49 protein-coding genes (1 of these 49 cut by a window edge) are annotated in these 57,671 nt (G+C 64.2%); 12 read left to right on the top strand and 37 right to left on the bottom strand.

Annotated features, from left to right (window positions below; genetic code table 11):
• The 17 genes from HMPREF3166_RS09350 to HMPREF3166_RS09270 form a co-directional block, all read right to left on the bottom strand.
• Window positions 1-335 carry the 5' portion of a YggS family pyridoxal phosphate-dependent enzyme gene (locus tag HMPREF3166_RS09350; RefSeq protein ID WP_070489183.1) on the bottom strand. It extends 421 nt beyond the left edge of the window, so only the first 335 of its 756 coding nucleotides appear in the window; the start codon lies at window positions 333-335; its stop codon lies off the left edge, out of view.
• Complete coding sequence (gene pgeF, locus HMPREF3166_RS09345; protein WP_035005454.1) at window positions 332-1,093, bottom strand: peptidoglycan editing factor PgeF; 762 nt, start codon at window positions 1,091-1,093, stop codon at window positions 332-334. Before pgeF ends, HMPREF3166_RS09350 begins: the two co-directional genes overlap by 4 nt.
• Window positions 1,094-1,158: 65 nt before the next feature.
• Complete coding sequence (gene ftsZ, locus HMPREF3166_RS09340; RefSeq protein WP_035005455.1) at window positions 1,159-2,496, bottom strand: cell division protein FtsZ; 1,338 nt, start codon at window positions 2,494-2,496, stop codon at window positions 1,159-1,161.
• A 165-nt stretch (window positions 2,497-2,661) separates the two neighbouring features.
• Window positions 2,662-3,381 (bottom strand): cell division protein FtsQ/DivIB, encoded by a 720-nt coding sequence (locus HMPREF3166_RS09335; RefSeq protein WP_070488999.1) that lies wholly within the window; start codon window positions 3,379-3,381, stop codon window positions 2,662-2,664.
• On the bottom strand, window positions 3,378-4,886 hold the full coding sequence (murC, locus tag HMPREF3166_RS09330) for a UDP-N-acetylmuramate--L-alanine ligase (protein WP_070488996.1): 1,509 nt from the start codon (window positions 4,884-4,886) through the stop codon (window positions 3,378-3,380). Before murC ends, HMPREF3166_RS09335 begins: the two co-directional genes overlap by 4 nt.
• A 59-nt stretch (window positions 4,887-4,945) precedes the next feature.
• Window positions 4,946-6,058 carry an undecaprenyldiphospho-muramoylpentapeptide beta-N-acetylglucosaminyltransferase gene (gene murG, locus HMPREF3166_RS09325; protein ID WP_049049518.1) on the bottom strand — a complete coding sequence of 371 codons (1,113 nt, stop codon included), beginning with the start codon at window positions 6,056-6,058 and terminating at the stop codon, window positions 4,946-4,948.
• A gap of 5 nt (window positions 6,059-6,063) precedes the next feature.
• The gene (gene ftsW, locus HMPREF3166_RS09320) at window positions 6,064-7,731 is read right to left on the bottom strand and encodes a putative lipid II flippase FtsW (protein WP_070488992.1); all 1,668 of its coding nucleotides are present in this window, start codon (window positions 7,729-7,731) and stop codon (window positions 6,064-6,066) included.
• 7 nt (window positions 7,732-7,738) lie between these two features.
• Entirely contained in the window at window positions 7,739-9,292 is a 1,554-nt protein-coding gene (murD, locus tag HMPREF3166_RS09315; protein ID WP_070488989.1) for a UDP-N-acetylmuramoyl-L-alanine--D-glutamate ligase, read from the bottom strand.
• Window positions 9,293-9,352: 60 nt separating this feature from the next.
• Window positions 9,353-10,453, bottom strand: coding sequence for a phospho-N-acetylmuramoyl-pentapeptide-transferase (gene mraY / locus HMPREF3166_RS09310; protein ID WP_035005461.1), 1,101 nt, complete (start codon window positions 10,451-10,453; stop codon window positions 9,353-9,355).
• 7 nt (window positions 10,454-10,460) lie between these two features.
• Window positions 10,461-11,975, bottom strand: coding sequence for a UDP-N-acetylmuramoyl-tripeptide--D-alanyl-D-alanine ligase (gene murF, locus HMPREF3166_RS09305; protein ID WP_070488985.1), 1,515 nt, complete (start codon window positions 11,973-11,975; stop codon window positions 10,461-10,463).
• Window positions 11,972-13,591 carry a UDP-N-acetylmuramoyl-L-alanyl-D-glutamate--2,6-diaminopimelate ligase gene (locus HMPREF3166_RS09300; protein ID WP_070488982.1) on the bottom strand — a complete coding sequence of 540 codons (1,620 nt, stop codon included), beginning with the start codon at window positions 13,589-13,591 and terminating at the stop codon, window positions 11,972-11,974. Before HMPREF3166_RS09300 ends, murF begins: the two co-directional genes overlap by 4 nt.
• Window positions 13,588-15,480 (bottom strand): peptidoglycan D,D-transpeptidase FtsI family protein, encoded by a 1,893-nt coding sequence (locus HMPREF3166_RS09295; protein WP_070488980.1) that lies wholly within the window; start codon window positions 15,478-15,480, stop codon window positions 13,588-13,590. The genes HMPREF3166_RS09300 and HMPREF3166_RS09295 overlap by 4 nt, the downstream gene beginning before the upstream one ends.
• 110 nt (window positions 15,481-15,590) lie before the next feature.
• Window positions 15,591-16,475: a cell division protein FtsL gene (locus HMPREF3166_RS09290; RefSeq protein WP_070488977.1), complete on the bottom strand. Its 885-nt coding sequence runs from the start codon at window positions 16,473-16,475 to the stop codon at window positions 15,591-15,593.
• 68 nt (window positions 16,476-16,543) lie between these two features.
• The gene (gene rsmH / locus HMPREF3166_RS09285; protein ID WP_034986510.1) at window positions 16,544-17,596 is read right to left on the bottom strand and encodes a 16S rRNA (cytosine(1402)-N(4))-methyltransferase RsmH; all 1,053 of its coding nucleotides are present in this window, start codon (window positions 17,594-17,596) and stop codon (window positions 16,544-16,546) included.
• Between the two features lie 239 nt (window positions 17,597-17,835).
• Window positions 17,836-18,267: a division/cell wall cluster transcriptional repressor MraZ gene (gene mraZ, locus HMPREF3166_RS09280; protein ID WP_034986508.1), complete on the bottom strand. Its 432-nt coding sequence runs from the start codon at window positions 18,265-18,267 to the stop codon at window positions 17,836-17,838.
• Between the two features lie 534 nt (window positions 18,268-18,801).
• The gene (locus HMPREF3166_RS09275; protein WP_034986506.1) at window positions 18,802-19,212 is read right to left on the bottom strand and encodes a DUF3040 domain-containing protein; all 411 of its coding nucleotides are present in this window, start codon (window positions 19,210-19,212) and stop codon (window positions 18,802-18,804) included.
• Window positions 19,213-19,353: 141 nt separating this feature from the next.
• The gene (locus HMPREF3166_RS09270) at window positions 19,354-19,788 is read right to left on the bottom strand and encodes an SAV_6107 family HEPN domain-containing protein (RefSeq protein WP_239316599.1); all 435 of its coding nucleotides are present in this window, start codon (window positions 19,786-19,788) and stop codon (window positions 19,354-19,356) included.
• Between the two features lie 189 nt (window positions 19,789-19,977).
• Between HMPREF3166_RS09270 and HMPREF3166_RS09265 the strand changes: the two genes are divergently transcribed.
• Window positions 19,978-20,610, top strand: coding sequence for a GNAT family N-acetyltransferase (locus HMPREF3166_RS09265; RefSeq protein WP_051876276.1), 633 nt, complete (start codon window positions 19,978-19,980; stop codon window positions 20,608-20,610).
• Here the strand turns inward: HMPREF3166_RS09265 and metF are convergent.
• Window positions 20,607-21,575 (bottom strand): methylenetetrahydrofolate reductase [NAD(P)H], encoded by a 969-nt coding sequence (gene metF, locus HMPREF3166_RS09260; RefSeq protein WP_034986504.1) that lies wholly within the window; start codon window positions 21,573-21,575, stop codon window positions 20,607-20,609. The genes HMPREF3166_RS09265 and metF overlap by 4 nt on opposite strands.
• Window positions 21,576-21,761: 186 nt before the next feature.
• Between metF and HMPREF3166_RS09255 the strand changes: the two genes are divergently transcribed.
• The 3 genes from HMPREF3166_RS09255 to HMPREF3166_RS09245 are packed head-to-tail and all read left to right on the top strand — an operon-like array spanning window position 21,762 to window position 26,365.
• A complete protein-coding gene (locus HMPREF3166_RS09255; RefSeq protein ID WP_070488974.1) occupies window positions 21,762-22,892 on the top strand; it encodes a polyprenyl synthetase family protein in 1,131 nt (376 codons plus the stop codon).
• On the top strand, window positions 22,893-24,683 hold the full coding sequence (gene crtI, locus HMPREF3166_RS09250; RefSeq protein WP_070488971.1) for a phytoene desaturase family protein: 1,791 nt from the start codon (window positions 22,893-22,895) through the stop codon (window positions 24,681-24,683). It begins immediately after the preceding gene.
• The gene (locus tag HMPREF3166_RS09245; RefSeq protein WP_070488969.1) at window positions 24,680-26,365 is read left to right on the top strand and encodes an alpha-(1->6)-mannopyranosyltransferase A; all 1,686 of its coding nucleotides are present in this window, start codon (window positions 24,680-24,682) and stop codon (window positions 26,363-26,365) included. The genes crtI and HMPREF3166_RS09245 overlap by 4 nt, the downstream gene beginning before the upstream one ends.
• Here HMPREF3166_RS09245 and HMPREF3166_RS09240 read toward each other — a convergent pair.
• Window positions 26,265-26,630, bottom strand: a complete 366-nt coding sequence (locus HMPREF3166_RS09240; protein ID WP_049049577.1) for an Rv2175c family DNA-binding protein — start codon at window positions 26,628-26,630, stop codon at window positions 26,265-26,267. The two genes, HMPREF3166_RS09245 and HMPREF3166_RS09240, sit on opposite strands and share 101 nt — an antisense overlap.
• Window positions 26,631-26,919: 289 nt before the next feature.
• Here HMPREF3166_RS09240 and HMPREF3166_RS09235 point away from each other — a divergent pair, with 289 nt between their 5' ends.
• On the top strand, window positions 26,920-29,262 hold the full coding sequence (locus tag HMPREF3166_RS09235) for a PASTA domain-containing protein (protein WP_070488963.1): 2,343 nt from the start codon (window positions 26,920-26,922) through the stop codon (window positions 29,260-29,262).
• 89 nt (window positions 29,263-29,351) lie between these two features.
• On the opposite strand, the gene HMPREF3166_RS09230 is transcribed toward HMPREF3166_RS09235, so the two are convergent.
• The 8 genes from HMPREF3166_RS09230 to HMPREF3166_RS09195 form a co-directional block, all read right to left on the bottom strand.
• Window positions 29,352-30,740 carry a class II 3-deoxy-7-phosphoheptulonate synthase gene (locus HMPREF3166_RS09230; protein WP_035005483.1) on the bottom strand — a complete coding sequence of 463 codons (1,389 nt, stop codon included), beginning with the start codon at window positions 30,738-30,740 and terminating at the stop codon, window positions 29,352-29,354.
• A gap of 105 nt (window positions 30,741-30,845) precedes the next feature.
• Complete coding sequence (locus HMPREF3166_RS09225) at window positions 30,846-31,358, bottom strand: polyadenylate-specific 3'-exoribonuclease AS (RefSeq protein ID WP_034986490.1); 513 nt, start codon at window positions 31,356-31,358, stop codon at window positions 30,846-30,848.
• A 31-nt stretch (window positions 31,359-31,389) separates the two neighbouring features.
• Window positions 31,390-32,484, bottom strand: a complete 1,095-nt coding sequence (locus tag HMPREF3166_RS09220; RefSeq protein ID WP_070488960.1) for an acyltransferase family protein — start codon at window positions 32,482-32,484, stop codon at window positions 31,390-31,392.
• Window positions 32,485-32,602: 118 nt separating this feature from the next.
• Window positions 32,603-33,331 (bottom strand): lysophospholipid acyltransferase family protein, encoded by a 729-nt coding sequence (locus HMPREF3166_RS09215; RefSeq protein WP_034986486.1) that lies wholly within the window; start codon window positions 33,329-33,331, stop codon window positions 32,603-32,605.
• A 32-nt stretch (window positions 33,332-33,363) separates the two neighbouring features.
• Window positions 33,364-34,332 carry an ROK family protein gene (locus HMPREF3166_RS09210; protein WP_070489181.1) on the bottom strand — a complete coding sequence of 323 codons (969 nt, stop codon included), beginning with the start codon at window positions 34,330-34,332 and terminating at the stop codon, window positions 33,364-33,366.
• A 109-nt stretch (window positions 34,333-34,441) separates the two neighbouring features.
• Complete coding sequence (locus HMPREF3166_RS09205; protein WP_070488957.1) at window positions 34,442-35,644, bottom strand: glycosyltransferase family 4 protein; 1,203 nt, start codon at window positions 35,642-35,644, stop codon at window positions 34,442-34,444.
• A gap of 41 nt (window positions 35,645-35,685) precedes the next feature.
• Window positions 35,686-36,888 (bottom strand): NlpC/P60 family protein, encoded by a 1,203-nt coding sequence (locus tag HMPREF3166_RS09200; RefSeq protein WP_070488954.1) that lies wholly within the window; start codon window positions 36,886-36,888, stop codon window positions 35,686-35,688.
• Between the two features lie 223 nt (window positions 36,889-37,111).
• Window positions 37,112-37,723, bottom strand: coding sequence for a C40 family peptidase (locus tag HMPREF3166_RS09195; protein ID WP_034986477.1), 612 nt, complete (start codon window positions 37,721-37,723; stop codon window positions 37,112-37,114).
• A 468-nt stretch (window positions 37,724-38,191) separates the two neighbouring features.
• On the opposite strand from HMPREF3166_RS09195, the gene HMPREF3166_RS09190 reads away from it, so the two are divergent.
• Window positions 38,192-38,830 (top strand): 3'-5' exonuclease, encoded by a 639-nt coding sequence (locus HMPREF3166_RS09190; RefSeq protein ID WP_237744758.1) that lies wholly within the window; start codon window positions 38,192-38,194, stop codon window positions 38,828-38,830.
• Window positions 38,831-38,950: 120 nt separating this feature from the next.
• Here the strand turns inward: HMPREF3166_RS09190 and HMPREF3166_RS09185 are convergent, their stop codons facing one another.
• From HMPREF3166_RS09185 to HMPREF3166_RS09170, 4 genes are all read right to left on the bottom strand, one after another.
• Complete coding sequence (locus HMPREF3166_RS09185) at window positions 38,951-40,585, bottom strand: cytochrome bc1 complex cytochrome b subunit (protein WP_049049543.1); 1,635 nt, start codon at window positions 40,583-40,585, stop codon at window positions 38,951-38,953.
• On the bottom strand, window positions 40,582-41,787 hold the full coding sequence (locus HMPREF3166_RS09180) for a cytochrome bc1 complex Rieske iron-sulfur subunit (protein ID WP_034986473.1): 1,206 nt from the start codon (window positions 41,785-41,787) through the stop codon (window positions 40,582-40,584). Before HMPREF3166_RS09180 ends, HMPREF3166_RS09185 begins: the two co-directional genes overlap by 4 nt.
• The gene (locus HMPREF3166_RS09175) at window positions 41,784-42,683 is read right to left on the bottom strand and encodes a cytochrome bc1 complex diheme cytochrome c subunit (protein ID WP_070488952.1); all 900 of its coding nucleotides are present in this window, start codon (window positions 42,681-42,683) and stop codon (window positions 41,784-41,786) included. The genes HMPREF3166_RS09180 and HMPREF3166_RS09175 overlap by 4 nt, the downstream gene beginning before the upstream one ends.
• Window positions 42,684-42,769: 86 nt before the next feature.
• Entirely contained in the window at window positions 42,770-43,381 is a 612-nt protein-coding gene (locus HMPREF3166_RS09170) for an aa3-type cytochrome oxidase subunit III (RefSeq protein ID WP_034965190.1), read from the bottom strand.
• A 417-nt stretch (window positions 43,382-43,798) separates the two neighbouring features.
• Between HMPREF3166_RS09170 and trpD the strand changes: the two genes are divergently transcribed.
• Window positions 43,799-44,902, top strand: a complete 1,104-nt coding sequence (gene trpD, locus HMPREF3166_RS09165; RefSeq protein WP_070488949.1) for an anthranilate phosphoribosyltransferase — start codon at window positions 43,799-43,801, stop codon at window positions 44,900-44,902.
• A 102-nt stretch (window positions 44,903-45,004) separates the two neighbouring features.
• Here the strand turns inward: trpD and HMPREF3166_RS09160 are convergent, their stop codons facing one another.
• The 3 genes from HMPREF3166_RS09160 to HMPREF3166_RS09150 form a co-directional block, all read right to left on the bottom strand.
• Window positions 45,005-45,436 (bottom strand): aa3-type cytochrome oxidase subunit IV, encoded by a 432-nt coding sequence (locus HMPREF3166_RS09160; protein WP_034986467.1) that lies wholly within the window; start codon window positions 45,434-45,436, stop codon window positions 45,005-45,007.
• Between the two features lie 41 nt (window positions 45,437-45,477).
• Window positions 45,478-46,587, bottom strand: a complete 1,110-nt coding sequence (locus HMPREF3166_RS09155) for an aa3-type cytochrome oxidase subunit II (RefSeq protein WP_070488946.1) — start codon at window positions 46,585-46,587, stop codon at window positions 45,478-45,480.
• Between the two features lie 259 nt (window positions 46,588-46,846).
• Window positions 46,847-48,607 (bottom strand): pyruvate dehydrogenase, encoded by a 1,761-nt coding sequence (locus HMPREF3166_RS09150; RefSeq protein ID WP_070488944.1) that lies wholly within the window; start codon window positions 48,605-48,607, stop codon window positions 46,847-46,849.
• Between the two features lie 190 nt (window positions 48,608-48,797).
• Here HMPREF3166_RS09150 and asnB point away from each other — a divergent pair, with 190 nt between their 5' ends.
• Complete coding sequence (gene asnB, locus HMPREF3166_RS09145) at window positions 48,798-50,735, top strand: asparagine synthase (glutamine-hydrolyzing) (RefSeq protein ID WP_070488941.1); 1,938 nt, start codon at window positions 48,798-48,800, stop codon at window positions 50,733-50,735.
• Between the two features lie 149 nt (window positions 50,736-50,884).
• Here the strand turns inward: asnB and HMPREF3166_RS09140 are convergent, their stop codons facing one another.
• A complete protein-coding gene (locus HMPREF3166_RS09140) occupies window positions 50,885-51,229 on the bottom strand; it encodes a HesB/IscA family protein (protein ID WP_034972061.1) in 345 nt (114 codons plus the stop codon).
• Window positions 51,230-51,414: 185 nt separating this feature from the next.
• Here HMPREF3166_RS09140 and HMPREF3166_RS09135 point away from each other — a divergent pair, with 185 nt between their 5' ends.
• Window positions 51,415-52,143 carry a DUF3043 domain-containing protein gene (locus HMPREF3166_RS09135; RefSeq protein WP_049049551.1) on the top strand — a complete coding sequence of 243 codons (729 nt, stop codon included), beginning with the start codon at window positions 51,415-51,417 and terminating at the stop codon, window positions 52,141-52,143.
• Between the two features lie 10 nt (window positions 52,144-52,153).
• Window positions 52,154-53,158: a nicotinate-nucleotide--dimethylbenzimidazole phosphoribosyltransferase gene (locus HMPREF3166_RS09130; protein WP_070488938.1), complete on the top strand. Its 1,005-nt coding sequence runs from the start codon at window positions 52,154-52,156 to the stop codon at window positions 53,156-53,158.
• Here HMPREF3166_RS09130 and HMPREF3166_RS09125 read toward each other — a convergent pair.
• Window positions 53,125-54,324, bottom strand: a complete 1,200-nt coding sequence (locus HMPREF3166_RS09125; RefSeq protein ID WP_070488935.1) for a branched-chain amino acid aminotransferase — start codon at window positions 54,322-54,324, stop codon at window positions 53,125-53,127. The two genes, HMPREF3166_RS09130 and HMPREF3166_RS09125, sit on opposite strands and share 34 nt — an antisense overlap.
• A gap of 147 nt (window positions 54,325-54,471) precedes the next feature.
• Between HMPREF3166_RS09125 and HMPREF3166_RS09120 the strand changes: the two genes are divergently transcribed.
• The gene (locus tag HMPREF3166_RS09120) at window positions 54,472-56,175 is read left to right on the top strand and encodes a leucyl aminopeptidase (protein WP_070488932.1); all 1,704 of its coding nucleotides are present in this window, start codon (window positions 54,472-54,474) and stop codon (window positions 56,173-56,175) included.
• 64 nt (window positions 56,176-56,239) lie between these two features.
• Here HMPREF3166_RS09120 and HMPREF3166_RS09115 read toward each other — a convergent pair whose 3' ends face one another.
• Window positions 56,240-56,635 carry an oxidoreductase gene (locus HMPREF3166_RS09115; RefSeq protein ID WP_070488929.1) on the bottom strand — a complete coding sequence of 132 codons (396 nt, stop codon included), beginning with the start codon at window positions 56,633-56,635 and terminating at the stop codon, window positions 56,240-56,242.
• Between the two features lie 198 nt (window positions 56,636-56,833).
• Between HMPREF3166_RS09115 and HMPREF3166_RS10370 the strand changes: the two genes are divergently transcribed.
• Window positions 56,834-57,671 (top strand): biotin/lipoyl-containing protein (locus HMPREF3166_RS10370; protein ID WP_305763952.1); only part of this gene is annotated, 838 nt, incomplete at its 3' end.

The raw sequence follows: 57,671 nt of genomic DNA, 5'->3' as shown, positions 1-57,671 counted from the left end.
CACCGCGCAACGGAGTTCGCCTTCTTCGTCTGCACCTGCCCCACCATGTGGAACTGCAGACCTGTATCTGCCAACTGTGCGTGCTTATCGCGCGCTTCCTGTTCGCGGTTCTCGCCGACGGCGGTGACGCCCAGCTGTGTCAGCAGCTTCACGTCCTCAGCAGGGTGGAACTTGGTGATGGGCAGCAAATCCGCTCCCCCGGCCACCGCAATGCGGCGCCTGACGCGCGCCAGGTTCTCGGCGATCTCCTGCGCCCGGGGGCTCAGGTTCGCCGAGCCACCGGGAAGGTCATCGGCCACCTGGTTTTCGCTGTTCACGCTCTTCTGCTCCGTCATGGCATCCACACTACGCCCGCCTGACGGCCAGTCGTCCCCTCCCGGCGGTAGGAGAAGAAGCGATCGGCGTGCTCCGGGTCGATTGTGCAGCGCGGGTCCGCATCAATGCTGCGCACTCCGAGCGAAAGCAGTTGGCGGGTCAGACCAGCACGAATGTCCAACCCATGGGTGCCCTGGGCGGTGGTGGTTGCCGAGCCGGGAAGCTTGGACTCCACATCCGCGGCCATAGCCTGTGGCACTTCGTAATTCTCCCCGCTGGCAGCGGCGCCGAGCAGCGCGTGAATGTTGCTGGGCACAGCTCCCAGGTCTTCCATGCGGGCAATGGTGCGGCGCAGGATTCCGTTGCGGGCTCCCATTCGCCCAGCGTGAACCGCAGCGATCACGCCCGCGTCCTCATCGGACAGCAAAACCGGAACGCAGTCAGCGGTGAGGACGATCAGCGCAGTTCCGCGCAGGGTGGTAATGAGGGCGTCAGTAGCCTCGATGACGGGCGACGCAGGAGCCTCAGCGGGCGCAGAAGCGACAAGGTGGTCGGCGGTGACCTCCGTGACGTTCGGCGAGTGGATCTGCTCCATAAACACCAGGCGCCCCACGTCCAGGCCCAGCACATCCGCCAGACGCTGGCGGTTGTGAGCCACAGCCGCCGGGTCATCGCCCACGTGATCGCCCAGGTTGAACGAGGCGTAGGCGCCCGTAGAGATCCCACCGTTGCGGTCGGTGAAGACCTTCCGCACCTTCGGGCTCTGGTTGTGGCTCAAAGCAAGCTCCTTAGTTTGGCATCTGGCTGCATCTGGCTGCATCTGGCGAGGTGGTATCCGGCGGACTAGTTGAAGTCCGGCAGATCCAGGTCGTCCTCTTCCTCAGTCAGATCCACGCCAGAGTTGGTGGAGTTCTGCGGCTGTTGCGGAGCGGAAGTGAACAGGCCACCGCCCTGGTTGGACTGCGGCTCCGGCTGCGCGTGCTGCGGCACGGTGCCACGGCGCTGCGCGAAGCTGGACTGGGTGCCAGCCTGCGGTGTGGCCGGATCGGCCTGCGCGGAGCCCGCCTGCGGGGCTTCCTGCCCCTGCACTGCGTACTGGGAGTTCTGGCCAGCCTGCGGGGCCTCCTGGCCGCCGAACAGGTTGGTCGACTGTGCAGCGCCGGCGCCTGCAGCCGCGCCCGCGCTCTCCTGCGCGTGGTGCGCACCGGAGCGCTGGTTGTTGGACGTCGCGGACGGGGAATCGTCGAAGCCGGTGGCGATGACCGTCACGCGGACCTCGTCGCCCAGCTGGTCGTCGATGATGGTGCCGAAGATCAGGTTGACGTCCTCGTCGGCCTTCTCCTCCACCAGGTCCGCGGCCTGGGAAACCTCCAGCAGGCCCAGGTCGGAGCCACCAGCGAAGGAAAGCAGCACACCCTTCGCACCCTCCATGGTGCTCTCCAGCAGCGGGGAGTTAATAGCCGCCTGGGTGGCCTTTACCGCACGCTGGTCGCCGCGGGCGGTGCCGATGCCCATGAGGGCGGAGCCCGCGTCGGTCATGACGGAGCGCACGTCGGCGAAGTCCACGTTGATCACACCCGGGGTGGTGATCAGCTTGGTGATGCCCTCAACACCGCTGAGCAGCACCTCATCGGCCTTGCGGAAGGCCTCCATCATGGACAGCTGTTCCTCGGACATCTTCAGCAGCGAGTCGTTGGGGATAACGATCAGCGTGTCGCAGACCTCGCGCAGGGCCTCGATGCCCTCCATGGCCTGCTTGCTGCGGCGACGACCCTCGAAGCCGAAGGGGCGGGTAACCACGCCGACGGTCAGGGCGTTCTGCTTCTTCGCGATGTTCGCCACGACCGGGGCTGCACCCGTGCCGGTGCCGCCACCCTCACCTGCGGTAACGAACACCATGTCGGCACCGGCCAGGATCTCTTCGATCTGGTCCTTGTGGTCCTCGGCGGACTTACGGCCAACGTCCGGGTTAGCGCCAGCGCCCAGGCCGCGGGTCTCCTCGCGGCCGATGTCCAGCTTGATGTCCGCATCGGTCAGCATCAGAGCCTGTGCATCGGTGTTGATGGCGATGAACTCCACGCCCTGCAGCTGCTCGTCGATCATGCGGTTGACGGCGTTTACTCCGCCGCCGCCGACACCGACCACCTTGATCTCAGCGAGGTGGTTTCCAGGATTCGTCATGTGCGTTTGTCCGCCTTCCTAAAGAATTTTTCGTGCTTTGCGGTTTACCGGTTTGCTGTTGCGTCCATCTTCCTAGCCGTCAAGCATTTAGCGGTGCACATTTTTGGTGGCGTGTCGTATCCTTAAAGTTCAACTTAAAGCTTAAACTGGGGTTTCATCCCCACTTCAGCCCTGCCTGACGGTGGGCATGGCGGGGTTCGAAACGTTCCAATTTCCCTCGCGTCCCAACACAATTCGGGTCGCCTCGGCCTTCTCATCCGCCCTATCTGCCGAGCCCCAATACACAGCCTGATTAGGGAAGAAGAGGCGAATGCTGTCCGCCGACTCAGCCTCGATCCCCTCCAGCTTCCCGCGCAGATCATCCGAAAGCGCAGTCAACGCCTTCGTCGCCGCGTCGATAGCCCGGGCATCATCGGCCTTGGTCTTCTTAAACTCGAAAGCCCCTTCAGGCTTCACACCCGTCAAGAACACCTGCCCATTCTCGTCCACTACGTGTGGCGTGTCGCCATCCATGACGTAGCCGATGGCCTGGTGCTCGGTCACATCGACCGTCACCGTGGTGGGCCAGGAGCGCTTAACGGTCACCTTCTCCACCCACGGCACGGCAGATACGCCCTTGGCGGCTTCTGCCATGTCCAGGCGCAGCATGTTGTCGCCCGCATTAATGGCGCTGGCCTCCCGGATCGCCTGTGGATCAGCGTTCGTCGTGCCCTGCACATCGATCTGCGACACCTTCACGATGGGCGCCGCATACGCAACCACGCCCAGCAGCACAACCAACGCGATGATCCCCGCGACGAGCCACTGCAGGCGCTTACGCGGCGTGTTGCGGCCCTTCTGGCTCTGCTGGTTCCTCTTGTTCTTTGTTCTTGACGCCCTACTCACCCGCGATCACCACGGTCCAGCTCCAGCAGAATCTCGTCCGCCAACATCGTCACGGTGCCCGCGCCAATCGTCAGCACCATGTCGCCACGCTGCACCAACCCGGTGACTACGCCGGCCACGCGCGAGAAGTCGGGCTCAAATACGCACTCGGTGGAGGCATCGATCTTGTCCCCAATGATGCGCGAATCCACGCCTTCCACCGGCTCCTCGCGGGCGCCGAAGATGTCCAGCAGCACCACCTGGTCGGCCAGAGACAGGGCATCGGCGAACTCGTCGGCGAAGTTGATCGTGCGGGAGTACAGGTGCGGCTGGAAGACGGCCACGATGCGCCCACCTCGGGCTTCCACCCGCTGACGTGCGGCCGACAGGACGGCCGCGACTTCGGTCGGGTGGTGTGCGTAGTCGTCGTAGACCTCCACGTCCTGGCGAGTGCCGTGGTATTCGAAGCGGCGGCGCACGCCGTCGAAACCACCGATGCCCGCGATGACCTTCTCCACGTCCGCGCCCAGCAGCGCGCTGCCCAGCACGGCCGCGGTGGCATTCAGCACCATGTGGATGCCCGGAATGGCCACGCGCAGCGAATAGGTGCCAGCGCCCTTGCCAGCACCCTGCTGCGCGGCTCCGTTCACGGCCTCAGTCAGCCGCAAGGCAGAAACGGTTCCCTCGGCAGTCACCTCCGTGCTTTCGATGATCGCTGCTGGGGGCACGGAAGAGTGGGCGTCACAAGCTTCGGCAGTGCCATAGCCAACAACGCTAAACGGCAAAGGTTCGCCGGCCTCGGCACCGGCGATAAGCTTCTCGGCGAGCGCGGCCGAACCCGGATCGTCCAGGCACGCGACCAGGAAGCCGCCCGGCACGATGCGGTGGGCGAACTTCTCGAAGACCTCCCGGTAGGCCGCTTCCGTCTTGAAGTAATCCAGGTGGTCGGGCTCGATGTTCGTGACCACCGCGATCTCGGGCGAGTAGGACAGGAAGGAGCCATCGGACTCGTCGGCCTCGGCCACGAAAATCTCACCGGTGCCGTTGTGGGCATTCGTGCCCGCGCGGTTCAGCTGGCCGCCGATGGCGAAAGAGGGATCCTGCCCCGCGGCCTGCAACGCCGCCACGGCCATCGACGTCGTAGAGGTCTTGCCGTGCGTACCCGCCAGCAGGAAAGCACGGCGATCCTGCAGCAACAGCGCCAGAATGTCGGAGCGGCGGAGCACCGGAATGCCTGCCTCGCGGGCGCCGACGAGCTCCGGGTTATCCTGCGGAATCGCGGCGAAGGAGGTGACGACCACCGTGGGTGTCTCCCCCAGCAAGCGCAGGTTATCCGCCGCGTGCCCCACCTGAATCTGCGCGCCGGCCGCGCGCAGCGCCATGATGCTGCGCGACTCCTTCATGTCCGACCCGCTGACCTGGTAGCCGCGGTCCAGCAGGATGCGGGCGATACCGGACATGCCGGCACCGCCGATGCCCACCATGTGCACGCGGGAGAGGTCCGTGGTCTGAGGCTGCTCGCTCATCGTGGAAGAAGATGCCTTTCTAGAAGGGAGGAATGGTTTGTACTGGGGCTGTACTGGGGCTAAGCTTCGGCGGCTGCGATGATCTTCTCGGCGATCTTCTCGGCAGCGTCCCTGTGGCCCGCGGCCAGCGTTGCCAGGCTGGCGGCGTGCCAGCGGGTTTCGTCGCGCAGCAGCGGGATGACTTCCTGGGAAACGCGGTGGCCGGTGAGCTCTGCATCCTTGATGATCACTCCGCCGCCGGCGTGGGTGATCGGACGGACGTTAAGTTCCTGCTCGCCGTTGCCGTGCGGCAGCGGCACGTAGATGCCCGGCAGGCCGACGGCGGAGACCTCGGCAACGGTCATTGCGCCCGAACGGCAGAGGATCGCGTCCGCGGCGGCCAGCGCCAGGTCCATGCGCTCGATGTACGGGACGGCCACGTAGGGAGGCGTGCCCTCCTTGACCTCCGCGGGCAGCTCAATTTCGTTCTTCTTGCCGTAGGCGTGCAGCACCCCGATGCCCGCGTCCTGCAGGGTCTTCGCCGCATCCACCACCGCGTTGTTGATGCTGCGCGCGCCCTGCGAACCGCCGGTGACCAGCAGCAGCGGGGCTTCCGGATCCACACCGAAGAACTCGCGGGCCTCCGCACGCAGGGCCTTGCGGTCCATCTTCAGCACGGATTCGCGCACGGGGATGCCCACGATCTCGGCGTCCAGGCCGGAATCCTCGACTGCCGCCAGGCCAGTTCCGCCCAACTTCACTCCCAGCTTGTTGGCCACGCCCGCGCGGGCATTGGCCTCATGGACGAAGAAGGGAATCTTGAGGGAACGCGCCGCCAGGTAGGCCGGAGCGGAAACATAGCCGCCGAAGCCGATCACCACGTCGGCCTCCACCTCGCGCAGCACCCGCTTCGTCTCCTTCAGTGCCTTGCGCAGGCGCAGCGGCAGCGTAGCCAGGTCCTTGTTCACCTTGCGCGGCACCGGCACCGGCGGGATCAGCTCCAGGTCGAAGCCGCGTGCCGGCACCAGGGTGGTCTCCAGACCACGGGTGGTGCCCAGCGCGGTGATGCGCGCGTCGGGGCGCTGCGCGCGAACTGCCTCTGCCACGGCCATGGCGGGTTCAATGTGCCCGGCCGTTCCGCCGCCGGCAACGACGACTGATAGCTTCCGGTCGGCTTCTGGCTTCGGGTTCACTTTGGCTAGCGCCTCCTGTGTCGGTTATCGATAGTTCTGCGAGTCTTGCGAGCCCTCGGCGGCCCCGCCTCGTCCGCCCGGTGGCGGCTACGCGGGATCGGCTTCGGGGTCGCGGTGGGCGGCAGGTCCTGCCTTCGCACTCCATCGTAGCCACGCAGACGCGACTCGCCGCCGACGCGACGGATGGACTGTTCCACCCGGTCGCGTTCGCGGCGGACGTCCTGGCTCCCCCGGCCAGCGCTCGCCCGCTGCCGGGTAACCGGCTCGCCGTAGCTATAGGCCGTCTCGCGGCGCTCGTTCCGGCGCTGCTCGCCCGCCTTGTAGCCTTGCGGTTCCGGCAGCAGAAGGATGCGGTCGATGAGTGGGCGCCCTTCGTGCTGCATGGAAGAGACCGTCTCCGGCTCATTGCGGGCGCAGTTGCACAGCAGCCCCATGGAAATGAGGGTGATGATCGCCGACGAACCGCCGGCGGAGATCAGCGGCAGCTGGATGCCGGTCACCGGCAGCAGGCCCACAACGTAGCCCATGTTGAAGAAAGCCTGCACGGTGATACCGATGGTCAGCGTTGCAGCCAGCAAACGCAGGAAAGGGTCCTTTTGTGCCAGGGACGTACGGATGCCGAACCAGGCGAGCACTCCAAACAGGATCACAACGATTGACGCGCCGAGCAGTCCCAGCTCCTCGCCCACGATGGCGAAGATGAAGTCGTTCTTCGCCTCCGGCAGGTAGAACCACTTCGCACTGGACTGTCCCAGCCCGGCACCGAAAACCCCACCGTCCGAGAGGGACAAGATGCCCTGGTGGGACTGATAGGACGAACCTTGGGTCGTCGAATCACCGAAGTTCAGGGTCAGAGCGTCCTTCCACGTCGTAATACGCGCGCCGCGGAAGCTCTGACGGGTAATCGCAAACACGCCCAGCACCGCAACGACTCCCAGCACCGCGGAGATGACCTGACGGCCAACACCGGCGAAGAAGATGAGCGCGGCGACCACAATGCTCACGGAGAACACCATGCCTAGGTCCTTCTGCAGGAGCACCAACACCAGAATCGCAGCACTCACGCCCAGGAAGGCGCCGAGGGCACTGTCAAGGCGCCTTGTGGCGCGTGCCCTGTAGGTGACCGTGGCCGCTCCCCAGACGGCCAGCGCCAGCTTCGCCACCTCGGAGGGCTGCACACCGATGGGGCCAATGCGGATCCACGAGTTCGAACCGACTTCTTCGCCACCGATACCAACGCCGGGGATCAGCACCATGAACAGCATCACAATCGCAACTACCAACAGCCACGGGGAATACTTGCGGATCGTCTCCGGGCGCATCCGTAGCGCCACCCACATAGCCACCAATCCGAGGAATACGACCACGGCTTGCTTAATAAACTCACTGAAGACGCTCGCGCCGCTAGCGTAGGAGGTCACCATCGACGATGACAGCACCATAACTAGCCCCAGGAGGGTCAAGCACGCCGTGACGACCATCAGCACCTTGTAGTTCATCTGCGGGGTGGCCAGCTGCGCGGACAACTTGCGTTGCAGGGATGCCAAGCCGCGCTCGGCGCCAGATTCCTGGTTCGCGGCCTTGCGCTCCGGCTCGGGTCGCTCGCCGTGCGGGCTGTTCTCCCTTGCGCCGGGGATGCGCCGGCGCTTCGAATTGGACGTCGGAGTGGACATCGCGCGCCTATCCCCTTTCCTGTGTTGCTTGAGTCTCTTGGGCCGCTTGGGCTTCTGGGGCCTCTTGTGCCGTCTGTTCGGCTCTATCGGCCCCAGCATATGCCACCGCATACTGGGCGAACAGGTCGCCACGCTGGCTCATGCCGGTGTACATATCCAGCGACGCTGCCGCCGGGGCCAGCACCACGCTGTCGCCGGGTTGCGCCAACTCGTGGGCGGCGCAGGCGACGGCACGCATCGCTTCTTCTGGATCGGTGGCGTCAATAACAGTGACCGGCAGGTCGGGCAGCTGCCGCGACACTTCGGCGACGAGCTCCGCGCGATCCACGCCCAGGGCCACCACTGCCTTGAGGGCGCCGCCGATCGCCCGGATTAGCCCGTCGACCGCCGCGCCCTTCAGCTGCCCACCGGCAACCCAGATCACATTGCGCTGGCCCCGCAGCGCGGCCTCGGCGGCGTGCGGGTTGGTGGCCTTCGAGTTATCGATCCAGGTAACGCCTCCGTGCTCCAGCACAACCTGTCCGCGGTGCGCCTGCACCTTGAATCCGGCCAGCGCGGCTTCGATGGCCGCCGGAGCCACGCCCAGCGCACGCGCCATCGCCGCACTCGCCGCGGCATCGGCAAGCCCTGCAGGCCCGGGAGGGCTAATCCCCTGCGCCGGAGCGAGGTCCGTGGTTTGGCTCGGGTCGTCGATGACGACCTCGATCAGCCGCCCGTCGCGCACCCCGACTACTCGTTCCGTGTTTTGTGACGCCACCTCTTCAGGGTCGTGAATCGTGTACCCACGGCGCGCCGCGACCTGGCGGGCGCGTGCGGTGGCCACAACGTCTGAGTCGTCCAGGGCCAGGACAGACTCCTCAGCGGTCAAGACCTGTGCCTTGTCTGCGCAATAGTTGTCGTAGCTCCCGTGCCAATCCAGGTGGTCTTCGGCAAGGTTCAGAATGCAGCCGACGGTGGGCTCGAACATGGGCGCCCAGTGCAGCTGGAAGCTGGATACCTCGGCGACAAAGACGTCGGAGCGGGGTTCGCCGCGGTGCTGGCCAGCCAAGGCGGCGGAAGGGGCGATGCCAATGTTGCCCACGGCCAGGGCAGCGCGCCCATCGGCGATCAGCATGGAGGTCAGCATCGCCGTGGTGGTGGTCTTACCGTTCGTTCCCGTCACCGCCAGCCATGTGCGGGGCTCACCGAAGGCCCCGGCTTGGTCGGCCAGCCAGGCTGCGGCAATATCCCCAATCACGGGGATTCCCAGCTCGGCGGCGCGGGCCAGCAGCGGGGATTCGGGCTTCCAGCCCGGGGAAGTCACGACGAGCCGCGGGGCCAGGTCTTCTAGGGAGTCGATGGCCTCGGAGACATTCAGCAGCCGCAGCTCCGTCTCCCCATCGTCGGCGATGTGGCCAAGTGCCTGCGCATTATCGTCTGCAACCAGGACCAGCCGGGCGCCGAGGGCGCAAAGCATGGAGATCACGCCCCGCCCGGCCACGCCCGCGCCCGCGACCAGAACGGTCTGGGTGCGCATGGTTTCTAGGGCGTCTGCGGGGTGAAGTGCGGATGTCGATTCCACGGCTGGGTTGTCCTTACATTGCTAGCGAATTGTGGGTTTGCGGGGCTGCCACCGGCAGGCCTAGAAGCTGGCGCCGTTGAGCCACTCCGCGTAGAAGATCGCGAAGCCGGACATCGCCGCCAGCGCGGCCAGCAGCCAGAAGCGGATAACGACGGTCGTCTCCGCCCATCCCTTGTTCTCGAAGTGGTGGTGGATCGGCGCCATGCGGAACACGCGCTTGCCGGTGGCCTTGAAGGAGACCACCTGGATCACCACGGATGCAGCCTCGATGACGAAGATGATGCCGACCAGGATCATCAGCAGCTCGGTCTGGGTCGTGACGGACAAGCCTGCCACCAGGCCACCAAGGGCCAGCGAGCCGGTATCACCCATGAAGATTTTCGCGGGAGCCGCATTCCACCATAGGAAGCCCAGGCAGGCACCCAGGCCAGCGGAGGCGAGCATCGACAGGTCCAACGGGTCACGCACCGCATAGCAGGCGGCCTGTGCACTGACGGCACAGGAGTTACGGAACTGCCAGAAGGTAATCAGCACGTAGGTGCCCATGACCATCGCGGTCACGCCGCTGGCCAGACCATCCAGGCCGTCGGTCAGGTTCACTGCGTTAGACCAGGCGGAGATGACCACGTAGATGAAGATCAGGAACAGAACCATGCCCACGATGGCCGGCCCGATGGCGATGTCGAACGTCGCAATATCGCGGACAAACGACAGGTGCGTGGAGCCCGGGGTGAGTCCGTGCGCGTTCGGGAACTGCAGGATCAGCAGGCCAAAGACAATCGCGGTTACCAGCTGCCCCACGAGCTTCGCCTTCGCGTTCAGGCCCAGGTTCCGGCCCTTGACCAGCTTGATGTAGTCATCGGCAAAGCCCAGCCCGCCCAAGGCAAGCGTCAGCCCCAGCACCAGCCAGCCGCTGACGCCCGGCCCGGCGCCGGTGGTTATAAGACCCACCAGCACGGCCACCAGGTAGCCGAACACGATGCCCGCCAGCACGGCGATGCCTCCCATGGTGGGGGTGCCGCGCTTCTTGAAGTGCGACTTCGGGCCTTCCTCGCGGATCTCCTGGCCCAGTCCTTCGGCGGAGAACCAACGGATCAGCACCGGAGTCAGCAGTACGGACACAAGGAAAGCGACCGCACCTGCGATAAAGATTTGCAACATGGGATTGTTAAGCTCCTTGGTCCTCGCCGATCAGCAGTCCTTCTGCCACGGCCCATAGTCCGTCCGAATACGATGCCTTGATCAGCACCACATCCTGCGGGTTCAAACTCATGTCTAGATAGTTCACCGCGCCGTCGATGTTCTCAACAACGTGGGTTTCCACTCCACTCTCCCGGGCGGCGTTGGCCAGCGCACGCTGGTTCACCCCGTTGCCCACGATGACCGCGTGGTCGATGCGCCGTTGCGCCAGCACGTGGCCGAGTTCGGCGTGCTCGTCGCTCGCGTCCTCGCCCAGCTCGCCCATCTGCCCCAGCACGGCCCAGCTTTCCGCCTCGCGGCGTCCCTTGGCCGTGTAAGCCAGCGCATCGATTCCCGCACGCATGGATTCGGGGTTGGCATTGTAGGAATCGTTGATGATGGTCACCCCGTCGGATTCGCGGGTGCGCACGTCCATGCGGTTCACGCTGGCGGCGACGTGAGAGCTCAGCAGAGATGCCACCGTGGCGGCGTCAATACCCAACTCGATACCAACCGCCGCGGCGGCGAGCGCGTTCGAGACCTGGTGGGCGCCGAACACCGAAAGCTCCACGCGCACCGGCTGACCTGCCGGGTGGTGCAGCATAAAGCTGGCGCGGGCCACGGCATCGAGCTCGATGTCGGTGGCATAGTAATCCGCCGGAACACCCGCGGCTCCCGTCGCGCCCTCCGTGGAGAAGCGCACAACGCGCGCCGCGGTGCGCTTATCCATCGCCGCGACCTTGTCGTCGTCGGCGTTCAGTACGGCCAGGCCACCCTCGGCGGCGGCTGGCAGTGCCTCCACGAGCTCGCCCTTCGCCTGCGCGATGGCCTGCCGGGAACCGAACTCGCCCAGGTGGGCGCTGCCGACGTTCAGCACCACGCCCACGCGCGGTGGAGTGACGGTCGTCAGGTGCTGGATGTGGCCCACGCCACGGGCAGACATCTCACTGACGAGACAGCGCGTGTCGCGGCTGGCACGCAGGGCGGTGTACGGCAGGCCGATCTCGTTGTTGAAGCTGCCGGGCGGGGCGACGGTCTCCCCCGCCTCGCGCAGCACCGCGCCGATCAGGTCCTTAGTGGAGGTCTTGCCCGCGGAACCAGTAACGCCGACGACGACCATGCCTTCCTCGGCGGCCAGCACGTCGGTGTTGTAGCGCGCGAGCTTGTCCACGGCGGCCAGCACTGCGGCGCCGTGGCCTTCCACGTCGAATTCGAAGGCGGTGGCGTTGGAGGTCTGCTCGTTGACCTCCACCGGTGCGGCCAGCAGCGCGGGCTGCTCCACCTGACGGCCGACGATCAGTAGCGCGGCGCCGTTCTGCAATGCAGCGTCGGCGAAGTCGTGCCCGTCGGCGCGGGCTCCGGGCAAGGCCATGAAGATCGCGCCCGGGGTGATCTTGCGCGAATCGAACTCCGCAGGGCCGGTCACTACGGCCTGCGGATCCACGTCGTTAATCAGCGTGCTGCCCGTTACCTCGGCGATTTTCTGGGTTGTTAGTTCAATCATCGCTTCTGCCTACCTTCACCATTATCTGCCTCACGCTCTTGCCGCACCCGGTTCTGCAGAGCTGCCGCCAGCTCCTCCACATCGTCGAAGGGGTGCATCGTGCCGGCCACCAGCTGCCCCTTTTCGTGCCCCTTACCGGCCACGACCACCGCGTCTCCGGGGCGTGCCCACGCCACAGCCGCGGCGATTGCCTCTGCACGGTCGGGCACGATCTCGCATACGGTCTCGCCGTTTGTTGGTTGTTCTTGTTCTTTCTTCTGGACGCCCTCTCGCGCCCCCGCGTAAATAGCCTCCCTAATCGCGGAAGGTTCCTCATCCCGGGGATTGTCATCCGTGACGAACACCGCATCGGCCAGCTCCGCGGCGATGCGGCCCATGATCGCGCGCTTGTCGTGATCGCGGTTTCCACCGGCCCCGAGGACGATGCCGATGCGGGCTTCCGGATCCGGCAGGTAGTCGTGCAGGCTACCCAGCACGGCCTGAACCGCGCCCGGCTTGTGCGCATAGTCAACCATCGCCAGGAAGTCCTGGCCCTCCTCGACCAGCTGCATGCGGCCGGGCACCTGCACGTCTTGCAGGGCCTGTACGGCGGCGCTGTCGCTGGTCAGCGCGTCTCCCGTGGCGGCCTCGATGCAGGCCAGCGCCACCAAGCTGTTGGCCTGGTTGAAGGAGCCCGCCATGCCGATGCTGTAATCCAGCTCGCCGGGTTCGGCGCCGCCTGCGATGTCCAGGCGAATGTGCTGGCGGCCGCTGGGGGCCACTTCGGCGGAGGCAATGGACCATACCGGGCCGCCTGCTTCGGTCGTGTGGTCACCGCCCTGGGGGTACAGCGCCACGGTCGGCGAGTGCTTCGCGGCGATGGCGCGCATGCGCTCGCCCCACTCGTCCTCGCAGCAGATCACAGCGGTGCCCGGAACCCTCCCGTCCTCAACGCGCTCGAATAGCAGCGCCTTCGCCTGGAAGTAGTCCTCCATCGTCGGGTGGAAATCCAGGTGGTCCTGGCTCAGGTTCGTAAACGCCACCACGTCGAAGTGCACTCCGCGCACCCGGCCTAGCTGCAGGGCGTGGCTGGAAACCTCCATCACTAGGTGCGTGGCACCCTCGGCAACCATGCGCGCCAGCAGCGCCTGCAGCGTGGGCGCCTCCGGGGTGGTCAGCGAGGTCGGAATCGGCTGGCCGTTGATGCGGGTGCCGGTGGTGCCGATCAGCCCCACCTGCAGCCCCGAATCCAGCAGAGCCTTCTCCACCAGGTAGCTGGTGGTGGTCTTGCCAGACGTGCCGGTGATGCCAATGGTCTTCAGCTGGCGTGCCGGGTGGCCATAAACCTCCGCAGACACCGCGCCCATCCACTCGCGAACGTCGTCCACAACAATGCACGGTAGCGGCGTAGGGGCGTCATCAATAATGCGCTGGCCTGCGGCGTCGGTAAGAACGGCGGCCGCCTTGCTATCCGCGGCGAAGGTCGCGCCGTGGACCTTCGAACCAGGAACAGCACAGAAAAGGCCGCCCGGCTGCACATCATTAGAACCGATCGCGGCAGAGCTTACCTCCACACCCTCCCAGGGGCCGGTGAGGGTTCCTCCGCAGATTTCGGCGAGCTGCTTCAGCGATGTCATTGATTTGCCTCCAGCATCAGCTTTGGTCCTGCTTCCTTGGACAGCGGCACGTTGTAGTGGTCGAGCATCCACGCCATGATGTCGTGGAACAGAGGCGCCGCGCTGCCACCCGCGCCCCCGTCAGTACCGCGCTCGGGGTCATCCAGCATGATGCCAACCACGAAGCGGGGCTTGTCGGCGGGTGCGATACCCGCGAAGTTGATCCAGTACTTGGAGTTCGAATAGGCGCCCGTGTCCGGGTCGACTTGCTGAGCCGTGCCCGTCTTGCCGGAAACCTGGTAACCGTCGATGGCCGCCGGCGCACCAGAGCCCTGCTGAACTCCGGTTTCGTCCTTCTGCGTCACCGCACGGAACATGTCCACGGTCGTGCGGGCAGTCTCCGGGGAGACCACGCGGGTCTCCTTCGCCGGGTCGGAATCCAGCTCCGCGCCGTCGGACGTGGTGATCTTGTTGATCAGCCTGGGCTCCACGCGCACGCCGTCGTTGGCCAGCGCCTGGTAGATGCTGGTCATCTGCAGCAGGCTCATGGACATGCCCTGGCCGATCGGCAGGTTGGCGAAAGTGCCGCCGGACCACTGGTTCAGCTCCGGCATGTAGCCGGCAACCTCGTACGGCAACCCCACGCCCGCAGTCTGGCCTACACCGAACTTGCGGAAGTATTCGTACATCTTCTCCTCACCCACGCGCTCGGCGAGCATCAGGGTGCCGACGTTCGAGGACTTACCGAAGATGCCGGTGGTGGTGTACGGAACCTCGCCGTGGTCCCATGCATCCTTCACTGTCACGCCGGACATCTCGATGCTACCGGGGACCTTAAGCACCTCATCCGGGGTAGTCTTGCCCTCCTGGATGGCTGCCGCGGCGGTCATGATCTTGGCCACGGAGCCCGGCTCGAAGGAATCTGCCGTGGCGCGATCGCCGAAGACCTTCTTGCGCTTCAGCTGCTTTTCGATGTCCCCGTTCGGGTCGATGGAATCGCTAGAGCCCATGGCGATGATCTCGCCGGTCTTCGAATCCAGCACGACGGCCGAGGCGGATTTTGCGCCCGACTTCTCGCGCGCCTGTTGCAGTGCCTGCTGTACATAGGTCTGCGCGTCCAGGTCGATGGTCAGCTCGTAGGAATCGCCGTTGACGGCCGGGTGCACATCGCGGGTGGAGCCCGGAATCTGGTAGCCATCGCCTCCAATGTCCACGGTGCGCGAACCGTTGATGCCCTGCAGGCGCGCATCCTGGGACAGCTCCAGGCCGAACTGCCCCTGGTTATCGGTACTGATCTTGCCGATCATGTTCTGCGCCACCGCGCCGTTGGGGTATTGACGCAGGTCCTGGCGTTCGACGGTGATCTCGGGGAACTCCTCGCCAACCTTCTCAGCAACGTCCGGGTCGACGTTGCGCACCAGCACCTCGTAACTTCTATCGCTGGTCAGTTTGTCGCGGATATCGTCTTCCTCGATATCGTCGCCTTCTTTATTGATCATCTCGGGCAGACGCTTGGCGATCTCTTCGATGCGCTGCTTGGGCTCGGGGTTCTCCTCGGGATTTTCTTCATAACTTTCCTGCATGAGCTTTTCGGCCTGCTTCGGGAGCACAGCGAGGCTGCGTGCGTCCATGGTGTAGGCCAGCACCTGGCCATTGCGATCCGTAATGCCTCCGCGCAGAGCCGGTTCGGTAATCACCGAGGTACGCTGCATCTGCGCTTGATTAGACAGCGTTGGGCCGGCGACCAGTTGTACCCAGGCGAGGCGCAGCAGCAGGGCGAAAACCGTCAGGAAAATGACTAGGAACACAAGGCGTACGCGCTTGTTAAAGCGCGCGAAGGAGGTATCCAGGATCAACCACGAGTTAGAGTCAACCGTCCGCGGGGAGCGGCGGTCGTTGGGTGTGGACACGTGGTTGCCCTCCTTTCTATTCACTCTTGGTTATTGTCCCCGTAAATACGAAAACAGGCCGGGGTTGGCCCCGGCGTGTCTGAAGTTTTCGGTTTGCTGTCCGCGGTGACCTAGCGCGGCGCCGGGGCCGGCGCCTCCGCCGCGGGCGCTGGAGCAGGAGCCGGTGCTGGAGCAGGTGCTGCCGGAGCCGGCGCGGGCGCTGGTGCAGGCGCCTGACCCGCCGGGTCGCCGGAGTACGGCAGACCACCGTTGCCCTGTGGGTTGTTGCGAGGACCGCTGACGTCTACATCTGGGGCGCGGTCACCTGCAAGGACCGGGTGGTCCGGGTGCAGCCCCTCGACACGTTCGGTCTTGTTCGGATCACTGGTTGCGCCACGACGCTTAGTTTCGCCGTTGACGTCGACGACTTCCTTGCCATCTTCAGCGTTGGCCGGGCGGGTTTCCTCGATCTTGCCGCCGCGATCCTCCAGAATGCCGGACTGCTTCGGGGTAACCATGCCCATCTCGCTGGCTTCCTTGGCGATGTTGGCGGAGGACTTCGCGTTGGCGACGTCCCGGTTCAGACTCTCGATCTCGTTTTCCAACGTGGTGCTTCGAGACTGCGCATCGGAGATCTGGAACGACTGCTTAGTCGTGACGGCGGACAGCGCCATGATGGAAACCACGCCGAGGATGAAAACAGTAACCGCCAGCACGATGCGGCGGGTGAGCTTCGGGTTCCCGCGCTCCAGGGCAATGATGCGCCGCCCGCGGACCGAGACCTGCTGGCGCGAGCCCACCCGGCTACCGCCGAAGCGGCGAGTGCTGCGCCCCGGGGCGCTGGTGCGGTTGGCATCCCAGGCACTTCCGCGGCGGGTCGGCTCGGCGGTGCGCTGGCTAGAGCGCGCCGGGCGAACCTTGGCGCGTGAGCGGTCGGCAACGCCGCGACCGGCTACGGTGGTGCGATCGCGGTCGGTGTGCTGGCCTCGGGTGCGGATGGTGCCTGGTGCTGTCATGTGATTCCTTCCGAATTATCGGAGGTCCGGGTTTGTTTCTATCAGTGGTTCTAAGGTGTTTTGTCTAGCTAACTGGGCGTGTCCAGCGGAAATGTTGCTTTTCCTCTGTCGCTGACCCTGCTGTAGGCCCTCACCCTCACGGGGGCGGCCCGGGAGTTCTGCTCGATCTCCGCCTCGCTAGCCTTCTCTGCCCCGCGGGTTTTGAGCTCGAACTCGGCTTCCATGCCGGGCAGCTCCATCGGCAACCCCGGCGGGGTCTTTGATGTGCTGAGCTGCACCAATGCCTTCTTGACGATCTTGTCTTCCAGCGACTGGTAGCTCATGAACACGCCGACGGCGCCGACATGTAGCCAGCGGGAGATCTCGGGGATCAGGTTCTCCAGCGACTCGAGTTCCGCGTTCACCTCGACGCGCAGCGCTTGGAATGTGCGCTTCGCCGGGTGCCCGCCGGTGCGGCGCGACGCTGCCGGGATGGTTGCGTACAGCAGCTCCACCAGCCGCGCGGAGTTCTCGAAGGGTTGTTTCTCGCGCTCGCGGACGACCGCGGAGGCGATCTTGCCCGCGAAGCGCTCGTCGCCGTAGGTCTTCAGGATGCGCGCGATCTCGCCGTGGCTGTAGGTGTTGAGGATCTCGGCGGCGGTCAGCGGGCTGCTGGGATCCATGCGCATATCCAGCGGCGCGTCTACCGCGTAGGCGAATCCGCGTTCCGGCTGGTCCAGCTGCATGGAGGACACTCCGAGGTCGAACAGAAACCCGGAGATGCCGTGCTCCCGCACGCTGGCCGGGAGTTTGCCCTGCTCCATCAGGTCCTCCAGCGCTTCGGTTACTCCATCGAAGCGGGTCTGGTAGGAAACGAAGCGGTCCCCGAAGCGCACCAGGCGCTCATTGGCCTCCGCCAGTGCGTTGGGGTCGCGGTCTAGGCCGACGACGGTTGCGTGGGGAAAGGCGTCCAAAAAGGCCTCGCTGTGACCGCCTGCGCCGAGGGTCCCATCGACGATGACCGGGTGGGCGGGCGCGTTTTCGCTGTTCACGCCCAGCCCCACGAGCTCGACCATGCGGTCGCGCATGACTGGGGTGTGGCCGTGCTCTTCGCGCTGCTCGGCTCCACGTTCTTCGTTCATCGGTGTTCCCTCCTTCCCTCACTGCGTTTCTTGGGGCGCTATGTAGTTCATGTGCCACATAGCTACTTATGTGACTCAAAAGCTAAAGGAGTGCGTACAGGGCCTCACCTGCGTGGGTGCGGGCTTGACATTGGGGAAGTACGTCAAGATTTCGCGTCGTCCACGCAGGTAAGGGCCTGCGCACACTCCGTTTTCACTATGAATTTGTCTTATCTGGTCAAGCGCTAAGGCCTTCGGGGCTACAGGAATGTCGCCAGCACTTCGTCGTCGCCGTCCGAGAAATCCTCTTCGTGCTCCGCGCTGTACTCGGCCCAGCTTTCGGCATCCCAGATCTCGATGAAGTCGACGTTGCCGATCACAACACATTCTTTCGTGAGACCCGCGTAGCTTCGGTGCATCGCCGAGACCGAGATGCGCCCCTGCGAATCGAGGGTTTGCTCGTCGGCGCTGGCCGCCAGGTTGCGCACGAAGGCGCGAGCTTTCGGGTTCGTGCGCGAGGCTTCAGCCGCCTTCTTCGCCCGTACCAGAAACTCTGCCTTGGGGTACACAGCCAGGCTGCGATCCTGCCCTTTCACGACCATCAGGCCGTCACCGAGCTCCTCCCGAAACTTTGCCGGCAGAGTCAGTCGACCCTTGTCGTCCAGCTTCGGCGTGAAGGTGCCGAAAAACATGCATCGGCCCCTTTCCATTGGAAGATCTCTTGTTTCGTTTTGCCGTCTATGTCGTGGATGGCGGGCGATTTCTTGCCCTGACCAGTGGTTTCGCTATGAAGTTTGGAGTTGTTGGCACAGCTTTGCTCCAACGAGCCCCACTTTACCCCACTCTCCCCCACAAACTCCACAACACGAGGTGTTTTTGCGCACCTTTTCTCAATATTCTTCACATCAACAACGTTCAAGCTGGACTTTACCCCTTCGCCCCTCGCCCCTTCACACACAGCCCCTCACCCTTCTTTCTTTGTGACGCCATCATTCCCCCACCCCCTTATCTCAGCCAACTGAGCCATTTGCGCAGGTAGGAATATTCAAGCCACCCCTCCTCCGACGCTTGGATGCGCGCGCCCGCAACACCAGAGGGATCAAAAGGGCTTGAGGTGGGGCGAAGTGGGGAGGCTCCCCCTAGTTTCGACTAGATACGACAAAACCACCGTCCTCCATGCGTGGAGGACGGTGGTTCCTTAAGTTAGATCTAACTGGTGGGCTTGACTAGCGCTCGAAGCGGCGACGGAAGCTATCTTCCATCTTGTCGCCGATGCCACCGGAGTGACCCGAGCCAGCCTTCCTCGCCGCACCGGGCTTGCCACTCTTGGAAGACTTGGAGCGCTTGATAGCTGCGGTCTCCGGATCATCGTTGGACTGGAATGCCAGAAGGCCGCCGCCGAACATGATCAGGAACCCGAGCACGCTCAACGCTACGAACCACAGTGAAAGCTGGGCCGCAGCAATGCCGCCGACCATCACCGCAAGACCGAGGACAATGAGCGCAATCGAGCGGATGTTGAAGCTGATCGTCTGTTCGCCGCTATTGGAAGCCTGCTTTGCCAAGCGTGGATCCTCGGCGATCAACGCCCGTTCGATCTCCGCGAGCATCCTCTGCTCTTGCTCCGATAGAGCCATCGCGACCTCCCAAATGTTTGCGGCTACTCTTCCTAACGCTTTAGGCGTAAAGAAAGTTTCCAGCCTGGGCGAACTCCGCCCACTTCTCACCCATCCACCCTACATCAACCTGCGGTTTTCAAACAACGCCCACTTTTCGCCCTAGGCAACCTCCGGCAGGTAATTTACTGCCCCGCGGGCGAAATCCACCAGATCGCAGGCATCGCGATAGATCGCGCCACGCGCATTCTCCGGCAGTCCTCGGTTAAGCCCCAACCCCGCCCTACTCGCTACCCGCGCGTGCACCTCAAAGGTCTCTGCCCAACCCTCCAAGTCGGGGCGCAAAACCCGCAGCTTCGCCCACGCACTCCCGGAAGGGCGACGCTTTCGCGTGGCCATCTCCCACTCAATCAACGCACCTGCCGCCCGCAGGGCAGCTCGGTAGGCATAGACGATCGCCTCGGGCTCACGCAGTTCCGATCGAGATAGCTCCAATTGGCGCTCCGCCTCGTCCAGGAACCCCCGCGCCCCGCGACTGCGACTGTAACGAGCCCGCGCCCCCAGCTGCTTGGGTTGGGCCAGCATGTTCTCGTTCATGGTCTTGTCCCCTCTTCCTTTTGGCCTATCGCCTTGTTGGCCTATCGCCTTGACTGTTAGACCTCACTCTAGGAAGCGCCTCGGACATCTCACCGAGAACACAACTCAAAATAGAACACCTGTTCTAACAGGCATCTTTCGCGCCAATCTTCCTCCAACGCCTCCCCCGGCAGTGGCACTATTGAAGCCATGCCCCAGGACACGCCCCGCACACCCTCCGCCGCCGATTCCCCCATGCGCGTGTCCGTGGTTCCCGCCACCAATCGCCACTTCATCACCCGGCTCGACGAGCTCATCGATATTCACCTGGCGGCCATGGACTATCCAAACGAGACGCACGCCCAGCGCAAGTCGCTGTGGTTCTACAACGGATCCCAGCCGGACTTCACCTGCAGCATGGCCCTCCTCCACCGCGCGGAGGAACAGCCGGATCCGGGTAACGCCCGCCAGCGCTGCGTGGGCATCGGCTTTACCTTCCGCGGCTCCCCGAACACCTGGTGGTATCGCCAAGTCGCCCGCGGCCTAGTGCTTAACGGGCACTCCCGCGCGGAGGCCACCCGGATACTGCATGCCTACGCCGAATTATCCGAAATACATGTGCTTCCACCGGCGCAGGGTGAGGGCGTCGGCACCACAATCCTGAACGACCTGCTAGAGCGAACGCCACAGAACACGGTGATGCTCTCCACACCCGAGGTGGAAGGCGAGGCCAACGCAGCCTGGCAGCTTTATCGCAAGGCCGGGTTCACCGATGTGCTGCGGAACTTTAAGTTCCCGGCGGACCCCCGGCCGTTCGGTATCTTGCAGCGCACACGCAGCTAACGCACCATGTCGTGCCCCAGCCCCGGCCCCCACGCCGGAGCCATGCCCAGGTTGTGCAGGACCTCCTGGGTGGCGCGCACGTTATTCATCGTCATGAAGTGCAGATCCGGAACTCCCTCGGCAATGAGGCGCTCGGCCATCTCAGTGGTCACCTCGATGCCGACCTCGCGGATGGCGTCGCGGTTTGCGACCTCGTCGCCGGCTGCAGCATCCAGCAGGCGTTTCTCCAGCTTCGGTGGCAAAGCAGCACCCGCCAGCTCCATCTGGCGGCGCACACTTCGCAGGGATGTGATCGGCATCAGCCCCGGAATGATCGGCTTCTGCCCATGCTCCGGATCCGCCTTCGCCAGACGATCGCGCAAGCGCAGATAGTGGTCCACATCGAAGAACATCTGCGTGATCGAGTACTGCGCCCCGGCGCGGAGCTTGGCCAGAGTGTATTCCGTGTCCTGTTCCAAAGAACCCGTGCGGTAGTGGCCTTCGGGGAAGCTGGCGATGCCGATATCGAAGTCGGCGCATTCGGGCATCTCGCGGATCATGTCGATCAGTTCCACCGCATAGTTCAAGCCACCGGGGGTGGGCACCCACTCGGCATTTGGATCCCCCGGCGGGTCGCCGCGCAGCGCCAGCAGATTCGTCAGCCCCAGCGAGGCATAGGTGCGCAGCATGTCTTGCAGCTCTTCCTTGGTGTGCTGCACCAGCGTCATGTGCACCAGGGTTGTCAGCGGCTTCGTGCCCAGGCGCTCGGCGACACGCAGGGTGCGCTCGCGGGTACTGCCGCCGGCGCCATAAGTTACCGAGGCGAAGCTCACACCGAGGTCGTGGAATGCCTCGGCCGCGTTCCACAGGCGCTCTTCGGCCGCGTCGTCGCGCGGCGGCATGAACTCCACGGAGAACGGAACGCGCCCGGGAGTGTAGAGCGAAAGGGACTGGGATACGGCAACCTGCCTGCGGATACTAGCCATACCCAAAGATCATATAGACAGAGCTGTCCATTTCAAGACTTTGGCCTACATTTGGCATTTTCCCTGCGCGCGATCACCCCCGCGGCCTGTCCGTTCGCTCACCCGTTTCGCCGGCCCGCCACGGTGGCGTCACCCCAGCACTACCGTTGTTCGCACTTGTCGCGCGAGCCCTTAGAATAGAGAGCCATGAGTACCGATGAGCTGGCCGCGCACCCCTGGCGCCTCGATTCCCCACTGTCCGCAGTTCCGTCCGCCGTCGATGCCCAACTAAAGGAGTACCTGAACCGCTCCCAGGAGGAGTTCTCCCACATCGGTCCCCTCGTCGGCGGCGCCATCACGGTGCTGCGCGACTTCATCGTCAACGGCGGCAAGCGCGTCCGCCCTACTTTCGCCTGGGCAGGCATCCGCGCGGCGCTCGAAGGCGGTGGCGGTTCATCGCCGGCTGCGGGTATCGACCAGGGCGCCATCTTGAATGCGCTGTCCGCCTTCGAGTTCATCCAGGCCTGCGCCCTCATCCACGACGACATCATCGACCGCTCCGATACCCGACGCGGCTTCCCCACCGCCCACCGCACCTTTGAATCGAAGCACCGCGAACGCGGCTGGCTGGGTTCCTCCGAGCACTACGGGATCAGCCAGGCAATTCTCATCGGCGACCTCGCCTTTGCCTGGGCGGATGACCTGTACAACGGCTCGGGGCTGAGCACCACCGCGCTGCAGCGGGCACGCCCGGCCTGGCGGGCAATGCGCACCGAGGTGATCGGGGGCCAGATCCTGGACATTGCCCTGGAAGCCAACGGCAGCGAAGACGTTGCGGATTCCTTTGCCGTGATCAAGTACAAGACGGCCTCCTACACCGTCGCCCGCCCGCTGCACATCGGCGCCGCACTGGCGGGCGCCAACGAACAGACTCAGACCATGCTCCGCAATGTGGGCCAGGACATCGGTGAGGCCTTCCAGCTGCGCGACGATCAGCTGGGAGTTTTCGGCGACCCGGAGGTCACCGGCAAGCCCTCCGGCGACGATCTGCGCACCGGCAAGCGCACCACCCTCATCAACGAGGCATTGCAGCGGGGCGATGAATCCCAGGTCGCGGCCCTCCGCGAGGGGCTGGGCAAGGGCGAGGAGTCCGCGGAGACGGACATCGAGCGCCTCCGCGACATCATCTACGACACCGGCGCGCAGGCCGAAGTGGAGAAGCTGATCGAGGCGCGCACGCAGCGGGCCATCGAGTCCCTGCGCGCGGGTGGTTTGGGTGCCGACATCACTGCGGAGCTGACCCAGCTGGCGGAAGAACTAACGCACCGGAGGTTTTAAATGAAGCTATCCACCCGCTCTGCCGACGGTCGCCGTCACCTGAGCCTGCCCAGCCCCTTGGTTCCCATGACGCGCCCCACGATGCGCAAGCGCCTGCCCGGCAACGGCGAGCGCGTGGTCGTGATCGGCGCCGGGCTGGCAGGGCTCTCCGCTGCCCTGCGGTTGCGTTCCGCGGGGCGCGAGGTCACCGTCATCGAGGCCGCCAACGCCGTGGGCGGCCGCTGCCGTAGCGAGCAGCTGACCAGCGCACACGGGGACTTCGTGGCCGACACCGGTGCCACCGTGCTGACGATGCCCGGCCTCATCGAATCCGCCGTGGCCTCCGTGGGCATCGACTTGCGTTCCGAGACCGCCGCCGAGCAGCTGGGCCTGGAGCGCCCGTGGGCACCCCAGCGCCTGGCCCCGGCCTATCACGCGCAGTTCGCCAGCGGCCGCCACGCCGAAGTCTTCGCCGACCGCGATGCGATGGTGGCGGAGATCCGCCGCTTCGCGGATTCCAAGGGTCTGGATCGCACCGCCACAGACGAGCTGGCCGCCGGTTATCTGGCTCACCGCGAATGGTCGCAGAATGTCTTCAGCGCCAGCTTCGAGAACTTCCTAGCCGCCGACTTCGACGGTGCGCTGGATCTGCTGTCCACGCCCGCTGCGGCGTCCGACCTTAGCCACCTCGGCTCCCTCGGCGCCTTCGGCAGCCTCGGCAAGGCCGCGGCACGGCACATCCCCGACACAGAGCTACAGCGGTTGTTTACCTTCCAGGCGCTGTACGCGGGTGTGGCGCCGAAGAATGCGCGTGCGGTCTACACCGTCATTTCACACATGGATACCTCCATGGGCGTGTTCTACCCGGGCTTTTCGATGAGCGAAGTGCCGGAGGTCATGGCCGCAGCATTGCGGGCCGCCGGCGGGCGCATCATCACCTCGGACGCAGTCGAGCACGTGGACTTCTCGGAAGACCTCATCACAGGCGTGCGCACCCGCTCCGGCGAATACATCGGCTGCGACGCAGTTGTGGCCACCCCGGATCTGCCGGTGGTCGGCGAGCTGCTCACCCGTTCCGGCCGGGAAAGCGCGCTGATCTCCCGCTCCTTCGCCCGCCGCATGTGGCGCAAGGTCGCCCCGCTGCGCTGGTCCCCTTCTGCCGTGGTGATTCACGGCAGCATTCCGACGGAAGTCTCCGGCCGGTGGGAGTCGCAGCGCCACCACACCATCAGCTTCGGCGAGGCATGGGACGAAACCTTCCGCGAGATCACCGCCCCGCACGGTCGCGGCAAGCTAATGAGCGACCCGTCGTTGCTGCTTACTCGCCCGGCGCGCACCGTTGCCGGCCGTACCTTCGGCGGTGTTGTTGAGGGTGACGCCACGTCTCCCCGCGCGGGCGTGAGTACGGGCACTGGCACGGGCGCCTACGAACCGCTGAGCATCCTCGCCCCGGCGCCGAACCTGCGTTCGGCGGATATCGACTGGGAGAACGTCACGGATCCTTACGTCCAGGAGCTCCTGGGGGTGTTGGAGGCCCGCGGCTACACGGGCATTGCCGAGCACTTCCGCGCCGCCCGGGTGGATACCCCGGCCTCGTGGCAGGACGACCACGGTTTCGGCGCGGGCAGTCCGTTCGCGTTGGCGCATTCCTTTACCCAGACCGGCCCCTTCCGGCCTCGTAATGCCCGCGCGTTCGGCGTGGATAACTTGGTGCTCGCCGGCTCCTCGACCACACCGGGCGTGGGTGTGCCTACTGTCATCCTCTCCGGCGCGCTGGCTGCCCGCCGCATCACCGGCGGTGGTGTGCTGTGACGGCGGCCGCGGAGGGCTTTGCGGACAAGGCTCGTTCCTGGCTGCAGTCGGTGGGCTACAGCCGCGCCGTCTGGATGGGGCTTATCGGCAGCATCGTTTTGACGATCACCTCCCACAGCGTCGGTGCCGTGCGCTCGCGCGGTGGCATCATGCAGGTCATCGGCCTGAGCTCCTTTACCTTCGGCCATGCCGCAGGCATGGTGACGGTCGTGATGTGGTTCGCCCTGGCGGCGATGGTGCTCAGTTGGATCATCGTCGGGCGGCACATCCTCGTGCGTGGTGAGCCGCTGCGCCGCTCTGCCATCGCCGCCTGGATCGGCCCATTGGTGCTGGCCGGGCCACTAATGTCGCGGGACATTTACTCCTACCTCATGCAGGGCACGCTGGCCCGCGATGGCTTCAACGCCTACGAGGTCGGCGCGGCGGCCAACCCCGGCCCCCTGCTGTTCGAGGTCAGCGCCGACTGGCGCAACACCACCACGCCCTACGGCCCGCTGCACATGGGAGTGGGCCAGGCCATCACTTCCGTCACCGGCGATAACATCACCGCCGGCATTTTCGCCTTCAAGTTGCTCTCCATCGCGTCCGTGCTGGTGATGGCCTGGGCAGTAGCGAAGCTCGCTACGCATCTGGGCATCCGGCCGGACGTGGCCGTCTGGCTGGGTGTGTTTAACCCGCTGAGCGTGCTGCACCTGATCGGTGGCATGCACACCGAGAACATGATGATGGCTTTGGTGCTTCTCGGCTGCCTGTGCGCGGTGAAGCTGCAGCCGGTTCGTGGTGCCCTGGCCGCATCGGCGCTGATCGGTGTGGCGACTGCCCTGAAGGCCACGGCGTTTATTGCCCTGCCGTTCGTCGTATGGATTCTGGTCGCCCGGGTGGCAGGGGCACTGCCCTACTCCGCGGGTAAGGCCCGCTGGCTGCGCCTTGCAGATACGTGGCGCCGCTTCGGCACGCTGGTGTGGGCGGGGCTGGTCAGCGTGCTGGCATGCGTTGGCATGCTGGCGCTCGTGACCATCCTGACCAACCAGACGTGGGGCTGGGTCACGGAGGTCACCGGCAACTCCAAGGTCATCAACCCCCTGGCCCTGCCGTCCTTTATCGCCTCCTCATTGGAGCCAGTACTGTCGCGCATCAACGACGACCTGACTTTCAACGTGTTGGTGGATGCGATCCGCCCGGTCAGTAGCGCCCTGATGCTCCTCGGCCTGGTCGCCACCTGGTGGCTGTTCCGCCACGACGAGCACACAGCGTTTACCGGCATGGCCGTCGCCTATGCGATCACCTGCGTGCTCAACACGGTGACGCTGCCGTGGTACTACACCGCGCCCCTGGCGCTAGTGGTGCTGGCCAGCCAATCTCGCATGGTCATCTACCTCACCAGCGTGTTCTGCATGTGGGTGACCTTCATGTTCGACGGCGGCGGCAACAACCGCTTGTACGCACTGTGGTGGGTGCTCGCCTTCGCGGCGATCTTCGCCTGGGTGGTACAGGCCTGTCTGGAATTCCCACCCCGTCGCCAGCCGCAGGCTAAGCAGAGTCAGCCGCAGGCTAAGCAGGGCCAGCAGCAGACACAGTGGGCTATAGAATTGCCATCGCCTGCGCCCGACGCATCACCTCGCGGGCAAGGTGACCGTGCAGAGCGTCCACCGGGCGCCCCGGCAGAGAGTCGTCCTCAGTAAAGAGGTAATCCAGAATCTCCGCGTCGGAGTAGCCGCCGTCGCTCAACAGGGCGATCGCCCCGGGGACGAAGCGGTTCAGCTGCCCGTCCTCGTCCAGGAAGCGGGCGGGAACGTGCCGCACGCGGTCGATCTCGACTGCCAGCAGCTGCTTCTTGCCCAGCATGTCCATGACCTTGGTGACAACCAAGTTCATTCGCTCCGCGACTTCTGGTAGGGTCAGAACCTCTTCACCAGCGGGAACGCCGTTCACTGGCTCCGCGAGCACGCGCCCCTGCCCCTCCTGGCCAGGGCGTGCGCCAGAGCGTGTAAAGGTGCCGTGATCTTCTGCGTGCTTGTTTTCTTTACTCACGGTGGCCACTGTAGCGCGTGGGCGTCAATAAGAGTCAATAGGAAACGAGTAGGGCGCGCACCAGGCTAAACGTATAATGACACGAGTACCACTAGAATAATTCCGTAACACTGAGCACAACTACACACAAGAACATCTCTTGTAACCCCACGCTTAGACCGAAAAACCGCTAGACAACCGCTAGAAAACGAGGCTGAAACTAGACGTGAGCGAGCTACACCCCGGAGACCTGCTGGAGTGGCGCTACCGCATCGGCGCCCAGATCGCCCGCGGTGGCATGTCCACAGTCTATGCAGCCATCGACACGCGCCTGGACCGTGAAGTGGCGGTCAAGGTGATGGATCCGACGCTCGCCCGCGAACCCGCCTTCCGCACCCGCTTCGAGCGCGAGGCCCGCGCGGTGGCGAAGCTCAGCGACCCGTCGCTCGTGAATGTCTTCGACCAGGGTGTGGACGACGACTATGTCTTCCTGGTGATGGAGCTGGTCGAAGGCGGATCGCTCCGCGAACTGCTGAAAGAGCGCGGCCCCATGCCGCCCCACGCCGCCATCGCCGTGATGCGGCCGGTGCTCACCGCGCTATCGATCGCCCATGCCAAGGGCATGATCCACCGCGACATCAAGCCGGACAACGTGCTGATCAGCGACCGGAACCAGGTCAAGCTCGCGGACTTCGGGCTGGTGCGCGCCATCAACAAGGCGATGGGCGACCCCACCAACGCCACAACATCCGTCAACGGGCAGGTCATCGGCACCGTCGGCTACCTCTCCCCGGAGCAGGTGCGCGGCGAGAATCTGACCCAAGCCAGCGACGTGTACTCCGCCGGCATCCTGCTGTTCGAGCTGCTCACCGGGCGCACGCCGTTCAAGGGCGGCACACCCATCGAGACGGCCATGGCGCGCATCAACCGCCCCGTCCCCGCCCCCAGCACGCTGATGCCCGACATCCCGTCGGAGATCGACGAGCTGGTCTTGCGCGCCTGCCACCGCGACCCCACGCAACGCTTCGTGGACGGCGCCGAGTTCCTGGAAGCCGTAGAGCAGGCCGCCGAGGACCTCGACGTGCCCGATTTCCAGGTGCCCGCCCCCACCGAGTCCGCCGTGCGCAGCGCATTGGCGGGGACCGACTTCGGCGAGCGCACCCCGTGGGACGACGAATCCATGTCCACCCGCGCGGTCGTCCTACCCCAGGAAAATCGCGCCCGGCCGGGGACGCACCACACTGCCGTCACGCAGTTCCAGCCGGAAGGCCGGCCGGGGTACGCGGAGCGGCCGGGCGAACCGGGCGAAGGGCTGCTCCCCCACAACGCCAACGCCCCGCACACCAACCCGACGCGCACGCAACACCAGCCGCACGCGCCGTATGCACAGCACGGCCCGGCGCCACATAACCCGGCACCACATAACCCGGCGCCGCACGCGCAAAACCGTCACGCAACGCACCGCCCGGGGCCAGCACGGCAGGTGCCGAAGCTCAGCAACAAGTCCCCGGTGGCGACGGTCTTCTGGATCGTCCTCCTCATCGCACTGGTCATTGGCATGGCCCTGGGCGGATGGTGGTTCACCACGGGCCGCTACGGCGAGATCCCGACTGTCATCGGCATGGATCAAGCCACCGCGCAGGCCACTGTCGAAGAAGCCGGCTTCAGTTCCACCTTGGACGAGCGCTACGACAACCAGGCGGAGAAGAACACCGTCATGGGCACCGATCCCGCCAAGGGACAGAAGGCCGTGCGGGGCTCCGAGGTGGCGGTGCTGCTTTCCCTCGGCAAGCCGACGGTGCCGGACCCGGGCACCAACTCGAGCCTGCAGTACTACACGAATAAGCTCACCGACCGCACTCTCAAGGTGAAGAAGGGCGACGACGTTTACTCCGACAAAATCGCAAAAGGCCACGTCGCGGAGGTTCAACCCGCCGCCGGAACCGAGGTGAACACCGGATCCACCGTCGAGGTGCGCATGAGCAAGGGCAAGCGCCCCGTCACCGTGCCTGGCGTGAAGGGCCAGGAGCGCGACCGCGCGAAGAAGACCCTGGAGAAAGCCGGGCTGCAGGTCGCGGAGGAAACCGAGGAGTTCGACAAGGACATCCCCGCCGGCCAGGCCATCCGCACCGACCCGAAGGAAGGCGCGGAGGTCGAGTCCGGCACGGAGGTTACCCTGGTGCTCTCGAACGCGATCGAGGTGCCGGACGTTAAGGGTCTTTCTGTTGATGACGCCCGTAAGGCTCTGCGGGAGGCCGGCCTCAACCCGGTCGATGGCGCCCCCGTGGAGGACTCTTCCGAGGATTCCGGCGACGTGGCAGAGCAATCGCCTGGCGCAGGGGAACTCTTGGATCCATCGAAGAACACGGACGTGGAGATCCGCGAGTCCACATCCCAGCGCGTGCCGTGGGTTCTGGGCCTCACTGGGGAAAGGGCTCGGGAGAAGCTGGAAGACGCGGGCTTCGAGGTGGAGATCAAGGGGGATCCCAACGGCTTGGTTCTGGGTCAATCCCCCGGCCCCAGCTCTCGTAGCCACCGCGGTGCCGTGGTGACGCTGACCACGGTCTAAAAGCTCGCGCGCGGCCGGAGCGTGCGCGCCAGCTGAGTGCTGGCTTGGGCACGCCCGGGGCTGATACCGGCGCCCGGGCGCTTAGCGCTTTAGTTGCGCAGCATCTCTGCAACCAGGAACGCCAGCTCCAGCGACTGCTGGGTGTTCAGGCGCGGGTCCACGGTGGTGGCGTAGCGCTCCGGCAGATCCAGGTCCGTGATGGACTGGCCGCCGCCGACTACCTCGGTGACGTCCTCGCCGGTCAGCTCCACGTGGATGCCGCCCGGGTGCGAGCCGATCTTGCGGTGCACCTCGAAGAAGCCCTGAACCTCGTCGATGATGCGGTCGAAGTCGCGGGTCTTGTAACCGTTGTTGGAGGTGTAGGTGTTGCCGTGCATCGGGTCGCACTGCCAGATGACCTTGTGGCCGGTGGCCTCCACTGCCTCGACAATGGGCGGCAATGCCGTGCGGATCTTGTCGTAGCCCATGCGGGTGATCAAGGTCAGGCGCCCCGGGGTGTTGTTCGGGTCCAGCTGGCGGACGTAGCCGACGGCCTCCTCCGGGGTGGTCGTCGGGCCGATCTTCACGCCCACCGGGTTGGCGATCAGGGAGGCGAAGCGGATGTGCGCGTCGTCCAGGCCGCGGGTGCGCTCGCCGATCCACACCTGGTGTGCGGACAGGTTGTACAGCGCGTCGTTGCCCTCTTCGTCGTGGGCCAGGCGCAGCATTGCGCGCTCGTAATCCAGCACCAGCGCCTCGTGGGAGGCGAAGATGTCCGCGGAACGCAGGCTCTCGGAGGTCACGCCGCAGGCGGACATGAATTCCAGGCCGCGGTCGATCTCGGTGGCCAGGGCCTCGTAGCGGGCACCCGCCGGGGAGTTCGTCACGAACTCGCGGTTCCACTCGTGCAGCTTGTACAGGTCGGCGGTGCCGGAGTTGGTCAGCGCACGCACCAGGTTCATCGCCGCGGAGGAGTTTGCGTAGGCGCGCACCATGCGGGACGGGTCGTGGGCGCGGGCTTCCTCGGTGGCCTCCACACCGTTGACCAGGTCGCCACGGTAGTTCAGCAGACCGTTGGAGTCGCGGTCCGCGGAGCGCGGCTTCGCGTACTGGCCGGCGATGCGGCCCATCTTCACCACAGGGGTGGAGGCGCCGTAGGTCAGCACGACCGCCATCTGCAGCAGGGTCTTAACGTTGCCGCGCAGGTGCGGCTCAGTGTTCGTCTCGAAGGTTTCGGCGCAGTCGCCGCCCTGCAGCAGGAAGGCCTTGCCCAAGGCCACGTCGGCCAGCTGCTTCTTCAGCTTCTTAACTTCCGGGGCCACCACGATCGGCGGCACGGATTCCAGGATCTTGCGCACGCGACCCGCGTGGTCCGGATCCCAGCTGGGCTGCTGCTTCGCGTCGCGGGACAGCGCGTCTTCTAATTTCTCCGCCATGTCCGCGGGCAGCGGCGGCAGATCGGGGAGTTCATCTAACGGTGCATCAATAGTCCAAGCCATAGGCAGATCATACTGTATGTGGCCTGTTCTATTGCCATTTAGGTCTCTTTCAGCTGCGCGGGGCGCCACGGCTGCGGCCCTTGCGCTGAAGCCCCGACGGCGCGATTAGGACTGCAGGGCCTCCATGGACAGGCGGTACTTCACCACGTTGAAGCGGGCGTCCGCCAGCGCGTCGTGCGCGTTGCTCGGGCTCTCGGGTAGCCGCGGGCGCCCGGCCATCTCCCACAGTTGCTTGAGCTCGTGGGTAAAGCGCGGCAGGTCGGAGGGCAGGCCCGTCATGTCGCCCCACAGCTGAGCCAAGGCAACGTGGTCGTAGGCGCCCACCCAGGCCCACAGTTCGGGCCGGTCACTGGGCTTAGTGCGCCCGCGGCCAGCACGCTCGGGCACCAGGAATTCGTGCAGCTTAGTGCGCAGCGTCGCGCGATCCATCCACGCCTTGTCGGAGCGCGGCGGCAGCAGTGGCAGCACGTTCTTCTTCACCCACTGCCCCGCCCGGTGTTCGTTGAATTCGGTGGAGACCGCGTAGAACTCGCGGCCGTCCTCCGCCACCACGCCGATGGAGATCAGGTCGATCGTGGAGCCGTCTTCGATGAATTCTGTGTCGTAGAAGTAGCGCACGATTGTCCAGTGTAGATCCCTTTGGGCCGCGCTAGGCCGATGGGGCTCGGTCGCCGCCTGCGGGCGCATTGTTGCGGGATTGTTGCTGCTTTTCTTGTGGACGCCGCAGTGCCGGCGGGAACAGTACCCAGCCCAGGTAGGGAGTCTTGCCGATCGCATAGCCGATTGCGGAGGCCACCACGCAGGCGCCGATGCCCCACCACAACTGCCCGGCCACGGTGCCCAGGAAGGACAGGGTTTCCGGGTGCGCCTCGGCCAGCGAGCCTGCAATTCCGCCCAGCAGGAACAGGCCCAAGGGGTGGAAGACGTAGACCTGCAGAGTATTGCGGCCGACGAACAGGAACAGGCGGTTTACAACTGGGATGGCACAGATCCAGACGGCAACCACAATGGCAAACGGCAAGGCAGCCAGGGAGCTCACGAAGCCCGTACCCAGGGTCTGGGCTGCAACCGTGGGCGTCCACTCGCTAAAGATCGTCTTGGACAGCGTGCGCGACAAGAACTCGGAGCCGAAGAACAGTGCCGCGCTGCCAATAACCACCCAGGGGCGGAAGGCCTCTCGGGCGAGGCGGAAGAAGAAGTCACGGCAGTGTAGGCCGATGAAGAACATCGGGGCGTACGTCAGCACCTGGCGGAAGAAGATGTCCTCTCCGCCGCCCAGGAAGGCTCCGACGACCAGCGGGATGCAGGAGACCAGGATCGCCAGCCACGGTGGCTGCTTGCGCAGCGTCCAGGCGAAGATGTTGTAGAGCATCAAGGCGTAGAGGAACCAGAGACCCACGTTGCCCAGCACCATAGCTTTGACCAGGCCGAACCAGGAGAAGTTGTTGTCGATGCTCATGCGCGTCAGCGCATGGAACGGATTGAAGACCAGGTAGGGCACCAACAGGAACCACAGTCGGCGGTACCACAGGTCGGCGAAGGTGCGTTCTAGGATGCGGTGCGCGAAAAGCCCGGAGACCAGGAAGAACAGCGGCATCCGCAGCGGGTCGAGGAAGCTGGAGAATTGGCCGAGTCCCGTGTCCTGGCCACCGGGAACACCGGTGACGACGTGCATGATGCACACGCCAATGATGGACAAACCCTTGGCTGCATCAGCCCATTCGACTCTCGCTTTAGTTGCCATAATTCTTATAACAGAATCAGGTTCACGCCCGTGAAGTCAAACCAATGAGGGGGCGCAAACGCCTGGTGAAAGCCCTACCGAGTTGCTACCGAGTAGCTACCTAGCAGCTACTGAATAGCTAGCTGCGCGGCTCGGAGCCCGGCGGGTAACCCTTGCCGGCCTCGAGAGACTTCTTCACGTCGGCGGCGTAAAAGTCCTTGACGTACTCCTGGCCGGACAGCTCGTGGAGAGCCTCCATAATCGCGTCGGTCAGAGCCCTGGCCTGCGCGTAGTCGTCACCAGCATCGCGGAAATCATCCGGGTCGATCGGGTCGCCGACGTACACCCCACAGCGGGCCGGGCGCGGGATCCAGGTGCCGATCGGGTTGGCCTTGTTCGTGTTGATCATGGCCACCGGGTAGACCTTCTGGCCGGATTCCAGGGCGATGCGGGCCAGGCCGGTCTTGCCGCGGTATAGGCGCCCGTCCGGGGAGCGGGTGCCCTCCGGGTACATTCCCAGCAGATCCCCGCGCTCCAGTACCTTCAGGGCGGTGCCCATGGCGGCGTTTTGGGATTCCTTATCCTCGCGGTCGATCGGCACCTGGCCGACAGAGCTGAAAAAGAACTTCTGGATGCCACCGACCAGGCCCGGGGTGGTGAAGTATTCCTTCTTAGCCAGGAAGGTCAGCTGGCGCTTGGATACCAGTGGCAGGTAGAACGAGTCCATCACCGCCAGGTGGTTGGAGGCCAGGATGCCCGCCCCCTCCTTCGGCAGCTTATCCAACCCCTTGGTGAAGGGGCGGTTGTACACGCGCAGCCACGGGCCGATGAGGATGTACTTGAAAAACCAATACGCCTTGTTCTGCATGTTCTAAAACTTACCGTCCCTTGGTGGCTTCCCTATTCAGCGCCACGCTCAAGCTGCTTGCGCGCCAGCAGCGCCACGCCGATCATACCGGCATCGCCACCCAGCTGTGCGGTTTTCACCTCGGCTACCGGGCGGTGGCCTGCGCCGACGATGCTGTAGTTCATCATCGATTCCGCCTGGTCCAGGAACAGGTCCGCGTCGGAGCTGACTCCCCCGCCGATCACGATCAGTTCCGGATCCAGCACGTCCTGCACCAGGGACAGGCCGCGCCCCAGCCACAGCCCCATGTCCTCGATAGCGGCGCGGGCCAGCGGATCACCCTCCCGAGCCAGGCGCACGATCGCCCGGCCGGAAATCTCCTCCGGGTGCTGCGCAAACTCGCGGGTGATGGCCGAATCCGGGTAGCGGCCGGTTGCAATCAGATCCTGCGCCGTCAGCGCCAGCGCCGAGCCGGAACAGTAGCGCTCCAGGCAGCCCTGCTTGCCGCAGGGGCACGCCCGCCCGCCGGGCATGACGGTCAGGTGCCCAAACTCCGGGGCGGTGCCGAAAGCTCCGCGGTAGATCTCCCCGTCCACCATCACGGCACCACCGATGCCGGTACCCAGTGCGAACAGGACCCACGTCCCCGCGTTCTGCGCTGCCCCCAGGTAGTACTCCCCCAGCGCGGCCGAGTTTGCGTCGTGCTCCAGCTCCACCGGCAGCCCCAGCTTCGCGCTCAGTCGCTCGGTGACCTTCGCGTTGCGCCACGGCAGGTGCGGGGCGAAGCGGACCGTATCGCGCTGGGAGTTAATGAACCCCGCCACGGCCAGGCCCACCGCCACGATCCCCTCGTTACGGCGTTGCAGGCAGCCGATGGCATGCACCAGCGCGGTTTCCAGCGCGTACACGTTAGAGGGAGTGGGCAGCTTCTCGATGTCCAGGATCTTCCCGTCCGCGTCCACTACGGCGGCGCGCAGGTTCGTGCCACCGATGTCCACGCCCACGGTTAGGGTCCCAGTCACTAGGCGTTCCACCCTCTCTAGCTTCTTCTGTACCGATTAACCCCCTCATTCTAGCCAGCCGGGCAGCGCATAGAAATTCTGCGGTTGCCGTCCCCCGGCCAGCCGGGTCTCAGGCGAAGCTGTGGCGCGGCGGAATGCCGCCGGTTCCGGCCATCACCGCACGGCACTGGTGGCCGAGGACCTCCCAGGTCCACTTCCCCGTCACGTACTCCCTCGCTGCGGTCGATAGGCGCTGGCGCGTGGGGGCGTCACCAAGCAAAGAAGAGATACGCCCCGCAACGTCGTCCAAGTTTCGAGAGTCCACGACCAGCCCGGTCTCCCCGTCGATCACCGTCTCGGGTGCACCGCCGCCATTGCCGGCGACAGTGGCCACACCGGCGGCCTGCGCCTCCAGGAACACGATGCCGAGGCCTTCCACCGACAACCCACCCAGCTGCGTGCGCACCGGCAACGCAAACACGTCGCCGGCCACGAAATGGCCCGGTAGCTCCTCTACATCGACGGCGCCGGTAAAGGTTGTGTTCTTTAGGACGCCCAGCCGACGCGCCAATTTCTCCAACTTCCCGCGGTACGTACCGGGTCCGACGATTAGCAGGTGCGCATCCGGGTGCTCGCGCAGGATGGCGGGCATGGCCCTTACCAGCGTGTCCTGGCCCTTGCGCGGGACCAGGCGGGAAACGGCGACGACGACCTTCTTGTCCCCCAGACCGTAGCGGGCGCGCAGGGTGTTCCGCATGTCAGGATCCGGGCGGAACAGGTCGGTGTTCACCCCGCCGGGCATGGGTTCCCAGGCAACAGTAGGGCCGAACGCGGCGGCCATGCGGTTGCGGGCGTAGTGGGAAACATACGTCAGGCAGTCCACTGTGTTGCCGATACGCCGCAGCACCTGGCGGGAGCCCGGGAACATCGACCAGCCGACCTCGTGGCCGTGCGTGGAGGCGACCACGCGCCGAGCGCCCGCCGCACGTGCGGCCTTCGCCATCAGCGCCAGCGGCGCGGCGGCGCCGAACCAGACGGTGTGGATGTTGTGCTCGCGGATCAGCTGCTGCATCTTCCGCGCGGTGGCCGGGGTGGGCAGCATCACGCTGCGCGGCCAGCGCACCACCTGGTAGGGCTGCTGCGCGTCGAAGGCGCGCGCGTCCTCTGTGTTTTGCGTGGAGGCGAAGACAACGACGTTCTCCGGGTTCAGTGTGGAGAGGTAGTCGCGCACGTAGGTCTGAATCCCGCCGAGGGTCGGCGGGAAGTCGTTAGTTACGACGAGGACGCGCGGGTGGCTCTGCCGGTTTTCTTGGGGCTGGTCTTCCTTTGGCATACGCAAGGATGCTACCGCACGCGCCGGTGCAGACAGGCGGCCTAGTAGCGCGCCGCGCCCTGGATCGGCATGGAGTCCACCGGAACAACCTGGACAGGGATGCCGTAGTCGGAGGCGTGGACGATCTTGCCGTCGCCAATGTACATGCCGACGTGGGTCACGCCCGGGTAGTAGCCGACGATGTCGCCCGGCTGGAGGTCGTTGATGGAGACCGACTGACCGCCCGCGATTTGAGCGGAGGAGGTACGCGGAATGGACTTGCCCTCCTGCTGGTAAGCCCAGAACATCAGGCCGGAGCAGTCAAAGGCGTCCGGGCCGGTGGCGCCCCAAGAGTACGGAGCGCCCAGCTTGGACAGGGCGGCCGCAACCACGCCGGTGGCGTTCACCGGACCGTCGGAGCCGGCCTTCTTCTTCAGGTCGCCGAGGAACTGCTTCACGTCCACGTCGATCGGGCCATTGCGGTCGACCCAGCGGCGACGATCCTCCGGGCTCAAGCCGTCGACGGCCTTCATGACCTTGTCCTTCAGCGCATCCAGCTGATCGTTGCGCTCTTCCAGGTCCTTCTTGCGGTCGTTCAGAGTGCGCAGCTGGAAGTCGGCGGTGGCCTTGGAACGGCTGGCCTTGTTCTTCTCGCTGGCGGCTTCCTTGAGCTGTCGGGTCAGGGCGGTAACGGTCTCTGCACGCTTGTCGCCGATGGATGCCAGGTAGGAGGAACGCTCAACGGCTGCCTGCGGCCCCTGCGAGCCAACGAAGGCGGAGACGGGATCCACGGTTGCGCCACGGTACATGGCCTTGGACACGCCGGAGACGTTCTTGCGGGAAGCCTCTACGTCGATGTTGAGCTTGTCGGCCTTCTTCTGCGCATCTTCGGCGGACTTATTGGCCTTGTCCAGGTTCCCCTGTGCCTGGTCGATGTCGATCTTCAGCTGCTCGACCTCGTCGGAGGTCTCGGAGGCGAAGCCGGAGATCTTGTCCACGTGAGCCAGCAGGCCGTCCACGTCCTCCGGGATCGGCGCGTCCAGCAGGCGGCGGATCTCGTCGGCGCGCTTCTGCTCGGCCTTCTCGTCGTCCTTCTTCTCTTCACGCTGCTGCGGGTTGCCCTGCTGCTGTTCCTGCTGCGGATCCGCCGCGGCCTGCGGGAGGGAGGCGCCAACGGCGAGGGTTAGCAGAGCCGCGGTGGCGGCCTTAGCGACGGTGCGGGTGCCGACGAGGCGATCACGGGAAGAGGAAGACAACACGTTCACGACTGGACTTTCTTTAATTCTCAACTAATCTAGGCCGCCGAACGGCCAGGCAACGTTTATCAACGTTTGATAACGATAGACATTCTGCCACAAGAAAGGGCAAAAGTGGGACTGGCCCCAACCGGGTTCCAGCCCCACTTAATCACATGCTCACCAGCTGTAACACCAGCCCCGATTACATCTGTCGAGCTGGCGAAACGCCGGGTGGGCGTCACTAAGAAATTTAGAAACGCACCGCGTTGTAAACCGGCATCATGTGCAGGTTGTCGATACGCACCGGGTTGGAGGAGTTCAGTGCGTGGACGATCTTGCCGTTGCCGATGTAGATAGCAACGTGGGAAGCACCGCCGTAGTAGGAGATGACGTCGCCCGGCTGCAGAGCGTTCAGGGAGACCTTCTTGCCTGCGTTAGCCTGTGCGGAGGAGGTACGCGGGATGTTCTTGCCAACCTGGCGGTGAGCCCAGGAGGTCAGGCCGGAGCAGTCGAAAGCGTTCGGGCCGGATGCGCCCCAGGAGTACGGAGCGCCAACCTTGGACTTCGCGATATTAGCGATGCGCTGGCCGACGGAGGAAGCAGCAGGCTTCTTCTTAGCAGCCGGCTTAGCTGCAGGCGCCGGAGCGTTGTTGCCACCGGTGGTCAGGTTTGCCTGCTTGAAGTAGGGCTTGATGGTCGGCAGCAGGTGGTCCGGAACGTCAACGGTGACGCCGGACGGGGTGTGGGTAACCGGAGCAGCCTGGGCTGCAGCGGGGTTCAGTACAGCGGCGCCCACACCGACAGCGGCGATCATTGCTGCGTTGCGGGGTGCGTTGTTCTTCTTCAGGCTGTGCTTGCCCATATAAGTCCTCAATTACCTTTCAATCCGTTGTCTGGGGTTCGGAACTCTTCCTTCTCCCCTCGCCCGGTAGCTCCTGTGCGCTACCGCGGTGCGGTGAACTCTTTGTCGCTCACCCTTAAGGTCTCGAAAAGATTACGAAATGAACACAAGCCGTGTCCAGCTCTTCGCCAAATATCCTGCGATTCAGCCGCCGACGTGCCGTTGTTATAAAACTGAGATTTTCTAAACCCTAAAGGCGAACGTGAAAGTTACCAAAGCTTTATAATTCGTTGACCTGCGAATTTGGAGAACGCGGCCCTAGCGACTGTCAAAGAAGCTCGTTTAGGGACTTTTAAGGAACTCATTTATGTGATCCTCCTCACATACGCCGTTTCTGGCGTGTTTCTGTCCTGTTATTGACGCCCCTACGACCCCGCGGCGCACCACTTCAGCCACCGCTGTCCTACCCGCCCGCTAGACTTACTCCCCGTGTCCCCTACCCAGCCTCACTCTCCAGATGAATCGTCAGGTCTGCACAGCGGCAAGCTGCGCCTAGACCTGCAGCAGACCCTTGAAAACTGCATCGTCATCGACATTGAAACCACGGGGCTACGGCCGCAGGATGAGCGAATCATTGAGATCGCCGCCTTGCGCATCTGCGACGGCGAGCTCCAGGATCAGTTCACTACCCTGCTCAACCCGCATCGCGACGTGCCTCAGGAAATCACAGACCTCACGGGCATCTCCGACGGTCTGCTGGCCGACAAGCCCAGCTTCGCCGAGATTCTGCCGGGCTTGCTGGCTTTCCTCCGGGATACGCCGGGCCTGGAGGCTCCGCGCCTTGTGGGGCACAATGTTTCCTTCGACTTCTCCTTCCTCCAACACGAGATCCTCCGCGCCCAGCTGGGCGATGTCGCCCTAGCCCCGGACCCCGTAAGCCCTCCATACACCCCGCGCCTGGTTTGCACAGCGGAGGCTTCCCGCGCGCTCATCCCTAGAGAGTCGGTGGGGCGCTATCGGCTGGGAAACGTGGCGTCATACCTTAAAGTCCCCCACCGCCCGCTACACCGCGCAATGAGCGACGCCCTAGCCACCTACGACGTCCTGCGGGCGCTGTCGACGCACTAAAGCCTTCCGGGCGCTGCGGGCAGCTACCTAACTTCTAACAGCAAAAATCCCGCCCACCGGATGGTGGACGGGATTTTCTCGAGCCTTATGTGAGAGCAGTTGAGTTAGCTCGAACGGAGACTACTTGTCGAGCTCCTCGTGGCGGCGACGGTTCTCCTCGTTCAGACGCTCGAACATTTCCTTCTGCTCCGCGTGGTTGGCCTTCTCGATGTGCTCCGCCTTCTCCGCGATCTCCGGGGAATCCGGAGTGAAGAAGCTACCGCGACCAGGCTGGCCGGCTGCGCCGAGCTCGTTCATGGTCTTCGGAACGTATGCACCCTGGTACTCCAGCGGGATCGGGTGGCCGTGCTCGTCGACCGGGCCCAGCGGCTGGTGGACCTCGATGAAGCCACCGGAAGGCAGCTGGCGAATGGTACCGGTCTCGATACCGTGCTCCAGAACTTCGCGGTCGTTGCGCTGCAGGGAGATGCACAGGTGGTAGGTGATGAAGTACGCCAGCGGCGGCAGCAGCACCAGGCCGATACGGCCAACCCAGGTCATCAGGTTCAGCGAGATCGTGAAGTGCAGTGCAACCAGGTCGTTACCACCGGAGATGGTCAGCAGCACGTAGAAGACCAGTGCCATGACACCCAGTGCGGTACGAACCGGCACGTCGCGCGGACGCTGCAGCAGGTTGTGGTGGGCGTCATCGCCCGTCATCTTCTGCTCGATCCACGGGTAAGCGAACAGCAGCACAACCAGGAGGCCCAGCAGCAGAGCTACCCAGAACACAGCCGGAATGGTGTAGTTACCGAGGTAGAGCTCCCATGCTGGCATGACACGTGCAGCACCGTCAGTCCACAGCATGTAGATATCCGGCTGGGAACCAGCGGAGACCTGCGACGGGTTGTACGGGCCCAGGTTCCAGATTGCGTTGATCTGGAAGATGCCGGCCATCAGGGCGACGACACCGAAGGTGATCAGGCCAAAGGAAGCAGCCTTCAGACCGAAGACCGGCAGAATACGAACGCCGACGACGTTGTTCTCCGTGCGACCCGGTCCTGGGAACTGAGTGTGCTTCTGGTACCAAACCAGTGCCAGGTGAGCGGCGATCAGGGCCAGCAGGATACCCGGGATCAGCAGCACGTGGGCGATGTACAGGCGAGGAATGATGATCTCACCCGGGAAGTCACCAGCGAACATGATCCAGTGCAGCCAGGTACCGATGATCGGCAGACCAACGATGATGGCGGACATAATGCGCAGACCAACACCGGAGAGCAGGTCGTCCGGCAGGGAGTAACCCATGAAGCCCTCTGCCACGGACAGCAGCAGCAGGACGCAACCGATAACCCAGTTAGCCTCACGCGGCTTGCGGAATGCACCAGTGAAGAAGATGCGCATCATGTGAACCATGATGGACACTGCGAACAGCAGTGCAGCCCAGTGGTGGACCTGGCGGATGAACAGGCCACCGCGAACCTCGAACGAGATGTCCAGGGCGGTGTGGTAGGCGGCGGACATTTCCACACCGTTGAGCGGTGCGTAGGCGCCGTCGTAGATCACCTTCGACATGGACGGATCGAAGAACAGCGTCAGGTAGACACCGGACAGGATCAGGATGATGAAGGAGTACAGCGCGATCTCACCGAGCATGAAGGACCAGTGAGTCGGGAATACCTTGTTGATTTGCGGGCGGATCAGGCCGGAGGCAGTGTACCGCTCGTCGATGTTGTTGGCCGCTTTAGCAGCGCGGCTCTGTTGTTTAGTGGTCATGAACGACGCTCCCAGAATGCCGGGCCGACAGGCTCGATGAAGTTACGGTCGGCGTACATGTATCCCTCTTCGTCCACCGAGATCGACAGCTCAGGCAGTGCACGGGCTGCCGGTCCGAAGATCGGCTTACCGTACTGCAGTGCGTCGAACTGGGACTGGTGGCACGGGCAGAGGATGCGATTAGTTTGCTGCTCATACAGGGACGTAGGGCAACCGATGTGGGTACAGATCTTCGAGTAGGCGAAGTAGTCGCCGTAGTGGAAGTCCTCCTGACCCTCGCGCAGGATGGCCTTGTCGCCATCCTCCGGGCGCAGGCGGATCAGCATGACTGCGTTACGCGAGCCGTGAATGGAGTGCATGTGCTCCTCGTAGACGTCGCGGTCCTTGTCGAACTTGTCGCCATCGTTGACCATGTCCTCGGTCAGCGGGAAGACGGTCTCCATGGAAGCTGCGTCCAGATCCTCCGGGCGCATGCGGATCAGGCGAGACACGCCCTTGGTGCTGTAGTGGCCGTCGTGCTCCTCGGCGATAGCGCCGGTGTCGCGACCCAGGTAGACCTTCTCGCCCTGCTCCACCAGCGTCCAGCCGGTGGTCCAGAGGGTACCGTCACCCTGAATGCCCATTGCCTTGGCCTTCCAGGGGTTCTTCACGATGCCGCCCAGCGGCAGAGCGATAACCAGACCAGCCAGGACCGCACCGGTGCCAGCCAGGCCGGCGATAACCGGGCGGCGGCCCAGGGTGGAAGTCTTCCAGGAGTCGTTCAGCAGAGCGACCAGGGTACGGCGGTCAACTTCCTCGGACGGGCCGTCGTGACGGGTCTGAACCGAAATCTCTTCCGGAACGAAGTTCTTGGTGTAGGCAACGATGGCCGCACCGAGCAGGGTGATGCTCAGGCCGGACGTGATGCCCAGCAGCGGGGTGTAGACCGAGTAGAGCCACAGGCCGTCCTCTTCCAGCCCCTTGTGCTCCCAGGGCCAGAACAGGTAGACACCGATGAAAGCGATGCCGAACAGAATCGACAGGGCCAGCAGAATGGTGACCTTGCGGCTCGCACGCTTCTCAGCGGGATCGTTAGCGATCGGGAAGCGCTCCTTGCGGTATGCAACCGTCACGCCGTCAAGCTCGGTACCCAGGCGGGCGAGCTCGTCGTTATTCATCTTCGACAGCTCTTCGTTGCTGTACTTCTTGTTGTTCTCACTCATGACCGCGATCCAATCCACATAGCGAAGGCAACGAGAACCACGATGCCGATAAACCACATGACCATGCCCTCAGTCACCGGGCCGATACCGCCCAGGCCGAAGCCACCCGGGTTCGGGGACTCCTCAGCCGACTTGATGTAGGCAATGATGTCCTTCTTCTCGTCAGCAGTCAGCTGGCGATCGGAGAACTTAGGCATGTTCTGCGGGCCGGTCAGCATGGCCTGGTAGATCTCCTGCTCGTTGGCCGGAGCCAGCGGCGGAGCGTACTTACCACTGGACAGTGCGCCACCCTTACCGGTGAAGTTGTGGCAAGATGCACAATTCAGACGGAACAGATCGGAACCACGGGCAACGTCGGCCGGGTCGATCTTGCCCTCCTTGTTGTTGGCGCCACGCAGGGACTCCATGGCGATCTCGCCGTTAGCATCTCGGACGATGCCCGGGCCGCCACCGTTAGCGTTAACGTATGCGGCCAGTGCCAGAGCCTGCTGCTCGGAGTAACGCGGAGGCTTACGGCCTGCCTGCGCCTCGTTGCGCAGCATCGGCATGCGGCCGGAGTGCACCTGGAAGTACACGGAGCCCTCACCGACGCCGATCAGGGAAGGACCGCGGTCCTTCACGCCCTGCAGGTTTGCACCGTGGCAGGTGATACAAGCAACTTCGTAGATTTCCTTACCCTGCTGTGCCAGATCCTCCGCGCTCTGCTCTGCAACGGCGTTCTGTGCATCGGGGGTCAATGCGTTGGCGAGGAAGCCCGCGCCCGTGAGCGCGAACAGCAAAGCCAACGCGCCGGCGAAGGCCTTGCGGACCTTCCGGCGGCGGCGTGCCTTAGCGGCACTGCCCTTCGAACCACTGGAGACTTGCTCCGTGGTTGCGTTGGTGGAGTTGATATCCATCTTGTTCCCTTATTTGTTAGTCAATGGAATTGCGATGGGCTGTAGGCCGACTCTCTTCTTGGGGGAGAAGAACCGACCTGGCCGGCCTACTGAATGAAGTAAATGGTGATCCACAGGCCGATCCACACGACGTCGACGAAGTGCCAGTAGTAGGACACAACGACGGCGGCGGTGGCCTGTGCCGGGGTGAACTTCGACTTCGCGGTCCTCAGCAGCACCACGAGGAAGGCGATAACACCGGCGAGCACGTGCGCGCCGTGGAAGCCTGTCGTGATGAAGAAGACCGATCCGTAGACGGATCCGGGGATGGTGGTTCCGTGCTGCACCAAGTGGACATACTCGTAGCCCTGGCCGATGAGGAAGATAGTTCCCAGCAGCGCGGACAGTGCGTACCACTTGCGTAGCGCGAAGACGTCACCCCTCTCCGCTGCGAAGACGCCCCACTGAGCAGTGAACGAAGAACTGATCAGGATGACCGTAATCGTTGCCGCGAAGGGCACGTTCAGCTCGGTGGGCTCAGACGGCCAATTGCCGCCAGAGTTGGCCTTGGACACGAAGTACATCGCGAACAGGCCAGCGAAAAACATCAATTCCTGAGACAGGAACACAATCGTGCCGACACTGACCATGTTGGGTCGGTTCAGTGTCGCAACACGTTGTGGTGCTGCCATACCTGGGTTTTCAACTGCGCTCGTCACGCATAACAGTATGGCCGTTTAAAGCTCGATAGTCGATTCACTTCGGCGGTTTTCTGGAAGCAATCTGTAAAATCGCAGGTGAAACCTTGGATAAACCTGAAAGCCAACCCCGTTAGGGGTTAGTGGGAACTTTTCCAGCCCCGTATCCGACGAGTCACATAACGACAGGTCACATGCCACTTTCGTCAAGGGCTGACACACCAACCACCCCACTATGGGGTTAGCCACCCGGTATCCCCGGGAACTCCCCCGACGGCCAATCTCTCGGAGCCGATCCCTAGGGGCGTCACTACCCAAAGGCTTCCGAGCTCCCCCGCACCTAATAGACTGGTTAGTACAGCAACCATATGCAACCATCTACTTCATTGTGCCGATGCGCGGCACAGGTCCCTGACAGAGAGGTGCGTCGAAGCAGCCATGTCCCCCACTACCCCACGTTCCGCAGAAACCAGCGGCCTTAGCCCCGAGCAGCTACCGCCGAGCTACTTCACCTGGCCCGGCCTGCTCGGGCGACTCGGCAAGGGCCAGGAGCTCAGCGAGGCTCAGGTTCGCTGGGCGATGAACGAGATCATGGAGGGCAACGCTACCGACGCGCAGATCGCCGCCTTTTCTTTCGGCATCCGCGTGCGTGGCATCACCGCCGCCGAGCTGGCCGCCGCCGCCGAGACGATGACTAGCTTCGCCACCCCGGTTGACTTCTCGGACGTCCCCAACTGCGTTGACATCGTGGGCACGGGCGGCGACGGCCACCACACTGTCAACATTTCCACCATGGCTTCCTTCGTGGTCAGCGCCGCGGGCGTGCCGGTGGTTAAGCACGGCAACCGCGCCGCCAGCTCCAAGTGCGGCGGTGCAGACATGTTGGAGGCCCTGGGCTTGGACATCGAGCGCTCCCCCGAGGCCATCCGCCAAGATGCGCACGAGACGGGCTTCGCCTTCATGTTTGCAAAGACTTACCACCCGGCGATGCGCTTCGCCGGCCCCGTGCGCAGCCAGCTGGGCGCCCCCACCATCTTCAACCTGCTGGGCCCCATGACCAACCCCGCGTACCCGAAGTTCGGCCTGATCGGCTGCGCTTTCAAGGAGTTCATGCCCATCATGGGCGGCGCGTTCGCCCGCCAAGGCAGCCGCGTTCTCGTGGTGCGGGGCATGGATGGCATGGACGAGATCTCTGTGTGCACTCCTACCGAGGTCGTTACTGTGGACGCCAACGGCCGCACCGGCGAGGAAGTCATTAACCCTCGCAACGTCGGCCTCGACTTCTACGAGGACGGCAGCCTGGTCGGCGGCGACGCACAGTACAACGCGGACGTGGCCGTGCGCCTGATGAAGGGCGAGATCTCCGGCGCTATCAAGGATGCTGTCTTGATCAACGCCGCTGGCGCCCTGACGGCCGTGCGAGGCTGGGAGGAGAAGGGCTTCCAGGAGACTCTGCGCGAGCAGGTGCAAATCGCCCGCGAGGCTTTGGAATCCGGTGCCGCCCTCAAGCAAATGGAAAAGATCGTAGGCAAAGAGTTCTAGCCAGGTGGCGCCCGAGGGCGTCACCAAATAGAAAAAGAACTCCCCCTCCGTTCCCAGTCCTAAAGACTGGCGGAGGGGGAGTTTCTAGTGAAGTGTGAAGTTTTAGTGCTTCTCCGGCGGCAGGCCGTACTGCAGGTTCAGCATCGTGGTGGCCCAGATCAGCATGACCGCGCCGAAGGCAACCAGCCACAGGTGCCACCAGGCCAGGCCGGCGCCCATCACGACGATGGAGACGGTCATCCAGAAAGGCCAGATGGAGCTTGCGGAGAAGAAGCCCAGCACGCCAGCGCCGTCCTCGATCTCTGCCTCTTCCCAGTCGTCCGGGCCGATGTCGGTCTTGGAGGCGGTCAGGTGGAGGTAACCACCGAGCATGAAGGCCAGCAGGGTGGCCATGACCAGGCCGGTGCCACCAGCCCACTCAACGCCCATCACGTTGCCCGCGTCCTTCACGGAGGAGGTGACGATGAAGTAGAACACCGTGACCACAACGAAGAAGGTACCGAGGCCGTAGAAAAGCTTTGCACCAGAGTTCATTTGCTTATCTCTCTTCCTTAATTAACCTTGCGCTCCGCTTCCTAAGCGGCGTTGCGGTCCTTGTAGTTCTCGTTCGGAGTACGGGTGCCGGTGCGGTCGGACTCGAACGGGTGGGTGGAGGTTGCGTAGCCTTCCTCGCCGATGGCCTTCAGAGCCTCAGAGTTCGGAGCCTCCGGGTTGTCCTTGCGGAACTGGATGTACTGCTCGAACTTCTCCGGGGAGACGACGCGCAGCTCGAAGTTCATCATTGCGTGGTAGGTACCGCACATTTCAGCACAGCGGCCGACGTATGCGCCTTCCTCGTCGATGGACTCAACCTGGAAGCGACGCTCGGAACGGTTCTCGCTCGGGTGCGGGAACACGTCACGCTTGAACAGGAACTCCGGGATCCAGAAGGAGTGGACAACGTCAGCGGAAGCCAGATCGAACTCGATGGCGGTGCCGGACGGAACGACCAGAACCGGGATCTCCTGAGTGGTGCCCACGGTCTCGATCTTGTTGTAGTTCAGGTAGCTGAGGTCATCCTTGGAGTTGCCGTGGATCGGGCCCGGGATCTGGTCGCCGTGCTCGTCCAGGTTCTCCGCAGGCTTCTTGGACTCCTCTGCGCGAGCCTGTGCCTTCTCGTCGACACCCTTGTACTCCTGGCCACCGTTCAGCTCTGCAGCGATCTCCCGGTAGCCGAACTTCCAGTTCCACTGGTAGCCGGTCACGTCGACGACGACCTTCGGATCCTTGTCCAGAGCCGTTGCGCGGTCCTGCGCCTGAACGTTGAAGAAGAAGAGGCCACAGACGATCAGAACCGGCAGGGTGGTCAGAACCAGCTCCAGCGGAACGTTGTAGCCGGTCTGGCGCGGGAACTCGTCCTCGCCGCGCTTCTCAGCCTTCTTGGCGCTAGACCTACCCATGTTCACAAACAGCAGCACCCACATGATGATGCCGATGATCCAGGCGACGACCCAGACCCACACCCACAGGTTGCCCATTTCCTTGGACTCCGGGGTGATGCCCTTCGGCCAGCCCATGCGCAAGAAGTTAAAGAAACCGTTCTCCGGCGGGGCGACAGTACAGCCGGAGAGAACCAGGCCAGCTAGGCCCAGTACACCGGCGAGGCCAATACGGCGAGTCAAACCGTGCTTATTTCGCTGTTCCACGCGAGTTTGCCTTCCTCATTCACACGTCACTTTGCGTTGTAGGCCTTGAGGTCTGCCGCGCGCCTGCAGTTCGCGCGCGATAGATAGACCTACAACCACTTCACTTAAAGAACCTTAGACCATTAACAGGACATTGCCACCATCGCGGAAGCGGAATTTCCCTTTTCGGGGTTGGCAGCTACCCACATTGCCCCCACACGGGTTAGGCGGGAGCCCGCGCAGTGCGTGACTCCCGCCTTTGTGGGGGTTTTGGGGTGTTCTAGAACTTGTTCATCTCGATCACTCCGGCACCACCGATGTTGCGCAGGTTTGCGCGGGCCAGGTCGACCATGCGCCCCACGCCACCCTCGAATACGGTGCGCGTTGCGGAGCGGGAGAAGCCCATCATCATTTCCCAGGTGATGTTCGGCGGCAGGCTCAGCGCATTCGGGTCGGTAACCACGTCCACCAGCACCGGGCCGTCGTAGGCCAGAGCTTCCTTAATACCGCTCTCCACGTCCGCCGGATCCTCGATGCGGATCGCCTTAATTCCGATGGCTTCCGCGATCTTGGCGAAGTTCACGTGCTCGTGGTCGGTTTCGTGCTCGGGCAGGCCGGCGACCATCATCTCCAGCTTCACCATGCCCAGCGAGGAGTTATTAAAGACCACAATGTTGACTGGCAGGTCGTGCAGCTTGGCGGTCAGCAGCTCGCCCATGAGCATCCCCAGGCCGCCGTCGCCGGAGAAGGAGATCACCTGGCGGTCGCGGTCCGCGGCCTGCGCACCCAGCGCCTGCGGCAGCGCGTTGGCCATGGTGCCGTGGCGGAAGGAGCCAATTTCTTCACGCTTGCCGTTCGGCGTGATGTAGCGGGCACCCCAGACGTTGCACATGCCGGTATCGATGGTGAAGATGGCATCCTCGGCGGCCAGGCGGTCGATCGTGTCCGCCACGTATTCCGGGTGGATGGGCTTCGACTTGCCTGCCTTCTTGGTGTAGGCGTCCACCACGTGGTTCAGCGCCCGCGCATGGTTGCGCAGCTGCTTATCCAGGAAGCTGCGGTCGGTCTTCTCCTCGATGTGCGGCAGGATCGTGTCGATCACCGCCCCGACGTCGCCGACCACCGGGTAGTTGATGGTGGTGCGGCGGCCGATGTGGGAGCCGTCGATGTCCACCTGCGCCACGTTGCCGGTCGGCAGGAAGTCTGTGTACGGGAAGTCGGTGCCCAGCAGAATCAGCAGGTCAGCGTCGTACATCGCCTCGCGCGCCGCACCGTAGCCCAGCAGCCCGGACATGCCGACGTCGAACGGGTTGTCGTACTGGATGTGCATCTTGCCGCCGAAGGCGTGGCCGACTGGGGACTTAATCTTCTCTGCGAGCTCGAGCACTTGCTCTCGAGAATTTTTGACGCCCTCACCGCAGAACAAAGTAACGGTCTCGGCATCGTTAATGGCCTTGGCCAGGCGGGCTGCTTCCTCGGCATCCGGGTACAGCACGGGGCGCCCCTTGGCGTACACCGAGTCGATGAAGCCTTCCTCCTCGATTTCCTGGGAGGATACGTCGCCGGGAATGACCAGCACGCTAACGCCGTTGCCGGCCAGCGTGGACTGGATGGCGTGGTGCAGCACCTTTGGCCCCTGTGCTGCGGAGTTCACCATCTCGCAGTAACCGGAGCACTCCTGGAAGATCTGCTCCGGGTGGGTCTCCTGGAAGAACTGGCTGCCGATCTGCACGCTCGGGATGTGGGAGGCAATGGCCAGCACCTTCGCACCGTTGCGGTGGGAATCATAGAGGCCCTGGATCAGGTGGGTATTGCCCGGGCCGCAGGAGGCGGCGCATACGGCCAGTTCGCCGGTGACGAGGGATTCCGCACCGGCGGCGAAGGCCGCGGCTTCCTCGTTGCGCACGTGGATCCATTCAATGGAGGACTGGCGAACCTCGTCGACGATCGGGTTAAGGCTATCGCCCACCAGCCCGAAGATTCGCTTGACGCCCTGCTTCTCTAGAGTCTTTACCAGCTGTGATGCGAAATTTTTTGCCATGGCTCCCAGGCTACGCGGAGCTACGGACCAGCGCATGGATCGCTGTACAGTCTCACAGAAGCGGATCTATGTAATGCACATCACTCAGTCGCTAGATGGCCCGTGTGCTCAATAACTCAGTCTTAAAACGGTCTGCTCCCCGCCGTGGCAACTAGCCCACCTCTACCCCTCCCGCGTAAAGTCAGAACGCATGTGTGGATTGCTTGGAATCATTGCGGCGAACGGCGCCGCGGAAAATTTCGTTGAGGCTGTAGAGGGCGCACTCCCCTGCATGCACCACCGTGGCCCGGACGACAGCGGCACGTGGCACGACCAAGATGTTGTTTTCGGCTTCAACCGACTATCCATCATCGACCTGGAGCACTCGCACCAGCCCCTGCAGTGGGGCCCGGAGGGCGAGGCGGACCGCTACGCGCTGACCTTCAATGGCGAGATCTACAACTACGTCGAGCTGCGCGAGGAGCTCAAGGAAGCTGGCTATACCTTTAATACTGAGGGCGACGGCGAGACCATCGTGGTGGGCTTCCACCACTGGGGCGCCGACGTGGTGAACCACCTGCGCGGCATGTTCGCCTTCGCGGTGTGGGATTCCAAGGAAAAGAAGCTGTTCCTGGCCCGCGATCAGTTCGGCATCAAGCCGATGTACGTCGCCACCACCGAGGCGGGCACCGTCTTCGCCTCGGAGAAGAAGTGCATCCTGTCGATGGCGGAAGAGCTGGGTCTGAACCTGGATCTGGATATCCGCGCCATTGCGCACTACACGGATCTGCAGTACGTCCCGGAGCCGGAGAGCCTGCATAAGCACATTCGCCGCCTGGAATCCGGCAGCTACGGCTTTGTAACCCCCGGCGGGAAGATCGAGGAAACCCGCTGGTTCGAGCCGCGCTTCCCGGTCAAGAAGGTCGCGGCCGGCGACGAGGAAGCCGTGTTCCAGCGCATCGCCGAGGCCCTGGAGGACTCCGTGGCCAAGCACATGCGCGCGGACGTCACGGTCGGTTCCTTCCTCTCCGGCGGCATCGACTCCACCGCCATCGCCGCGCTGGCCAAGCGTCACAACCCGGATCTGCTGACCTTCACCACCGGCTTCGAGCGCGAGGGCTACTCCGAAGTCGACGTGGCCGCGGAGTCTGCCGCCGCCATCGGCGCCGAGCACATCGTTAAGGTAGTCAGCCCGGAGGAGTACGCCGAGGCGATCCCGAAGATCATCTGGTACCTGGACGATCCGGTGGCCGACCCGTCGCTAGTTCCGCTGTACTTCGTGGCACAGGAAGCCCGCAAGCACGTCAAGGTGGTTCTCTCCGGCGAGGGCGCCGACGAGCTCTTCGGTGGCTACACCATTTACAAGGAGCCGCTAAGTCTGGCGCCTTTCGACAAGGTCCCCTCCCCACTGAAGCGCGTGCTGTCCAGCGTGGGCAACGCACTGCCCGAGGGCATGCGCGGTAAGTCCCTGCTGCAGCGCGGCACCATGCCGATGGAGGATCGCTACTACGGCAACGCGCGCTCTTTCAACTACCAGCAGCTGGAGCGCGTGCTGCGCGAGATCCGCCCCGAGTGGGATCACCGCGAGGTCACGGCGCCGATCTACGCGAAGTCCAAGGACATGGACCCGGTCGCCCGCATGCAGCACCTGGATCTGTTCACCTGGATGCGTGGCGACATCCTGGTGAAGGCCGACAAGATCAACATGGCAAACTCCCTGGAACTGCGCGTGCCGTTCCTGGATAAGGTCGTCTTCGACGTGGCGGAAACCCTCCCCCACGAGCTCAAGATCTCCCACGGCACCACCAAGTACGCGCTGCGCAAGGCACTGGAGCGCATCGTTCCCCCGCACGTTCTGCACCGCAAGAAGCTGGGCTTCCCGGTGCCGATGCGCCACTGGCTGGCCGGCGACGAGCTCTACGGCTGGGCCAAGGAGAACATCGAGGCCTCGCAGACCGACCACATCTTCAACAAGGCAGAGGTCCTGAAGATGCTGGACGAGCACCGCGTGGCGATGAATACCGGCTCCGGCCCGGACCACTCCCGCCGACTGTGGACCGTCATCGCATTCATGGTCTGGCACGGCATCTTCGTCGAGGATCGCATCGATCCGCAGATCGACCAGCGCCAGTACCCGGTCAACCTCTAGAGCCCGCCCCTAGAGCCCACGTCTAGAGCCCGCCGCCCCGCTCTAGACGCTAGAGACCCGAAAACGCCCCCGAGGGAATTCATCCCTAGGGGGCGTCACTAACTAAAAGGGCTCAGTTCCGCTCGATCCGCTAGAACTGCGAGAGCCGCTTAGCTGAAGGAATCGCCGCAGGCACAGGAGCCGGAAGCGTTCGGGTTGTCGATGGTGAAGCCCTGAGACTCGATGGTGTCCGCGAAGTCGATCTTCGCACCCATCAGGTACGGGGAGGACATGCGATCCACAACCAGGTTCACACCCTCGTACTCGTCCACCAGATCGCCGTCCAGGGAACGATCATCGAAAAACAGCTGGTAGCGCAGGCCAGCACAACCGCCCGGCTGCACTGCGATGCGCAGGGAAAGATCGTCGCGGCCTTCCTGTGCCAGCAGGGCGCTTGCCTTCTGCTGGGCGGCCTCGGTCAGCTCCACACCGGTGACCTTCTCTGGAGCAGTCATGTTGGTCCTCCTCAATAAATGACCGAATTCTTGAAATGGCTTTGCTCACAAGCTACGCCTCATTGTTCCACAACGCCACTGCCCTCTTGGGTTATTCCCGCGCCAACGATTTTTCTCCGCGTTCCCGCGCCAGCGTTGTTAGTTTTGTTCCCCTGCCCTCCTGCTCTAGCCTGTTACATGTGAAAATGCCATGGAAGAAGCAGGAAACGGTCGCCGACTCAGCCGAGGATCAGGCCTCGCCGCAGGATGCCAATGCGTCGGCTGAGGTAGACAGCGACGCAGACGGTGGCGTCACTAAGGAAAAGAACTCCAAGGCCTTTACCCCGAAGAAGGGCAAGGCCACCCCGAAGCGCAACGAGCAGGAGCGGAAGCACGGCGTGCGCCGCAGCGCCTACACCGCTCCCGCCACCCCGGGCGAGGCGCGCAAGCAGCGCAAGGAGCTCAAGGCCTCCATGTCCAAGGAAGAATACAAGGCCATGAAGCAGCGCAAGAAGGACGAGGCGAACCGCGAGCGGCGCCGCGCCAACCAGCGCATGATGGCCGGCGACGAGGATTACCTCATGGATCGCGACAAGGGCCCGGAGAAGCGCTTCGTCCGCGACTGGATTGATTCCCGCCGCTACATGATGAACTTCTTCCTACCGCTGGCGCTGCTGGTCATCGTCATCATGATCTTCGGCATGTCCAACCCGAACATCGCCAACCTGGCTTCGCTGGTGATGATGGTCGTGTTCCTCATCATGATCGGCGAGGGCATTTGGCTCGGCCGCCGCATTAACCGCGAGGTCAACGAGCGCTTCCCGAACAACCCGCACGGCAAGTTCAGCCTGGGTCTGTATGCGTTCACCCGCGCCACGATGATCCGTCGCCTGCGCACCCCTGCCCCGCAGAAGCAGATCGGCGACAGCGTTTAGACTAAACCCCATGGCTTCTACGACCTCCGCCCCGAACTTCCCGTCTATCGTCCCGCCGGACGAGGCCACGCGCAGTCGAGCCGAGCAGCTCCGCACCACCGCGCCGACGAAGGCCGGCATTCCGGTTGGCTCGCTGGGCAGGCTGGAAGAGGTCGCCACCTGGATCGCCGCCTGCCAGGGTTCCGCCCCCGCCGACGTTTTGAACGCGGCGCGGATGGTTGTGGTTACCGGCGAGCACGGGGTGGCCGAGGCGCACCCGGAGATCTCCGCCCTGCCCGCCGACTTCAATGCCCAGGTGCGTCAGAACTTGGCCGATGCCGCCGCCCCGGTTGTGGATGCCTGCAGGTCGGCACGGGTTTCTCTTTCTATTATTGACGCCACGTTGGGTACCCCCTCCGGTTCCATCGACACCGCGGACGCCTTAAGCCCCGAGGACTATGTAAGGCACCTGCAGCGCGGCATGCGTTTCGCCGACCAGGAGGCGGACAAGGGCACGCAGGTGCTGCTGCTGGGTGATCTGGGGCGTGGGCTGACCACGGTGGCCGCTGCGGTGATCGGCAGCGTGTGCAGCGTGGAGCCGGTGAAAATCATCGGCCGGGGTTCCGGCATCGACGACGAGGCGTGGAAGACGAAGGTGGCGGTGATCCGCGATGCGATGTTCCGCGTGCGCGATGACAAGGCGGTGGCCTCGCGGGTGCTGCAGCAGATCGGCTCGGCCGACCTGGTGGTGATGGCGGGGATTCTGGCGCAGGCGGCGGTGCGCCGCACGCCTGTGATTTTCGACGGCGTAGGCGCCGCCGCGGCAGCGCTGTGCGCGCAGATGCTGGCGCCGGGGGCCGCCGCTTGGTGGCTGGCAGCTTCGGCGGGCACGGAGCCCGCTGCCCTCCCCGCGCTCAATGCGCTGGGCTTAGAGCCGCTGCTGGATTTGCAGCTCGGCACCGGCCAGGGGCTGGGCGCAGTCCTGGCCCTGCCGATGGTGCGTTACGCGGTGGCTGCCTGCTCCACCAGCGTGTAGAGCCAGCCGTGCTTGTCGGCGACGCGGCCGTTCTGGATGCCCGTCAGCTGCTCGCGCAGGCGCATGGTCACCGGGCCGGTCTGGCCGCCGTTGACCTGGAATTCGCCGGACTCGTCCTTCACGGTGCCGACCGGGGTGACGACGGCTGCGGTGCCGCAGGCGAAGGCCTCGGTCATGGCGCCGGACTTCGCGGCTTCCTTCCACTCGTCAGTGGAGATGCGGCGCTCCTCCACCTTGTAGCCCAGGTCGCGCGCCAATTCCAGCAGGGAGAGGCGGGTAACGCCCGGCAGTAGCGAGCCGGAGAGCTCCGGGGTGACTAGCGTGACATTTTCGGCGCCTGCGCCGGCGGCCTCGCCTTCGCCCTCATCCTCGCTGCCGAAGACGAACGCCAGGTTCATGCCGCCCATCTCCTCGATGTACTTGTGCTCGGTTGCGTCCAGCCAGACAACCTGGTCGCAGCCTTCCTTCTCCGCGGAGGCCTGCGCCGCCAGGGAGGCCGCGTAGTTACCGGCGAACTTCGCCGCGCCGGTGCCGCCGGGGGCAGCGCGAGTGTACTCGGTGGACAGCCACACGCTCACCGGGTTGATGCCGCCGGAGAAGTAGGCGCCCGCCGGGGAGGCGATCACGAAGAAGGTGTAGCTGCTGGCCGGGTGCACGCCCAGGCCGACCTCGCGGGAGATCATGAACGGGCGCAGGTACAGGGATTCCTCGCCACCGCCCTGCGGAACCCAGCGCTGGTCGATGTCCACGATCTGGCGCAGGGATTCCAGGAACAGCTCCTCCGGCAGCTCCGGCATGGCCATGCGGGCGGCGGAGTTCTGGAAGCGGCGGGCGTTCTGCTCCGGGCGGAAGGTGACGATCTTGCCACCTTCGCCGCGGTATGCCTTCAGGCCTTCGAAGATGGCCTGGCCGTAGTGGAACACGCTGGATGCCGGGTCCATTTGGATCTGCTGGTAGGGCTCCACGCGGGCGTTGTGCCAGCCCTCTTCTGTGTTCCAGTCGATGGCGACCATGTGGTCGGTGAAGTACTTGCCGAAGCCCGGGGCAGCGAGGATCTCAGCGATCTTGTCGTCGGTCACCGGGTTCTCGGTGCGGGTGACGGTGAACTCCACCTGGGAGCTCTGCTGGGCCTTTGGGGTCTGGGGGTTTGCCTCTGGAGTAGTCATGAGTCCCAGACTACTCTGCCGCTACGAAAAAGTGTGAGGGGGCTAACAATTTCTCGGGGGGGATCACTCCCGCCGGTCTGCCAGCAGGCGAATCTGGGTAGAGTGAAACCAGCAAACAACCATTTCAAAGGAGCAGTCGATTCCCCTATGACCGCCACCAACTCTTCCTCCCCCATCGCCGGCCTGCCATCCCGCGGCTTCGTCCCGCAGATGTCGCTGGTCCACACCGATTCCACGCTCGAGGACAGCGGCACCGTCACCCCGTCGGTCATCGATACGCTGGTCATCCCGGTCTTCGAAGGTGAGGCCGGTCTGGAGCTCACTGGTGCTCCTATTGACGCCCTCACGGCCGAGCAGCAGCTGGAAATGTGGAAGCTGCTTATCTCCGTCGGCGCCAAGGGCACTGCTGGCGAGGTGACGGTGGTCCCCAACCTCTCGGCCGAGCGCCGCAGCGAGGTTGTCTCCACCGGCAACCTGTCCGCCCAGGTGCAGGAATCCACCGTAGAGCCGGAGACTGCCGAGGGGCTTGTCGAGGCCGGCTCTGGATCCACAGGCCCGGAGAAGATTCTGGCAATCGGTATGGGGCCAGCCGATGAGGTGTCTGCGGAGGACGTCCGCGTGGCCGCAGGCGTGGCGTCCCGAAGCATCAAGAAGCCCGAACAACAAGAGGGCCAAGATAAGGGCGAGCCGCGCGGCGCGCGAGTGGTGAGCACCCTGGGCCTGCTGGGCGCAGAGGCCGCCCTGGTCGGCCACGCGCTAGGCGCCTACGAGTACCGCGGGCTGAAGACGGCCGAGCATACGCCGGCGATCGAGTCGATTGAGGTGCTGACCGGCGAGGATCCGGCGGACACTCTGGAGCACGCGCAGGCCACCGTGCGGGCGGTCGCACTGGCACGCGACCTGGTGAACACCCCGTCGAACGTGCTGTACCCGGAAAGCTACGCGGGCATTATCGCGGAGGCTGCACAGCACACGGACGTGACGGTGGAGGTGCTCGACGAGGCCGCTTTGGAGGAGCAGGGCTTCGGCGGAATCCTGGGCGTGGGCCAGGGCTCTGCGCGCGGGCCGCGCCTGGTGCGCCTGGACTACAATCCGGACAAGATCGCCGAGGATTCCCCGCGCGTGGCGCTGGTCGGCAAGGGAATCACCTTCGATACCGGCGGAATTTCCCTGAAGCCGCCGGCGAAGATGTGGAACATGATCTCCGACATGGGTGGCTCCGCGGCCGTCGTCGCAGCGGTGATCGCCGCAGCTGAGCTGAACATTCCGGCGCGCGTGACGGCCACCGTCCCGCTGGCGGAGAACATGCCCGGCGGAGAGGCCACCCGCCCCGGCGACGTGCTGCGCCACTACGGCGGGACCACCACCGAGGTGCTGAACACCGACGCGGAGGGCCGCCTGGTGCTGGCCGATGCCATCGTCCGCGCCTGCGAGGACAACCCGGACTACCTCATCGAGACCGCCACCCTGACGGGCGCGCAGATGGTGGCTTTGGGCGACCGCACGCCGGGCATCATGGGCTCCATGGATTTCCGCGACCGCGTGGCGATGATCTCCCAGCGCGTGGGCGATGCCGGCTGGCCGATGCCGCTGCCCGCGGAGCTGGGCGAGGCGCTGAAGTCGGATGTGGCGGACATTAAGAACATCTCCAGCAACCGCTGGGGTGGCATGTCCGTGGCGGGCCACTACCTGAAGAACTTCGTGGCTGAGGGCGTGCAGTGGGTGCACATTGACGTTGCTGGCCCGGCCTACAACGACGGCGCTGCGTACGGCTACACCCCGAAGCGGGCCACCGGCTCGCCGGTGCGCACGATCATCGCCGCGCTGGAGGATATTGCGCTGAAGGGCTAGGCAGGCCGGGCTGCGCTTGCCCGCGGCTCGCGCTCACCTGCGCGGGGCGGGCCGGGGCTAGGCGCTACTCCCCCTGCTCGGCGCGGCGCTGCTCAAACTGCGCGCGCCGTTCGCGCTGCTCCAGGCGCTTCTTGATCAGCCGATCCCGCTCGATGCGGTCTCGCATGCGCTGCGGGTAGCCGGTCTCCTCCGCGAAATAGAGGGGAATGCCGACCGACTGGGCCACCTTGTCGATGCCCTTCGGCCCGCCGATGCGGCGGCGCGTCCACTCCCCCTCGCTGTCGACCAGCACCACGGACATCTCGTTGACGATGGTTTCCGGCTCCACAAAACCCTCCACACCCTTGCGGGTTCCGGCCCACTGCTGCAGGTAGGCCAGGTCCTTGGGGCGGATGGTCTCCCCCGGCGCACGCGGCGGTCGGGTGGAAGTATTCTTGTTCCGGCCGAAAAGATTAAACACGTTAGCCAATTCTAGTTGACATACCCGGCGGTTCCCCAAAGGTGCGCGGAGGCGGTGAGGGGGGCGTCATGAAAAAGGCACGGAGGTAAAGGGCGAGGGGGCGCTCGGCGGAGCAACGGCAAGGCGCGTAGACTTATGTAGTATTTCAACCAAATAACCACAGCTGATTTCCGTTTAGCTTGAGGAGCTTCAAACACCATGGCGTACTCCGTCGAAATGCCCGAACTGGGCGAGTCCGTAACCGAGGGCACCGTTACTCAGTGGCTGAAGAAGGTCGGAGACAAGGTCTCCGTCGACGAACCGTTGCTGGAGGTATCGACCGACAAGGTTGATACGGAGATCCCGTCCCCCGCAAGTGGTGTGCTGCTGAAGATCATCGCAGAGGAAGACGACACTGTGGACGTCGGCGCCGTCATCGCCGAGATCGGTGAGGAGGGCGAAGAGCCTTCTGGTTCTGACGCCGACAGCTCCAGCGACGACGATTCCAGCGACGCTGCCGAGGAGTCCGGTGAGTCCGGTTCTGCGGAGTCCGAGTCCGGCTCCGATGACTCTGAGTCTGAGTCCTCTGACAACTCTGGCTCCGGTTCCGGCTCTGGTTCCGGCGAGGCCGAGGACGTCACCATGCCGGAGCTGGGCGAGTCCGTCACCGAGGGCACCATCACCCAGTGGCTGAAGAGCGTCGGCGACAAGGTTGAGGTCGACGAACCGCTGCTCGAGGTCTCCACTGACAAGGTCGACACCGAGATCCCCTCCCCGGTCGCCGGCACCCTGGTAGAAATCCTGGCTAACGAGGACGACACGGTCGACGTCGGCGAGGTCATCGCCCGCATCGGCGACGAGGGCGCCGCTGCTTCCGGCTCCTCTGGCTCCGGCTCCGATTCTTCCGAGTCCGATGAGTCCGCTGATTCCTCCGATTCCAGCGAGTCCGAGTCCGACTCCAGCGAGTCTGACTCCTCCGACGACTCTGAGTCCAAGTCCTCTGACAACTCTGGTTCTGGCTCCGCTTCCGGCGAGGCCGAGGACGTCACCATGCCGG

This window comes from Corynebacterium sp. HMSC08A12, from assembly GCF_001807485.1.
Lineage (GTDB): Bacteria > Actinomycetota > Actinomycetes > Mycobacteriales > Mycobacteriaceae > Corynebacterium > Corynebacterium evansiae.
Note: the sequence above shows the minus strand (reverse complement) of the source record. Positions and strands in the feature narration are given on the sequence as shown.

Coding starts and splice junctions, on each gene's coding strand:
- ftsZ (WP_035005455.1), bottom strand. CDS start 2,496: ATGACGAATCCTGGAAACCACCTCGCTGAGATCAAGGTGGTCGGTGTC.
- murC (WP_070488996.1), bottom strand. CDS start 4,886: ATGAGCGAGCAGCCTCAGACCACGGACCTCTCCCGCGTGCACATGGTG.
- ftsW (WP_070488992.1), bottom strand. CDS start 7,731: ATGTCCACTCCGACGTCCAATTCGAAGCGCCGGCGCATCCCCGGCGCA.
- mraY (WP_035005461.1), bottom strand. CDS start 10,453: ATGTTGCAAATCTTTATCGCAGGTGCGGTCGCTTTCCTTGTGTCCGTA.
- murF (WP_070488985.1), bottom strand. CDS start 11,975: ATGATTGAACTAACAACCCAGAAAATCGCCGAGGTAACGGGCAGCACG.
- HMPREF3166_RS09300 (WP_070488982.1), bottom strand. CDS start 13,591: ATGACATCGCTGAAGCAGCTCGCCGAAATCTGCGGAGGAACCCTCACC.
- HMPREF3166_RS09290 (WP_070488977.1), bottom strand. CDS start 16,475: ATGACAGCACCAGGCACCATCCGCACCCGAGGCCAGCACACCGACCGC.
- rsmH (WP_034986510.1), bottom strand. CDS start 17,596: ATGAACGAAGAACGTGGAGCCGAGCAGCGCGAAGAGCACGGCCACACC.
- mraZ (WP_034986508.1), bottom strand. CDS start 18,267: ATGTTTTTCGGCACCTTCACGCCGAAGCTGGACGACAAGGGTCGACTG.
- HMPREF3166_RS09275 (WP_034986506.1), bottom strand. CDS start 19,212: ATGGCTCTATCGGAGCAAGAGCAGAGGATGCTCGCGGAGATCGAACGG.
- HMPREF3166_RS09270 (WP_239316599.1), bottom strand. CDS start 19,788: ATGAACGAGAACATGCTGGCCCAACCCAAGCAGCTGGGGGCGCGGGCT.
- HMPREF3166_RS09265 (WP_051876276.1), top strand. CDS start 19,978: ATGCCCCAGGACACGCCCCGCACACCCTCCGCCGCCGATTCCCCCATG.
- metF (WP_034986504.1), bottom strand. CDS start 21,575: ATGGCTAGTATCCGCAGGCAGGTTGCCGTATCCCAGTCCCTTTCGCTC.
- HMPREF3166_RS09255 (WP_070488974.1), top strand. CDS start 21,762: ATGAGTACCGATGAGCTGGCCGCGCACCCCTGGCGCCTCGATTCCCCA.
- crtI (WP_070488971.1), top strand. CDS start 22,893: ATGAAGCTATCCACCCGCTCTGCCGACGGTCGCCGTCACCTGAGCCTG.
- HMPREF3166_RS09230 (WP_035005483.1), bottom strand. CDS start 30,740: ATGGCTTGGACTATTGATGCACCGTTAGATGAACTCCCCGATCTGCCG.
- HMPREF3166_RS09220 (WP_070488960.1), bottom strand. CDS start 32,484: ATGGCAACTAAAGCGAGAGTCGAATGGGCTGATGCAGCCAAGGGTTTG.
- HMPREF3166_RS09215 (WP_034986486.1), bottom strand. CDS start 33,331: ATGCAGAACAAGGCGTATTGGTTTTTCAAGTACATCCTCATCGGCCCG.
- HMPREF3166_RS09205 (WP_070488957.1), bottom strand. CDS start 35,644: ATGCCAAAGGAAGACCAGCCCCAAGAAAACCGGCAGAGCCACCCGCGC.
- HMPREF3166_RS09195 (WP_034986477.1), bottom strand. CDS start 37,723: ATGGGCAAGCACAGCCTGAAGAAGAACAACGCACCCCGCAACGCAGCA.
- HMPREF3166_RS09185 (WP_049049543.1), bottom strand. CDS start 40,585: ATGACCACTAAACAACAGAGCCGCGCTGCTAAAGCGGCCAACAACATC.
- HMPREF3166_RS09180 (WP_034986473.1), bottom strand. CDS start 41,787: ATGAGTGAGAACAACAAGAAGTACAGCAACGAAGAGCTGTCGAAGATG.
- HMPREF3166_RS09175 (WP_070488952.1), bottom strand. CDS start 42,683: ATGGATATCAACTCCACCAACGCAACCACGGAGCAAGTCTCCAGTGGT.
- trpD (WP_070488949.1), top strand. CDS start 43,799: ATGTCCCCCACTACCCCACGTTCCGCAGAAACCAGCGGCCTTAGCCCC.
- HMPREF3166_RS09160 (WP_034986467.1), bottom strand. CDS start 45,436: ATGAACTCTGGTGCAAAGCTTTTCTACGGCCTCGGTACCTTCTTCGTT.
- HMPREF3166_RS09150 (WP_070488944.1), bottom strand. CDS start 48,607: ATGGCAAAAAATTTCGCATCACAGCTGGTAAAGACTCTAGAGAAGCAG.
- asnB (WP_070488941.1), top strand. CDS start 48,798: ATGTGTGGATTGCTTGGAATCATTGCGGCGAACGGCGCCGCGGAAAAT.
- HMPREF3166_RS09140 (WP_034972061.1), bottom strand. CDS start 51,229: ATGACTGCTCCAGAGAAGGTCACCGGTGTGGAGCTGACCGAGGCCGCC.
- HMPREF3166_RS09135 (WP_049049551.1), top strand. CDS start 51,415: ATGCCATGGAAGAAGCAGGAAACGGTCGCCGACTCAGCCGAGGATCAG.
- HMPREF3166_RS09130 (WP_070488938.1), top strand. CDS start 52,154: ATGGCTTCTACGACCTCCGCCCCGAACTTCCCGTCTATCGTCCCGCCG.
- HMPREF3166_RS09125 (WP_070488935.1), bottom strand. CDS start 54,324: ATGACTACTCCAGAGGCAAACCCCCAGACCCCAAAGGCCCAGCAGAGC.
- HMPREF3166_RS09120 (WP_070488932.1), top strand. CDS start 54,472: ATGACCGCCACCAACTCTTCCTCCCCCATCGCCGGCCTGCCATCCCGC.